Here is a 53,199-nt window from a genome sequence, read left to right on the forward strand (position 1 = left end):
ATTTACTGTACCAAAGCCTGTTATGTAGATAATTAACTGTATACCAACCAAAATCAACAGATTCAACTCGAAAAAACACCACATATTCCGTCTTTTTATTTCTTTAATTTAAAAAATTCCCAAATACTGTAACAATTATTTGATAATCAGATTAAAAATCTAATTAAATATAAATGATTATTAAGTTTACCATACACAAATTAAAAATACAACATACCTTACACGTAAAACCCAGGAAAAACACCCGTATGAAACCACTCTTATTACTTTTTTGCATTATTTTAGCTTCTATATCGACTGCAAATGCGCAAAACCGGCAAGCTACAGGCGAAGGACGGGCAAGTTCAAACCAGGTGCCAACTATTTCGTCCATGACGCAGAACCTAAAAAAGTTTGAAGGTTATTTTAATTTTTATTACGACGAGAAAAGTGGTAAGATATACCTGGAAATAGACAAATTCAATACCGAGTTTTTGTATTTCAGTTCATTAATTGATGGCGTTGGCAATGGCGGGCCAGAACGTGGCCAGGCGTCATCTGTAATTACCAAATTCATTAAAGTTGCGGCAAAAGTATTTTTGGTAGAGCCCAATTATAATTATCGTGCTGTAAATGGCAATGCAGATGAAAAAAAAGATGTAGAAAATGCCTTTGCAAAGTCAGTGATCTTTGGCTTTACGCCTGCAGCTATTGAAGGTAATAAGATACTGATTGACTTTACTCCTTTTCTTATCCGCGACAGTCAGCATATTGGTGAGGCACTGGGTAGTGGCCGGGGCAATCCGGGCAGCGCACAGGCAGCATCAACAGCAGGTCGCAGCGGAACAGCAGGCGGTGGCTATCACATTGATGAAACACGCTCGGCAGTTTACCTGGAAAACACTAAAAATTTCCCAAAAAACAGCGAGTTTGAGGCTATGATCACCTTTACGGGAGGTAGTTCAGGCGGCGGCGGTGGCCGGGGAAGTTGGGGCATAGCCCCTGATCCCTCCGCCGTTACCGTAAATCTGCACCAGGCTTTTATTGAACTGCCGGATAATAATTATGAGCCCCGTAAGTTTGATCCCCGTTCGGGCTTTTTTGCTTTCCAGTACATGGATTTTGCAGCTCCCATGTCAGAGCCTATTGTTAAAAAATTCATCGGGCGACACAGGCTCCGGAAGAAAAACCCATCTGCTGCTATCAGCGAACCTGTAGAACCTATTGTTTATTATATTGACCGCGGCGCACAGCCTATTATAAAAAAGGCGCTGATTGAGGGTGGTTCATGGTGGAACCAGGCCTTTGAGGCTGCAGGTTATAAAAACGCATTTATTGTAAAAGAGCTGCCGGAAGGAGCCGATCCGATGGATATACGTTATAATATGGTTAACTGGGTAAATCGCTCGGGTAGTCCGCAACGTGCGTTTTCATACGGATCATCCTATATTGACCCACGCACTGGTGAGATCATTAAAGGAGTAGTAACCCTTGGTTCCGACCGTCATCGCGAGGATTACCTCATAGCCGAAGGTTTGTTGCAGCCGTATGAGGATGGCAAACCAGTATCCAAAAAAATGGAAGAAATGGCACTCGCCCGCATCAGGCAGCTATCGGCACATGAAATAGGCCACACACTTGGATTAACACACAATTTTGCCGCCAGCCCCAATGACCGGGCATCAGTAATGGACTATCCTTTCCCCAGATTTACCATGAAATCGGATGGTACTATTGACCTTTCTGAAGCTTATGCCAAAGGAATAGGTACATGGGACAAACGTTCTATTCTATGGGGTTATTCCGATTTCGCAAAGGGAACCGATGAGAATGCTGCTCTTGACAAGATCATGAAAGAAACCTTGAAGGAGGGATTTAAGTATATACCAGATGTTGGCGGAGGCGCCCATCCGGCTTCTAATCAGTGGGATGATGGTGTAAACCCAATTGATCAGTTTAATAAGCTTATGCTGGTCAGAAGACATGTACTGGATAATTTCTCTGAAAAAGCTATCCGCCAGGATGCGCCCATGGCCACTCTTGAAGAAGTGCTTGTACCAATGTACCTGTTACACCGCTATCAGCTGGAAGCAGTTGCCAAATCTATAGGCGGCTTGTACTTTACACATGCCCTGAAAAATGACGGACAAGAACCCACTAAAATGGTTGATCCGGCAGAACAATGGCGCGCTTTTGATGCCATGATGAGCTCTATCACTCCCGATGCACTGGCTTTGCCCGAAGCGCTGATAAAAAAAATACCGCCGCGCCCAACGGGCTACCCGGCAAGTGTTGAAACTTTTGGTGGACATACCGGGCCAACATTTGACCCAATAGCCGCAGCCGAAACGGCAGCCGGAACCACTCTTGGTTATTTGCTTGACGAAGAACGTGCTGCGCGCCTGATTGAATACCAGGCACGCGATAGCAGCCAACCTGGCCTGTTTGCTGTATTGGATAAGCTGATTGATAAAACCTGGAAAGCGCCTGTTGTAGCTGGCTATAAAGGCGAACTGCAAATACTGATTAACAACCTAACACTTAAATATTTACTACAACTGGCCGCAGACACACATACCGCCGAGAACGTTCGTGGTGAAACACTTTTAAAAATACACGAGCTGAAAGACTGGATGAATAATAAACTTGCCAGTGCAGATATCAGGCAAAAAGCCTCCCTTTATTTTGGATTATTAAAGATTGAAGAATTTGAAAAATCACCAGATAAGTTCCAATCAGAGCCTGCACTGGAGATGCCACCGGGAGCACCTATTGGCATGCCGGACAAAACCTTTGAAATCATTAATAATTTTTAGAAATCCCTTTCCTTAAACGGTATTCCCAATTCGTAAATGAGAGGCAAGTAAAAAGGGTTGCTCTACTTGAGCAACCCTTTTTTTGCGAATCTTCTCCGCTATGTTTATAATCAAATATGTTTAAACAGCGTCTGATAAAGAGCTAAAGGTAAAGTCCCTGATTTTCATGGGCGGTATCAGGTAACTGCGATAGCTTTCAACACTTATACTGCGCTCCTGTTTACCGAGGGCTTCCAGGTTGTTCAGCATAATCACCGGACTTTCGTTAAAGCGGAAGTTTTTAACCGGGAATTTGATCTTACCGTTTTCTATATAAAACGTACCATCGCGGGTAAGGCCGGTAAGTAATAATGATTGCGGATCAACCATACGGATATACCACAGGCGTGATACCAGGATACCCCTTTCGGTACTTTTTATCAGGTCTTCAATGCTGGCATCGCCGCCTTCCATTATGATGTTACCGGGGATGGGCATTGGTTTTACACCCTTTTTATCGGCCCAGTAACGGCTGTAGCTTAAATTTTTCACTACGCCCTTATCTATCCACATAGTTTTTTCGCGCGGCAACCCGTCGCCGCTCCAAGTTGATGAGGGCAGGTCTGGATTAAACGGATCTGAGTAAATGGTAACTTTGGGATCCATTAATTGCTCGCCCAAACGGGTGCCGCCACCCTTTTTGCTCAAAAAGCTGCGTCCCTCCTCCGCAGTGCGGGCATCAAAACGGAACATATTTTCCATCATATAAGTGGCCGCTACCGGCTCCAATATTACGGTATACTTGCCGGGCTCAATGGCTTTAGCTCCTGACGAGCTAAGGCATTTACCTGCCGCTATTTTAGTTGCAGTAAAAGTATCCATCTTATTTACATCAGTAAAGCCTCTTGCGGCATAACCCGAAGCGGTACCGGCCTCGTTACGGGTGGTTACGGAAAAGGTAACATCATTACCCTTATTGTAGGCAAACAACCCTTTTGAATTCATCATGGCATTAAAGCTTGTTGAATTTTCAAGGAAACCGGCGGCGGTTAGTTTGGCTTCTTTGGTAACTGATAAGCTTTTAGCTATCATTTCGGCACGGCTGTCTGGCGTCATGCCGGCAGTATTCGCATTATAGGTAATCGAATCAGGAAAATTCTGCGGACCTAACATCGGCATGTATTCGGGATTGGCAGGTGCTAATTGAGCCAACTCTTCAGAACGGCGCACTACCCTTTCCAGGGCTGCATCATCAAATTCATCGATAGTGGCAGTTCCTGCTTTTTTACCAAAAACAGAGGTAACAGCCAAACTCATGATACTTATATCGCCTGCTGTTGATACCGCGTTTAAAGCAGTCCTGATGTTGCCACCCTCGCTGCCATTAACACTTACCTCGCACTCTTCGGCTTTTGAATAGGCAAGCACTTTCTTTAATAAAGCCTGTGCTCCTTCTTTATTTAATATAGGCATAATTCTGTTATCCGATCTTTCTTTTAGTGTTGATTACATTAACTCCCTTAAACAATGCTGTTGATGCACCATGCGATACCGCGCTCGATTGGCTTGGCTGACCCTTACCATCATTAAAGGCTCCGCCTAAACGATAATCACGTTCATCACAAACCTGTGCGCATGAGTTCCAAAACTCCTGTGTATTGGCCTGGTACGCCACATCATTGAGCATGCCCACAATTTTTCCTTCTTTTATCTCATAAAAAAGCTGTCCGCCGAACTGGAAATTATAACGCTGCTGATCAATAGAGAAAGAGCCGTCGCCAATAATGTAAACGCCTTTTTCAACATTTTTTATCATATCGTCAACGGCTAATGGCGTTTTACCCGGTTGCAGGGAAACATTTGGCATGCGCTGAAACTGTACATCCTGCCAGCTTTGCGAGTAGCAGCAGCCCTGAGATTCATTTAGGCCGATGATATGCGCCTGATCACGGATAGCCTGGTAATTAACCAGGATGCCATCTTTAATGATATCCCATTTTTTACACTGCACACCTTCATCATCATAACCCACAGCACCCAATGAGCCGACCTGTGTTTTATCGCCCACAATATTCACGGCCTTACTGCCAAAATTAAACTTGCCCGATTTCCATTTATCTAATGTGAGGAAACTGGTACCGGCGAAATTAGCCTCATAGCCCAACACACGATCCAACTCGGTAGGGTGACCAACAGATTCATGGATAGTTAACCACAAATGCGAAGGATCAAGAACAAGATCATACTTACCCGGCTCTACCGATTTTGCTTTTAATTTATCGCCTGCCTGCTGGGTAGCATATTTAATATCCTCCAGCATATCATAGCGCTTTTTGTAGCGGGTAGTTACACCCAAAACTTTTTCGCTGGCAAGCGGGTCAAGGTATTCATAACCCATACCAACCGGCGAGCTTAACGAGCGACGGGTTTCAAATGAACCAGCCGTTGGATCAATTTTAGTAACCGTAAAACTTGGGTAAATACGATGAACATCCTGATCTATATAAGATCCATCTGTCGATGCAAAATACTTTTGCTCGTTAACCGCAAACATCATGGAGTTTACAAAATTTGCGCCGCCTGTCATGGCTATACCATTGGCATTCAGCAAAAGATCTACCTTTTCTTTTATAGGCACCTCAAATGCGTTTTTAGTTAAAGGTGTTTTCCAGCTTACTTCGCCATATCCTTTTTGAGGAGCAAGCTCCACCGGCGCGCCGCCAATTTTAGCATTGGCTTTTGCTACCGCAACCGCTTTTAAGGCGGTTTTGGCCATACCTTCTTTGGTTACATCGTTGGTAGCTGCAAATCCCCAGCAACCATTGGCAATAACCCTGATCCCAATACCGTACGACTCGGTATTGGCTACGTTTATCACTTTGTTTTCGCGGGTTATTACAAACTGGTTAAGGTAACGGCCAATCCTTACATCGGCATAAGTAGCGCCGTTTGATTTGGCGGTGTTCAAAGCCACATCTGCCAGTTCTTTTTTAATTTTTACATCAACGCCTTCAAGCGCCTGTAAAGGGTCAATCGTTTTACCAAGTGCACTCAAATCGGGCAGCATTAATGCCCCGGCACCGATACCGGTCAAATAAATAAAGTCTCGTCTTCTCAAAGTTTGTTCCTCCTTTTTTATGCTGTTATATTTCTCTGCTATTTGCAGAAGTTGTGAAAATGCATTCTATAAAAACTTAGCCTCGACCCACAGAAACACACACGCCATTAGTAGCAAAACATAAAAATATATTTTAGGTACAGCAATTGTGCTTTTTTCATGTATCTGTTTCGTTACATTATTCACAATTACATTTTTCGCAATATAAGCTTTGGTATCAGTTTGCTTTTTTTGAGTGCGGATACCACTCCACTCATCATCTTTATACACATACCACCAGTTTAGTATGCCATTGTTTTGCTTTACCATTTGCCAGCCTGTGCTTTGAGGCAGATAGCCGACTTTCCATTCAAAGGGGATCAAACTATTTTGTTGTGGAGGTATAATAATGTCGTTTGCTTTGATTGCTGACGGGGCAGCGGCACTTTCAAGTTGCAATTGAACCGGGTTTGATACAGGTGGCACTGCTGATAGTACGTTCCAGTTTTCTGCTACCTGTACTTTGCGGGATGCCTTGCTAATCAATAAAGACCACAGGTTGGAATAATCCTGCTTATTACCGCTCAGCATCCAGCTAAAGGTATTATTTAGGTGGGTAAATATGATCTTGCCTGCACCAGCCAATGTACTGCCGGCTAATAGGTGCCCACGTTCATCACTCACTAATGGTTGGGTGCCGTTTTGACTATCAATGTACGCCAATCCGGCATTTAATTTGGCCGTCCTTCCTGTTTTGCCCTGCAGCAGGAGCGATACCGGGGCGGGCTCTTTTACAGCTATGCTATTTGACGAAAAATCACGTTGTAACCAGGAGGTTGATCTTAATGTGCTATCGGCCCGAACAATTATCCCTAATCCTTTTTGGGTTACTTCCTGCTGCAACGCGGCTGCCTCTGCCCCTCTTAATGACTTCAACACAACCAGATCGCCAATTAATACATCAAATTTACCCAATACAGGAGCAGTAAGATGATCAAGCGGGAATTGTTCCAGGTTTATAAACTCTTTACTGTATTTCTCTTTACTAATGGCTGAGCGTATAGCAACGGCATACCCATTAGCCGAAAGCCAGTTTTTCAAAAACCTGCCCTCAAAATCGGGAGATGCAGTAAGCATCAACACTTTCAAAGGTTTTACAGGATCTATTTGTACAGGGAGGCTTTCCTTTTCAAGAGTATCGGACTCAACCATCGCCACTAAGCTGTAAACAATTTTACCTGAGCTTTTAGGGGTAGTAGCTAACTGAAAGTCTGTAGTACTTGCCGAACCGATAACAACAGAATCCAAAACTGTACTTAACCCCTTAAGGAAAAGCTTTACCTTTTTTGCAGATGAATTTTTAAACCGGCCTTGAATAGCTAATTCATCCCCGGTATTCAATTTTTCATTCCAACTGATTGCAGTAATACCTTTTTTAGGTGCCTGCGGACAAAATATCACAGGTAAATGGTTTAACTCGCGTAGATCTTCTTGATCAAGGCCATCACCCAAAATACGCAATTGCGTAATGGTGGAATCAGCAGCAAGTTCATCCAGGTTATGTAGAGCAACGGCTTTAGGGACAATGTTTTTTATTTTCCTGTCTAACGTAAATAGCTTTTTGGCAGCATAATGATTCAAACTATCTTTATTAAAACCGCTGGTTATTAATACAGCTTCATTCTTATCCTGTTTTGTAATATCAGTATGGTAAGATAACGGTAAAGCAATACAAGCCAGCGCAATTACTACTGCTATAACCGCGATGATACGCAAACCTAAGCGCGACTTGTTGCTACGCGTATACTCTTTCCACACGGCAAATGCCGCTACTAAAATGCAAATGATGGTAACAACGCTATTCCAGTTCATCTGCAGCTATCTGTTTAAATGGTTAAGGTTTTTGTAATAATCATTCGATAAACCCATATCTGCCGGGGCTTGTGTGGCCGTTGGTGTTTTTTTAACCGGCATCAATGTTTTTTGGATGGCCTTTTCAACCAGGGCTATATCATTTAGTTTGATATTGTTCTGGTTTGACAAGATCCTGCGCATGGCGCTTAAAGCCGGTAAGTAAATACCCGGCTGAACCGATGCTTGCAGACTGAGTTGCTGGTTAGCCAGAGAAAGTACATGCAGATCAGCATTGTTTGCTTGAGGCTTAACCTTTAATTGCTCTAAAACACCTGCCGCTTTTTTAAGATTTTCAAACTGATCCTCACCCGGTTTTATATCCTGTTTATTCACCGGTTGGCTGATCTTTGACAGGTCTCCACTCAACCGTTTATCTAATTTTAAAGGCGGCGGGTTATAGGAAGTTTTGGCCACATACATCCTTGATTTTTGCTGCAGGTCCTTTAATAAGCGTAGCGCCTTATATTCAAAAGGCAAAGCATCCTGTGGTTTATATAGCCTTAGTTGCAGTTCGGCTTTCCACATTTCGGTCAGTGTAGCCTTAAGTTGTGCCTTTAAAGCCGGGTCAAAAAATTCCGCATCTTCGGCATTGTCGTGTTTATCGGTGTATTTGTCCAGGATCACGTTCGCGTTGCCATAATTTTTAATATCACCAACCGGGTCATCCTGTCCATCGGCTGGGTTAATATCCGATTCCGATTCCTCGCCCAAAAACTTACCGTAACGCAAACGCAGCAGTTTTTGATCAACCCCAAGGTCGTTACTTCTGCTTTTAAATTTATCGGTACTGATGCTATCCTTTTCTTTTAACAGCTTTTCGGTGTCAAGGATGATCTGCCGCTCGCTCCTGAAAAATTCAGGTTTTTGATTTACCCCGCTGAGCATGCCGTCCATACTTAACAGTTGGGCAGTATCCTGTATAGAAACAGTGTAAACGTCTGTACGGCTTTGCTGCTGGTGGGTATCCGTAGCCTGTATATAAAAGTAAAGCTCATCGCCAGGCTCCATATTTAAAGCGGGCAGGCTGATCATTTTTTGTAAATTGTATTGAGATTGATGCCCGCTGAATGATGCAGAAAAATCAAGTTTATATTCCTTAAACTTAACGGCTTCGCCACTACCCTTGGCTACAGTTGCAAAAATAAGGGCATTACTAACGCCATAATCATCATTGGCAGTTGCATTGATATTTACCTTTTGTGCCTCGCCGGCATCAATATAGGTGTATTGCTTAGGCGTTTTGATATGGATCACAGGCGGCTGATCTTTGATAACCTGCACCTGGTACAAGTCCGAAAGTTTGCCATTCACGCTCACCTGGTAAAAGCCGGTTTGGGTAACTGCCTTTTGGGTTTGCCACTCGGTTTTATCAGCGTTCAGGCTCTTTAATGCCACAGATGCTTTATCATTGAACAACAGGGATACCCGGTTAACAGCAATATTGGTTGATATTTTCCAGGTTACAGTAGATCCATCTTCCACATTCAAGGTAAATTTATCTTGCTCTCTCTTCGCTTTGCCCGTATAGCCAGGCGGACTGATCGTGATATCAACAGCGGCTATTTGTGGTAATACCTTTTCAGGTATTGTGGTTTTAATGATTGATGCACCCGTAGTTTTATCGGCATGACTTTGTAAAACATACTTGCCGGCTGCCCAATTTATGCCTAAAGCAATGATCAATAATAGTAAAGCCAGTTTTATACGCCTGAAAAAAGAACTGTGCCAAAGCGGTATCTGATGCAACTGTTCTTCTACTTTTGCTACCTGCAGTGTTTCAAGCAGGTTCAGTTCACCGGCTGATTTTAACACTAATCCGCTGCTTTCTTCCAGTTGGGGATAGTGCTGGTCGAGGAAACCTGAAATGGATAGATAACTAACTGTCCATACCTTGCGAATAAGCAATAAAACCAACAAGTTTATCACAAATACAAGCACCATCCAAAGCTTTGAAAACGAAAACAGGTAAAACAACACACCTCCTGCCGCAATGGAAATCGCTGCGGCAAAAAGTACATCTGCAGCTAACTGGCAACCAATATACCATTGGTGTATAGCGCTTATTTTATATACCCCTCCCTGCTTAGCCATGTTTTGGAACCAGTTTATTTTTATGGGCCAGCCATCGTTCTACAAAAAATACAAAAATCAATGCCAGCCAGAAATAATGTGTCAGATCTGTTTGAATAGTGATTTTATGACCATCTGTGTTTTTTACAGCCGGAATAATATAAGGCATCAATTGTTGCTGATCCATTACCCGGCGATCATGCCGTGCCATTTGGTCATTATTATTTTCACCGGCCATCAGCTTTAACAACAGCTTCGGAAACCCATCACTCCAAACCAGCTCATTCCAGGCGGGGTTAAAGCGGGAATAAAAATGATAGCTGGTGGTATGCTGGTTTTGCTGTATATCTAAAACAGTATTGCCATAACCATCAAGCCAAACGGGTTGCGAGCTGATGGCTTCTGTCTTAACCAGTTTATACAGAGCCGGGGGATGATGTTGCCCTGCTACCGAAAACGCGCCATTTGTTTTTATCCATGATGCCGTATTGTTTACCTGACCCGGCTCATAGTTCAGGATATTTATAGTCTTTTTTAAACTATTAACATCAACCGGTTTTTCTGACAACCAAAAGATCCAGTTTTGCCCGGCAGGTATCTGACCGGCATCACTGTATTGTTTAATAACTGTTTTATGTCCGCTAAAATTACTGACTGCCACCAGGGCTGCTTTCAGATAAGCAGCATCAACGCTGTGCTTATCGGTAAAAATAGCGATGCGCTGGCTGTTGGTATCAATGGGTATAGCTTTCTGATCGCCGTTCTTTAAACTTATTTCGGGCTTGCCGTTGTTTATACTTACGGTAAACAATGCATTAGCACCGCCACCCGATTGGATATTATAATTTGTAAAATAAATTCCGGATGGCTTGCTGTTACCTTCAACAACCTTGATGGCATTAGTATTGGTGAACCACGCGCTTTCTATCCAGGTATCTATCGAATCAGCAGGTGTATAGGTTTGCCAATGTAGATTTGATGATACAGATGGCTTATTACCCGTAAAATGCTTTGCTTGATTTGATGTGAATAAATATACAGGCACAGCAGCCGGAAGCTGATCGTTTAACTGTACTATTAAGCTCCAATAATTTGTGGGTTCGGGTTTGGTTTGCGCGGCAGAATCGGTCAATACCTGTTTTAGATCGGCCTTGGTAAAACCCTTATTAAAGTAGTGAAATTCATAGCCAGCTTTGGTGAGGGAGTCAATGGTGGGTTTAAATTTATTATAACCCTCCTTAATGCTTTCTTTGGGAATGAGCAGCCAGCCTTTTGTTTTGGTAGCCGAAAGATATTGCCGCCATACCGGCATGGCCAATAAAAATGCCAGTAAAGTAAGGAGCAGACAACGCAGCAGGAACAAAGGCACATCGTTCAATTTAAAACTGCGACTGCTTTTTTGAGCCGCCGATGTCATGAGCGCTATGCTGCCTACTTTTAAAGTTTTACCCGGTTTTATATTCCACAGGTGTATAATTACCGGGATGCTTAATGCGGCAATTGCAAATAACCATATGGGATTTAAAAACTGCATTCTTTGAGTTATGGTTAAAACTTACCTTTATTTCTCTGTGCCAAAAAATCGCGTAAGGCCTCGTCCAGTGGCTGGGATGTGCTTATCATCCGATAAAAAACATGCTTCCCTAATAGCTGCATTCTGATGTTCTCCAGGTGATCCTTTAGTTTTTGGTTATATGTGGCAGCCTCATTGGTATTAACTTCCATAGTTTCGCCGGTTTCAAGATCTTCCAGTGTTGAATAGTCACCAAAATCAAAATCAAGTTCGTTTTTACCCATCAGATGAAAAACTACTACTTCATGTTTTAAGGCTGATAATGAATCAAGCAACCTGTTGATCTCCCCTTCGGCCTGGTACATATCTGTTATAAATACCAAAAGCTCCTTGCGGCCAGTACCTGCAAACAATTCTTTATAGTGCACAGGTTTAGTAAAAGTACCTGCCGGATTTATCTGTTGTAAATGGTATAACAGCCGCTGTAAATGCTGCGGATCGGGTTTGGATGCCAGCGAAAATAAACCACCATCCCTAAAAACATATAACCCCACAGAATCGCCCTGCAAATTGGATAGCCAGGCCAGTGACGCGGCAAGAAAACGGGCATAATCTATCTTTTTGATGCCCTTATCGTCATGATTCATCGAAGCGCTCGCATCAATCAAAAACCTTACTGAAATGCTGGTCTCAATTTCTGATTCACGGATATAATACCTGTCAGACCGGGCAAACATACGCCAATCCAACCACCTCAGATCATCGCCAGGCTGATAACTGCGGTACTGACTAAACTCGAGCCCAGGTCCTTTTACCTTGCTTTTATTAAAGCCATTCATAAAGCCATCAATCACCGTTTTGGCGAGTAAAGGCAAATCTTTAATGGTCATTAATACTTTAGGGTCAAGCATGTTTTGATTTTTCGCTATTGTTTTATTTTAATGGTACTCAAGAAGGCTTTGCCGTTTCGGATTTGGGAATTAGGATTTATTTGTCTGAACCGGGATTTATACGATTAAGGGATTACCTTGATTTTTTAAAGTTGCAGATAAAAGAAATCCCATTAATCATTTAATCCCACAAATCCCGGTTCAGACATTCTCAGACAAGAGCTTTCGTTCGCTCTACTACCTTTATTAATTCGGCGGTCACCTTATCTGATGTTATACCTTCTGCCTCGGCCTTAAAGTTCATCAGTATGCGGTGCCTTAAAACTGCCGGGGCCATGGCATGTATATCTTCTGTTAATACTGAGTACCTGCCTTTTAATAAAGCACGGGCTTTGGCTGTTAATATCAGGGCCTGCCCTGCCCGCGGTCCTGCGCCCCAGCGTACCCATTCTTTAATATAATTCACCGAAGTAGTATCCGGACGGGTAGCCCTGATCAGCTGGCTTACGTATTTTACCAGATCCTCGCTTATAGTTACCTGACGTACCAGTGCCTGGGCCTGTATAATTTCATCGGCGGTAATTACGGGTTTAACATCAGCTTTTTTTATGCCGGTTGTACGGTTTAATACTTCAAATTCTTCCTGCTCGGTTGGGTACCCTATTTTTATCAGCAGTAAAAACCTGTCTAACTGGGCCTCGGGCAAGGGATACGTACCGGCTTGTTCAATTGGATTTTGTGTTGCCAGGATAAAAAATGGCTTATCCAAAGGATATGTTTGTCCACCGTAGGTTACCTCAAACTCTTGCATGGCTTCCAGTAAAGCGGCCTGGGTTTTTGGAGGTGTACGGTTAATTTCATCGGCCAGTATAATATTGGCAAACAAGGGCCCTTTATTAAATTTAAAGAAACGCTTTCCTGTAGCATGGTCTTCCTCCAGTATTTCGGTGCCTATAATATCAGTTGGCATCAGGTCGGGGGTAAACTGTATGCGCCTGAACGATAAATGCAGGGCTTGCGACATTGTTTTAACGATCAGTGTTTTGGCCAATCCCGGCACCCCCTCCAGTAAACAGTGCCCACCAGCCAAAAAAGCAACCAGCAATTCGTCCAAAATGGCATCCTGACCTACAATTACTTTTTGTATCTCGCTTTTTAACTGCGGTAATTTGCCCAGCAAGGCTTTTACGTTATTTTCGGTAAGTTCCAATTTTTAATAATTTAATTTGACCATAACATTCAAGCAACAAAGAGTAAACTTATTACTTAATTATGTACACTCACAATATATTACCCTTTTAACTAAATACCATAGTTTTTTATTAAAAATTAAATAAAGTATCCAAAAAATTACAAGCTGCGCAAACAAAAGTGATTTCAGCATAAAATATTGTACTACTTTTAAGGTTTTTAAACAAGGATGGCTTTTAACGGAAAATTTACATTTACCAGGTTAAGTTACCACTCAGGCGATTGGGATACCGATCAGCGTATGCCATCAAATCTGCTTAACTCCCTGCTTGAATATACAACCATCCCCATTGAGCAGCAGGAAAAAGTTATCCCCTTAAGCAGTGATGATATATTTTCGGCGCCGTTTTGTTATATGAGCGGGCATAAACTGGTTCAGTTTGATACTAAGGAAAGGGCCAACTTTAAAAAATATGTAGAAAACGGGGGCTTTGTTTTTGCCGATGACTGCAACCACGATATTGACGGGCTGTTTGCCAAATCGTTCGAAGCGCAGATGGCTTCGCTTTTTGGACCAACCGCACTAAAAAAGATCCCTAATAACCACAAAATATACCACTCTTTTTTTTCCTTTGACAAGGGGCCGCCCACAACCAGTTTTGAACTGAATGGCTGGGGCGATGATCTTGTACATGATTACCTTAAAGCCATTGAAATTAATGGCCGCATTGGCGTCTTATACAGCAGCAAAGATTATGGCTGCGAATGGGATTACGATTTTAGAAATAAGCGTTTCCTGGCCGAGGATAATACCAAGTTTGGCGTTAATATTATTATATACGCCCTTAATTCCTGATGAAGTCACCCTTTTAGGGTGATTTTTAGTAAACAATCAACTATATTTTTGCCCTTGCTTTAAATTGAAAGCTGTACTTATTATATTTAGGAAATAATACTTAACAGCTTGAAAAGAAAAGACTTCCTCTACCTCACCGGAATGGGCATCAGTGCATCCATGCTAAGCAGGATACCAGTTTTTGGCTCACCCATTACACCGGGCACAAACCTGCAACCGGTTGACGTTGCCTTAAAAAAGAAAATGGCCGATGTGGTATTAAATGCTGCCCGTTCAAAGGGAGCTACTTATACCGATGTACGCATAGGCCGTTACTTAAACCAGTTTGTAGTAACCCGCGAAAACAAAGTACAAAACATTGTTGATACCCAATCATACGGTATGGGTATCCGCGTTATTGCTAATGGTTGCTGGGGTTTTGCCGCAACTGATAAATTAGATAACGATAGTATTGCCAAAGCAGCCGAACTTGCCGTAGCTATTGCTAAAGAGAATGCACGGATCCAAACAGATCCGGTTCAGCTGGTGGCTCAAAAAGGCTTTGGTGAAGTAAGCTGGAAAACTCCGATTGAAAAAAACGCGTTCGAAGTTCCGATAAAAGATAAAACAGATCTATTACTCTCAGTAAATGATGCCGCGATGAAAGGCGGGGCTAATTATGTAAATTCTATTCTGTTTTTAGTAAACGAGCAAAAGTATTTTGCATCAACAGATGGTTCATACATTGACCAGGATATACACCGCATATGGCCATTGTTCGAGGTAACTAAAATTGATTCAAAAACTGGAAAGTTTGAAACAAGGCAATCCCTGAGCGCACCACGCGGCATGGGGTACGAATACCTTATACCACGCGAAAGTGATAAAATAAAAGGGGTTGCAACGCTTTATCGTGATCGGTATGATATGCTGGAAGATGCCCGGGCCGCTGCCACCCAGGCAGAGCAAAAGCTTAAGGCAAAATCAGTTGAAGCAGGCAAGTATGATCTTGTTCTTGATCCTTCACATTTATGGTTAACTATACATGAATCTGTTGGTCACCCAACAGAGCTTGACCGCGTTTTGGGCTATGAGGCTAACTTTGCCGGTACCAGTTTCCTCACATTGGATAAATGGAAATCAGGCAAGTTTAATTTCGGCAGTAAAAATGTAAACATTGTAGCCGATAAAACCCAACCGGGATCATTAGGTGCGGTGGGCTATGATGATGAAGGCGTAGAGGCCAAAAAATGGGATATTATTAAGGATGGTACATTGGTTAATTACCAAACCATTCGTGATCAGGCCCATATTATCGGCTTAAAAGAATCGCAGGGATGTTGTTACGCGCAAAGCTGGCAGGATGTACAATTTCAGCGAATGCCAAATATCTCGTTACAACCCGGCAAAAGCACATTATCGCCTGCGGATATGATCAAAAATGTAGAAAAAGGCATTTATATTATTGGTGATAGCTCATTCTCTATTGATCAGCAGCGTTATAACTTTCAGTTTAGCGGACAACTTTATTACGAGATAAAGAATGGCAAAATTGTGGGTATGCTTAATGATGTGGCCTACCAATCAAATACACAGGAGTTTTGGAACTCCTGCGCCGCGGTATGCGATCAAAGTGATTACCGTTTAGGCGGATCATTTTTTGATGGCAAAGGGCAACCGGCGCAGTCAAGCGCTGTGTCTCATGGTTCGTCAACCGCGCATTTTAAAGGAGTTAATGTAATTAATACAGCAAGAAAAATTTAAAATATTATGGCCATATTAAGCGAAGATGATTGCCGGGCAATTTTAAAAAAGGCGCTCAGCTATTCAAAAGCCGACGAATGTGAAATTAATTTTACCGGGTCTGATTCCGGAAATATACGTTATGCCCGTAATACGGTTTCAACCAGCGGGGTTTTAAGCCAAACCAGCCTGGTTATTTCTTCGGCATTTGGTAAAAAATTGGGCGTTACCACCACTAACGAATATGATGATGCATCAATAGAAAAAGCCGTACGCCTTTCAGAGGAACTGGCACAGCTGGCACCCGAAAACCCGGAATATGTTCCGTTTTTAGGACCGCAAACCTATGCCCCGCCGTCAAAAACATTTGTACCTGAAACTGCCGCGATAACTCCCAACCAGCGTACAACCATGGTTGAGCAAAGTTTAAAAATAGCTAAAGACAATAAACTTAACGCGGCAGGCTTTTTGCAAAATAGCGCCAGGTTTTCATCCATGATGAACTCGCACGGACTTTTTGCCTATAATACCTCAACCGATGTAAATTTTTCTGTAACACTACGCACAGATGACGGGCTGGGTTCTGGTTATTCAACCAAAGGTTTTAATGATGTAAGTAAACTGGATACGCTTGCATTTACCAAAATAGCAGCTCAAAAAGCAGCTGGTTCAAAAGGAGCCAAAGCCATTGAGCCCGGCAAGTATACCGTAATTTTAGAACCAGCCGCGGGTATTGTACTGCTTGAACAATTGTATGGTGGTTTGGATGCACGCAGCGCTGATGAAGGCCGCAGCTTTTTAAGCAAACCCGATGGTAAAACCAAGCTGGGCGAAAAAATGGTTGATGAAAGGGTTAATATTTATTCTGATCCATCCCACCCCGATCTGCCAACCAGTAGCTGGACAAGCGACGGCAGTCCGCAGGAAAAAAGAAGCTGGATTGAAAAAGGAGTGATCAAAAACTTTACCTATTCGCGTTACTGGGCCCAAAAAAAGGGCGTAAAGCAAATACCAAGCCCTGATAGTATTATTATGGATGGCGGTAATGCGACCCTTGAAGAGCTCATCAAAGGAACTGAAAAAGGAATATTGGTTACCCGACTTTGGTACATCCGTTCTGTTGACCCACAAACGCTGCTGTTTACAGGGCTTACCCGCGATGGTACTTTTTACATTGAAAACGGACAAATTAAATTCCCGATAAAAAACTTCAGGTTTAATGAGAGCCCGGTAATTATGCTAAACAACCTGGATGCATTAGGAAAGCCAGAGCGCACAGTTAGCGGCGAATCATTTCAAAATGCATTAATACCGCCTATGAGGATACGTGATTTTACATTTACTTCATTATCAGATGCGGTGTAGAACATCAATCATATGGTGTAAAATTTATATTTAAAAAGGGCCGTGCTATTTGTTTGCACGGCCCTAACAGTATTAACTGAAATTATAAAGAACGAAACAAATCAATTGGGGTTTTTGATTGGAGCGCTTCCTGCTGCAGGAGGATTGATAACAAACTCGTCTGCCGGCACATCCCAGTAGTCAAGGAAATTGTAATTAATGGTCGCGTGAGTACTTAAAACTCCGTCGGCTCCCAGAACCACGGCATTTGTACGTCCTCCACCTTTAGATATGTCATCGGTAATCCCTAATCGCCTTGCATCATAGAAAGCAACACCTCTAAACACTAAGGCAACCCGCCGCTCTTTTCTTAACTCTTCTTTTGCAGCTGTTAAGCTTAATGATCCACTTAAAGCAGGCAATCCGGCCCCCTGGTAAGTTCTAACATTATTAATGCTCAATAAACCCGCTGCTATATTACCCGTATTTATTAAAGCTTCGGCTTTCATGAGTTCGTTTTCTTCGTAACTCCCGGCTATAAATAACTCATAATTACCCGGAGTTTTATCACTAAGAACCGCTACCCCGCCTTTATCAACACCATTAGCATCTAATAATTGCCACCTGGTGCTAAAAGTAAATCCGCCAACCTGGTTAATATATTTGTTTGTAGAAAAATTAACAGCAAGCCTTTTATCCCCCGGTTCATATTCCTGAATTAACCTTTCACTAACTTTAAACGTGCTTGATTTAGGCAAGCCGGTTGTCATGGCTGCAACTGATCCGCCACCCGCGGAGAAAAATCCATTAGTACCCGTTGTACGACCTGTGAATACAAAATCACTTGATTTAATACCAGCATTAGCCAACGTTAAAACCGCATTCCAGTCGGTAGCGGTCATTGCGCTTACTCTTTTGTTGGCTAATAAATTGCGGGCCTTCATCGTATTAATATTACGGATCCACATATCCGGAGTAAGTATGCCACCTTTACCTGTTTGTACAAAATCTGGCAATAATTTACCTAAAACTGTACTGTAATCCGAAGTATTTGTAATACCGCTTAATAATGTGCTTGCCTCATCAAAGTTTCTATTCGCCTCTGTTATCATGGCCGCGCTGGTAACATAAGTTGATACCAGGGCCGACGAATTGCCTATCCCTACAGTATTATCAATGATACCTGCGTAATAAATTGATCCAATTTTTGAATAGGCAAAGCCTTTCCACCAATAAGCCCATGCTTTTATAGTGTTCTTTTTGGTTGCCGCATCACCAGTAAATTTCACAGCCTCAACCAATGATAATACCTGGTTACAGGCATTGTTCAAGGAATACATATAGGCCCACTCGTAATAAAACATATTGGCGGGCTTTTTATCACGGGCATTACTTATCCTTATTACACTTTTGGAGGGTGATGTATTGGTAATTTTGGTTCCGTCATCTAATACTACATAATCAGGCAGATTAACCACATTGATGTTTTGGTTAGATGCCTCGGCCGATATATTATCGCCTAATAGCTCATGGAAACCAATCCCCAACGAAAAGTAACTATCGCCAAGCCAATTTTGGTTAGCAATAATGGTAGGATTATTTCCATTAAAACCACTCAGATAAACAGCTGCGGTTGATAACGAAATTATCCCCGGTTCGTCCTTGGCTTGTTCCAATGTTGGAGAGTTAGGATTTTTCACATCCAGCTCTTTCTTGCAGGATGATGCACCTATCAGGATGATCGCTGCAAAACAAATTGATAAATATTTATATTTTTTCATGTTTTTTAATTTAAGGGTCAATTAAAATCCAAGGCTTAATCCTAATTGATATGATTTACTGTTGGGTGTTGAACTGTTGTCAACTCCCCGGTCATATGCAGAGTTTGATGTACCTGAACTAACTTCAGGATCAAATCCGGTGTATTTGGTGAAGGTTAAAATATTACGGGCGGCAAATGTTAACAATACCCTTTTAAAGACTTTGTTAGCTATTAACGACGTAAAATCATATCCTACAGAAAGGTTTCTCAATCTGACGAAAGATGCATCTTCATAAAAATAGTCTTTAGTTCCATTTCTTGCCGGACCATTCCTTGCGCCAAAATAATCTGCATATATGCTTCGGTAATAAGCGGTATAGGCCGCTGTTTGGCCGTCGATAGTTACCGGTTTATCATAATCGCTGCTTATGCCATCACGGTACATCCACTCTTTGGTTTGGTTGTATAAATGACTGCCATGAACCCAGTCAAACTGGAAACCAAATGAAAGGTGTTTGTAATTAAAGCTGTTGATAAATGACATGTTGAATTTAGGGTTTGGATCACCTAATGAATATACTTCATTGGTAAACTGTACCCCTTTGGTAGTTTTATCTACTACCCTGCCATCAACTATTTCATATTTTCCATAATCTGCCGGTTGGATATATGGAACGCCTTCCAGGTTTTTCTGGTCAAGACTTGTCAGTGCTTTATAACCATAAATCTGACCAATTTTTGATCCTGCAATCAAAACCTCCTGTGTGCTTCCGGCTGCCGACGTTAAAATGATCCCTGGTCCGTCTACTTTATCAATTTTTGATGTTTGGTGACTAAAGTTGGTAGTAACATTCCAGTTAAAATCTTTTGCTTTCAACACGCTGATATTTAGCGATGCCTGGATACCATTTGACGACAGATCAATAGCATTTGTTTTTAACGTTAGCGGACCTGTAGATGGCGCTATACTAACATCAAAAATGGAGTTGGTACCTTTACGGTTCCAGTAAGTTACGCTTAAATTAATATCGCTTAACCAGTTGCCGTTAAATCCTTTGATCCCAATATCTGTACCTATCTCCAACTCCCTTGATACTTCCACATTCAGGTTTGGATTTTTTTGGGCATTTAGCAAAGCAAATGTTAATGAGCTACCCACATTTTTAGGATCTAAAGTGAGGTATCTGTCAAAAGGTTTAGGCTGTATCCCAGCTTTACCAAAAGCCGCTCTTAGTTTAAATTCAGGTATCCTGTTGCCCAGGCTGCCGTTTTTCCAGAAATCAAACGATGACGGTCTGATGTAAGCGTTGGCATTGGGAAATGTGAATGGTTTTGAACCCTGGCCAAAGGCAGATGAATAATCGCTTCTGAAACCACCACCAATACCACCATATTCACCAATATCAATTTTTTGGTTAACTACATAACCGTAGGTTACAAAGGGTTCTGTATAATCCTGCAGCACCTGCTGAGTTTTGGTTTGAATAAAGTTGTAAATTGGGTAGCTGGGCAGGCTATATCCGTAAGTTTGGAACTGATTAAGATTGTTTTTCCTATAATCATACTGTAATAATGTACTGGTTGTTATAGGAACATTTAAGTCAAAATCTTTTTCAAAGTCAGTTCTGATCGTTGCCGATCCATTAAAATTCTGAAAAGTTGTATTGTTACTTTGTTTATCAACCTCACCGGTATTATCACTGTTGTTATTTAAAGAAACCCATGATTCCAGGTCATTAGAGTTTGCGTTACCCGATTGATTTTGATAAATGTAATTGATATCCTGATGGGTATAGTTTATCCCATATTTCGCGCTCAGCTCAATAAACTTATTGATCTTGTAATCGGCTTGTATGTTCTCAATGATGTCTACCCGATTATCTTTTTTACTTGCATATTGTAAATTATAAAACGGGTTATTACCATTAACGCTCACCGTACCTGAATTTAAGGAGTAAGGATAATTTCCGTCGGGTAATTTTTGATTGAAATCATAAAAAGGTGAAGCATTTAACGCGTTGAATATAGCATTACCGCCTGTGCCGAAAGATGGATTTAGCGTATTTTTGGTATATATCAGCTGTGTTATTGACCTTAATGTAAAACCTTTAAATAACTCGGTGCCTATATTAGCAGTTAAATTGGTTCGGTCATTATACCCATTTCTAACAATATTACTTTGCTGGTGATTGTTAGAAATATTTAAAGCATAATCACTTTTATCCGATCCGCCAGACACTGAGATACTATTACTCCGGGTGTAGGCCGTTTGGAATAATTGTTTAAGGTGATCATAATATTTAAGGTTGGTGCCATATTGCTGACGCGCAATGTTTAATGGATTTGACATTGCAGTTGGGTTTCCATTACCAGAAGGAAATGCCCATGTAATACCGGGATAGGTACCATCTTCGTCGAGTTTAATGATGTTGCCGCTGTCGTCAATAAAATTACCTGATGCATCCGTCTTAAAACTGCTGAGCTTTGCCTGGTGTACATTGCCGTTATTGATATAATTACTTGCCGAAACACTGCTGGAAACGTCTATTTTAACTTTCCCTTGCCCCTTTTTAGTAAATATCTGGATTACACCGTTAGCTCCMTGGGCTCCATAAATGGTAGATGCTGCCGCACCCTGTACAACCTCAATATGATCAATACTTGACTGATCAAGCAGACTGATATCCGTCGACCTGGATTCAACCCCATCCAACAGGATCATTGGAGATGTGCTTCCCTGTACCGTATTGATACCACGAAGAATGATGTTGGTACGGGCGCCAGGTGTTCCATCTGTAGAGGAAATTTGCGCGCCGRCAATTTTCCCTACCAACGCCTGATCAATAGAGGCTTGCGGGGTTGATGCCAGGTTTTTACCAGCTATAGATTCTACCGCTATGGCCAATTTGGCCTTACTGGTTGCCACACCCGAACCTGTTACCACCACTTCATTTAATTGCTTAAAATCAGAACCCATTAAAACATTAATTACACTTTTGTTTTCAATAGGAACTTCGACTTTAGAAAAACCAATAAACGAGAATACCAGCGTGGTTCCCTTTGCTGGTACACTTAAAGAATACTTACCTGAACCTGAGGTTTGGGTACCTATTTGTAAACCCTTTACGCTGACGCTTACCCCGGGAATAGGTAAGCCATCATCTTTTGCGGTTACGGTACCAGTAATGGTTCGATTTTGGGCRTAAGTATATTGGCAAAATAAGGCCAATAGAATCCCAATCAAGTTTTTGAGGAAACTTTTTTTCATACTTAAGATCAGCTATTAGTTAATAATTAAACACCCACAATATAATTTGTAGCATTTACCTTACAAACAATTACTATCTTTTTAGTATTTTCTTAAAAAGCCTCACTTATTCTCTGTTAATTATTTACTTTTTTCAATTAAATACATATATTTTTATCAATTAATCAATATAAATTATAAAATATCTTTTTACAAGAAGAAAAAAAGTTGATTTCTCACAAAAAAAATACAATAAATTTCACATATTAATATAAAATTTAAGTTTTGGATTTTATTTTTTTAACAAATCAGATAAATCGATAAATCACATTTAAAAATATCTATTTTATTTACTTAAAACTTAAATTAAAGTTTAAACAGGAGTAAATAAAAGAAAGTAAGAATAAAAAATTGCCCTATAAATTGATTTTATCCAATTATTTTTAAATTAAATAGATTAATAGCCCTCAAAAACTTTCAATTAATGTCTTCCAGCAGAAAATTTTTATTTTTAATAGAAGATAGGTTGTAAATTTGCTTGTTAGCGCTATTTGCCTTCAACCTTCTTCGAAAATTGATTTTGCAAATCGTTAATTTCCGCGTCATATCCTTTTCTATCTATAAAGGCAGCCGGGTTATAAGCATCACCTGGCTTGTGTTTGGTATGAAGCCCAAACTGGCTGGCATGTGAAGAAAGCCAGATATCGAATGTTAGTTTTTTCATAGCATCTAACGTGTATGCATAATCTTTGGCGATATCAGGGTATGCAGGTATGGCTGAAAAACTTTTTTCTGTAACTATGGTAGGCATGTTAGCTATGAGTACCCTATATGACCTGTGTTCATCTTTTACATCAAACAGAAAGCTGCAGGAACCTTTGGTATGGCCGGGATGGTGAAGCATAACAAGGCGCATGTTGCCTAACTTTATCGTATCGCCATTGTGCAATAAGCGATCAGCCTTAACCGCTTTATATGTGCTGCCGTTACCCCCTAAGGCGTAATCCGAACTGCCGCCATCGGCCATTATACCTGCATCTTTTTCATCCACCATCATTTTGGCACCCGTTAATTTTTTTATGGTTGCCATTGCACCCATATGGTCAAAATGAGCTTGCGTTGTTAACAGAATTTTGGTATCAGTAAGTTTAAAACCTAAGGCTTCTATATTGGCTTTGATCATGGGCGCCGATGCAGCAAGCCCGGTATTGATGAGTATGTTTCCCTGCGGTGTAACTATGAGGTAGCAGGCCAGGTCATAGGTGCCTACATAGTACAGATTACCTGCAATTTGAAATGACTGATAAGGTTTAGACCATTCGGGAGATGTGTTTTGAGGCTCGGCTACTTTTTGAGCAGATGCCAGAAAACTAACGAATGACAGGCTGATCAACAGCGCTGTCTTTTTAAGTGCGTATTTAAGCATATAGGTAAATAATAGCTAATATATGCTTTAATTAAATTATTGGCTATCTTATTATTTTGAATACTTTGTTACCTCAACCAACCACTTTTTGGTAAAAGCTCAAACATTTACTATAACTTTTTCGAGATTCTAATGGTAATAATAGGAGCCATTTAACTCCAAGCCACTAATCCGTTTTTCTGAAATAGTGGTATCCAGAGATACACGTCGGCTAAAAGTATTGATGCAGACACTTTACAAAGTGATGCGGTAGCAGTTATAGCATCGTAAAGGTTATCTTCTGTTTGGCATACCGTGAGCAAAATATATTGCGTTTCGGTGAGTTCGGTCATGGTTACCTTATAATTTTTGCGACTTACGGCCAAAAAAGTTTTCTGCGGCGATGGCAATTCATAATCCTCGCCCCGGTAAATGGCTGTAAAAAAACGGATCATCGAAAACTCCAGCTCCAGCAATTGCAAACAAGCAGGAACAGATACTTTAACAATATTGAAAAGAATATCCTGGATATTTATTCCTTCATCACGTTGAGTATCATCTTCTGTTCCTGGCGCGCGTATGGCTTCCTGCCGGGCTCTTTCCAATTTGGTTAAGGCTACCGGGAGATCCATAAAATCCTGAAGGTCATCACCAACCATACCCTGCGGCTTTGTTTTAGCTAAAAACAAAGGAAAAGCCTTGCCCAGATCATATAACGTGAACGATGTGGACGGATGATAAAGCAGGTAAGCTTTGGCAAAACTGTCAAACACTTCATCACCCATAAATTTTTTGCTGATGGGATAATCAGCATACATGCAATCCAACAGACGCATTAAATACCCCGAACTGTACACATTTAAACGGGTATAAACGGAGGCTTTCCCCTCGTTGGCTACCACATCCATTTCACTCAGCGCATACAAATGCCTTGCCTGCCCCAGTTTTTGAGGCAGGTGGCCCGGCGTCATCACTACGGTTTTGAGCCAGTTTTGTAATAATGCCAATTTTTGATCCTTAACCATTTGCTGCCTGTAATTGAAAATCAACCGGATTTGATACGGGCTGATGTTCGGATTTATTAACGCCCTGAACGGGGATATTACCTTTTAAAGCTTCGCGGGCTTTATACAGTTCAAGCAACAAATCGGGGTAATCGGGTATTTTGGCATCCCACTCCAACAAGGTGCTTACACCACCGGTTAATTGCTGCGCCTGCGTATACAATTTCCAAACTTCAGTCGGTACGGGCTGGTCATGGGTATCTATCAGCAGATCGCCGCAATCTGTTGGGCCGGCAATGTGCATTTGTACAATATGCTGATGCGGCAAATTATTGATATAATGAGGGGCATCAAAGTCATGGTTTGTTGCTGATACAAACACATTGTTTACATCAAGCAATAAACCACAGCCGGTTGTAGTGGTCAATGACGACAAAAAGCTCCACTCAGGAATGGTTGATGCCTTAAATTGCAGGTAAGTTGATGGATTTTCCAATATCAGCGGCCTTTTTAAATAGTCCTGTATCCGCATCACCCGTTCGCAAACATGCGCAAGGCTTTCCTCGGTCATGGGCATGGGCAGCAAATCGTGCGTATTGGTATAAGCAACACCAGTCCAGCATAAATGGTCCGAGATCCATTCCGGCTCAATGGCTTCGGCCAGCGCCTTCAGCTTTTCAAGGTATATAAAGTTGATAGGATCGGTACTGCCAACAGATAACGAAACCCCGTGCATTACCACAGGCACCTGTTTGCGTACATGCATCAGCACATGGCGGGCAAAGCCAAAATCATCCATAAAGTTTTCGCTGATGATCTCGAACCAATCCACCTGGGCCGGGTTATTCAGCAGATAATTAAAATGCTTGTTACGTAAACCCACGCCAAGGCCCAAATTTGGAAGGCCAAGGCGTGGTAAAATATTGTTATCCATGGGTTATGGTTTTTTTAGGTTGATGGCGGAAATGCTAAACGCAAATCGCTTGGTTTTGGTTTTTCGGGCACTGGCAATCCTCTTTTCTCTAAAACCGCGCGATATGCTTTCCAGGCCACATCATAAACCAGTTCGCCTTTTTCGTAATCAAGTACGTCGAACGATTTTGGGTTAAAACCGGGCTTGTCGCCAAAATCATATAACTGCATGCGATATTCATCGCCCTCTTTTAATTCGGGATACATTTGTGATGCCGATATTGGAACCGCGCAACCACCTAAGGCCTTACAGGCATTGTCAGCCGGCGGACTGAAAAGCAGGTTATTAGCCTCGGGCCAGCCTGGCTGCGTTTTGTAAAAGGCAGCAAGTGATACTCCACAAATTCCGCCGCCCTTTGTTGTCTGCACAAAACCGCAACCACCTTCTGTCTTGCAGTCATTTGATCCTTTGCAGGTATGATATACTCCGGTTGTCGCACATTTTTCAGGATCGTCTTTCAGCGTATCATCCAGGCTCATGCCCTGGCAGGCATGATATAAATGTTCGGTACGATCTATAGGCGGATCAAGCGGCGAGGATATACCTAAGCCGATATTGGGTGCCTTGCCAAAAATAGCCCAGCAGATTGACATCCTGTCGCCCGAACCACCCATAGACGGGTAAGGGAATTTGGTTTTTGGATTCTTAAAATAATCATTCAGCACCTTGGTTACACCGGCAATAGCGCCTGTTGATGCGCGGCTGAATAAATCAAAATTGGCTCCCTCTGCAGTATCGTTCAGTTTCAGCCTGTTTAAAGCTCCTGCTATATCGGCAGAGGCAGGCAACTGTGGGTTATGCGCGGGATCATAAACCGCGGTTTGTAATGACTCAGCCGTCCAGGAGTTGCCCTGTGCATGCCATTGATCCCAAGTAACAATGCCACCTTCTTTTATCAACCCAAGCACAAAGGCAAAAGTTTCAAAATGGTCCATCTTTCCAAATTGATCACGGGCATCGGCTTTGGCAGATGGCGCATCGGCACCTGAGGCCGTGTACGATGGATATTTGTTGCGTAAAACCGGGCAGCTTGGCCTAAACTGGTCTTGTACAATATCAAGGTTTATATGCTCATTGGCGCTTTTGCTTTTATTCATCCTATCCAGCATCTCTTTAATAACGCCACCGCCTTCTCCCTGGTCGGTAATGCCGTTTATCATGTTCATGGCATCAAGCAGTGCTGCCTCCGATGCGGTATTMTGGATACTGGTAGCTATACCCGGGTATTCGTCAGATCCGGGATCAAGCGGATCGGGATGTGGTTTCGGCTCCATCCTTTCGGGATTAAATATCTCTTTTTGTACTGCGGGATCACTACCAACTTTTCCTTTTTCAAAAACAATATCCCAAAGGGTTGTGCCATCTGTATAGGTTATAGAAAGATAGTTCCACAATTGCAGGTACATGTTCCCTATTGATCCAAACCAGGGCAAATCAGTGCCGGGTTTCCAGTTGTCAAAAGGTGCTTTTTCGCTGTATTTTGATATTTTTTCAGGGTTAAGAACTTTTTCGGCATCGTTCTCGGTTTGCTCAATAGCCAAAAATAAGTGCAATTGCTCCACGTTCATAGCTCCCGTTTTAACTTTTATCTGATTATACGGCGCAATGCAATCCTCAAAATCAAGAATATGTGGCAATATGGTTTTATCATCGCCATAACATTTCCAGGCATACGTTTCTTCGTCCTGCAGGGGCTCGCAGGTAAATTTAGGATCGTAACCAATTACCTTGGCCAGGTTTGATATAATTTGCAGGTGCAGCATTTCGGCTACAAAAACACTAAAAACAGCATTAAACGCTTTCTCATTAGCCTTTTGAGGTTTGGCGGTTGCCGCCATGCCCGGCCAGATACGGCCTTCGTAAAAATTGTTTCCTTTACTGTTTATCTCATGCATTCCTTGTAAGGAGTAAAGTGAGGTCATGTACAAGGGAATAGTAAACAGTTCAACGTTTACAGCGGCCTGCACTATGGCATGCAGCGCCTGTTCATCTATCTCCTTGAAGGAAACAGGCCGGTCTTTCAGCCGGTTATCATGCGTAAATAATAGGGTACTTTTCATGGTTAAGGTATTTAGATTTATAATTTGGATTGAGGATGGATGGGTATTACACCGTTCGACAGATCTTCGAGCGCTTTTATTCCCGGCAAAAACAAGAGTAAGCTGCCATCTGTACGGATAAAACGCTCAAGGCCTTTCATTTCTACATAGGAATCACCAGGATTACCAGGCAAGTAATCAAATTCATTATAGTCTGATATACTTTTATTAGGCGGACCAAATAGCGGATCGAAGCCACTGGCATTGGGGCTGTCATCCTCTGACCTGAAACCGCCCTGCCGTATCCACGAATCCATAATAAACACAAACTGCTCACTTAAATTGGCACAAATAAACAGGCCAGCTAATCCTCTTTGAATTCCTTCGGGTTCGTTTTCAACATAATCGGGACCATAAGGCCCTGCCCTGCGCATAATCCGTCGTGACTCTGCATAAGATGGAGTACCATCAGCATTTTTATTTCCGGTTACCTTTGTATCATCCCTTGGGTTGGTACGCCTGATATGAGCAGCATACGGGCATAACCGCCCCAGGTCGTCATTATTGCCTTTACCCTGCTGGTTAGGTGTATGGTTAATGTAGTTGAAATTTGTATAATCAAAATCCTTCAGGTCGGGGTTTGGTTTATCCGGCGAAACCACCAACGGCGTTCCGTCAAACCATCGACCACACATTTTTGCGGCCACCAACTCAGGGCTTGCACCTTCCGGGGGATTATTTATAAACTTATTAAAAGCCTTTACATCCTGATATAATAATCTAAATGCGGCAAAGCTCCCATTCTCTAACAACGGATTAGGGGCATAAGCAGGAGAAAGAGGGTCAGCAGAGAAATTTTTTATACTGATAACAAAGTTATCAAGCGGCACAATCTTCCTATCGTCAATAAGGCTTTTGCCCGATAATAAACGCCCCTGCACCGTATTCCATGGCACATTGGCTAATCTCGGTTGCGAAAAGCTATCCTTATAGCCAAAATGAATATAATCGTTACCTTTAGGTAATGGTTCCGAATCTTTAAAAAACACCGGGGTCATTGACTCCCCTTTAGCACCTGCGGGAATCATCCCTAACAGGGTTTGATAATAGCTTTTAAGGCTATCATTGTCATGAGCAAAAAGGCTTACCTGTACGTGCAGGTCTGATCCATCGGCAACCGGATCCTGGGGTGCCAGCCATCCGCCAGATCTTTTCCACCATAAAGCGGGTGCACTATCGTCGCTATCACCAATTTTTCCAGCAGTTTTGACAGCTCCGGATTTAAACCATTTAAAAAATTCCAAACTATCGTTATTCACAGTTTCAAACTGATCCTGATCTATTAGTTTTTTAAGGCCGAAAACAGTTAAACCAACATTTAAACAATAATCCGGCTTTTGGCCATTTCTCCAGGGGGCGGCCGTTGTAACCTTAAGTAATTCGGTACTGCCAGGCAATATTTTTTTACAAAACAGCCGTGCGCCTTCCACATCATTTATTTTAAACACAATATAGCGAACGTAGGGTAAATTATACCCCCGCAGTATTAAGCCTTGTATATCGCCAAGTTTAGGCTCAGCGACGGTATTAATATCATTCAGATTTAGGTTCATCATGGAGAATAGATTTTAAATAAGGCCCAGCGTATTTCAGCAGGGCCTGGCAATTATTTAACACTCTTCGGGTGGTACTGATGGATCAAAATGAATAGGCACTGCCGGTGAAGGCCACAGATCCTGTGCATCGGGATAGTTCTTTAATATTTTGCCTATGGTTAAGCCCGGGAAGGTAAAACCAAGGATGAATTTTTGCCCCGGTGCAGATGTTGTGGCCGCCGGTATGGTTGGATCAGAAAAATTATACCGCATTAATAAACAATTAAATGCGGCTTTATTATCCTTCACCCCACCTCTTTCAAGGATGCGGACTGCCGAAGTTCCGTCGGTAGGTTTCACAATACCTGTTTCATCCATTGCACTTAATACAAGGTTGAGCCCAAATTCTATTTTGGGGTTATCAACAAAGGAGCTGATATAAGGCACAAAATCAGCATCATAAATTGCCTGTACAACAAATAAGCCCCTGTCATCCATAGCCTCGAAGCTTGGTATAGGAAGCCCGGCCGATTTACCTGCCGGCAAGTAATAAAACATAAAAAAGTGTACCCCTGTTAAAGCGCGGATATCATCGCCGGGTATTACTGCGTTTTTAAGTGTTGTTAATGCTTCATTAACACTTTCTGATGATTCTTTTTTTACAGGAAGGAACAGAAAAAGCATGTGCTGCTGTTCGGTCTGGGTTAATTGTGTGATGGGAGATGCCACTGTATTTTTTGTTTAGGTTTATTTTTACCTACTCTTTTAAGGCTTTTCGGTATCCGCCGGTTACATAAAATTCTTATATATTAAAGCATAGTTTACACGTTTAGCAGTTTTTACTTGCTATTAATTCGCTTTAGTTATATCTACTTTGGTTATATTTCTTTACAATAGTTTATTTTCAGTTACATTGCCAAACCTGTAACTTATACTTACCTCATGCGTGTTAATATTTATACCACCCAGGTTATTTGACGATGTGCCAAACTGATAACTATACCCTACCCTGAATGCTTTGCCAATCACCGATAGCATAGCCGCAGCTTTTTTATCGGTACGATAATTTAGCCCTACGCCCAGTTGCTCTTTCAGGTATAATGTACCTGATACATTTGCCAGAACCGGCGATCCGTTTAAATAGGAAACCAGTGTTGCCGGTTTAAACTTTACATCATCACTCACATCGGCCAGGTACGCACCTGTAAAGTAATAGTGCGTGCGCAGGTAATTGGCCTGCTGTTCAGATGCTGTACCCAAACTACGGATAGTAAACTCAGGCACCGAGAGGCCGAGGTAGTAGCGGGCGCTATATAACATCACTCCAAAACCTATATTGGGTTTTGTTTCGCGCACATCATTCATAAACTGCGGGTCTGATGCATCCAACTGAGAGTAATTACCTACATAGTTGCGAATACCCGCATTTAAAGCAACGGCAAGGTAGCTGGTTTGGGTTAACTGTATTCCTTTAGCAAAAAACGCATTAAACTCTATCTGGTGCTCAACAGCGGCCTGATCATTCAGTACATAAATCCCTGCCGCGCTATTAATTGATTCAATAGGAAAATTGGCATTAAACATCAAGCTGCTTGGCGCTCCATCTATTCCTATAAACTGCTTGCGCCCCAGCACGCTCACCGAACCTGCTTTATCAAGCATTGAATAAGCCGAATTTACCGACGTAAGGTTGTCGGCGTATTGGCTGTAATTATAAATCTGTTGCTGGGCAAAAACCCGGCTACCGGTAATTAATACCAGCAGCAGACTTAGACTTAAAATTGTTGTTATTTTGAACATAAATACCCGTTTCTATCCCTTTATTTTTAATGTTTATATTGAAAATTGATACTATTTTAAGAGCTAAAAAACTAAAGTAATTATAGGTGTACTTATTGGTTTGGCAATAGTGTATATCAACCTAAATACCCATGTTTACCAGGCTGATTTCACCCTTTTTAATTTAATTGCCCATCAAAACAGAAAAACCTGCTACCGGTAATTGATACCGGTAGCGGGTTTATTAATATTTAAGTATGATATACCCGGTTTTGCGTTTGGTTTCATTACCATCCTTATATTCAAGCGAATAATAATAGGTACCTGATTTTTGCAGGTTACCGCCCTTGTTGGAATGACCATCAAACACTTTACCGTTAACACCATAATTCCGGACATCGTAAACCAGCCCACCGCCCGAGTTCATGATTGATAAATGGTTATCAGTATAATTTTCAATACCATCAATAGTAAGATAATCATTAATACCATCACCGTTTGGTGATAATGCCTGATGAACGATGATCACATCGCTATGGTTTAAGTCATTTGATTTTGGGGCAATAGCGGTACTATTATAACCAGCATCAAAAGTGTGCAAAGCCAGCGTATTTAATGACGCAGCTTTGCTTACAGCTATAGTATATGTTCTTGTGGTTACTCCATCTTCGGCTGTTACTACAGTTGTAATAACGGTAGTACCTGTCGTGTTAAGCGCAACTGTTGTAGGTGTGCCAGATGTTGCAGCTATATTATTTACTGTAAAAGAGGCATGGCTGTCGCTCAATGTTGCTTTTTGCTGTACACTAATTGCAGAAGAACTTACAGATGCGGTGTAATTACCTGAGTTACCTATCCTGCTCAATACCACGCCGCTTAATGATAGCGATGCAAGGTTAGCGTTTGATGCTCCACTCTTGCTCACGGCTATGGTGTAAGTACGGGTGGTAATGCCATCTTCGGCTGTTACTACAGTGGTAATAACGGTGGTACCTGTCGCGTTAAGCGCCACTGTTGCAGGTGTCTTTGATGCTGTAGTTACACCATTAACTTTAACAGTTGCATGGCTGTCACTCAACGTTGCGGTTTGCTGTACACTAACTGCCGAAAAACTTACAGCTGCGGTGTAATTACCTGTGTTACCTATCCTGCTCAACACCAAGCCGCTTAAAGATAGCGATGCAAGGTTCGCATTTGATGACGGAACCCTGTTTACAACTATAGAGTATGTTCTTGTAGCTACTCCATCTTCGGCTGTCACTACAGTTGTAATAGTTGTAGCACCTGTAGCATTAAGTGCCACCGTTGTAGGTGTTCCTGAGGTTTCAGTTACACCATTAACTTTAAAAGTTGCATTACTGTCACTCAATGTTGCTTTTTGCTGTACACTGATTGCAGATGAACTTACAGATGCGGTATAATTACTTGTGTTACCTACCCTGCTCAATACCACGCCGCTTAATGATAGCGATGCAAGGTTTGCATTTGATGTTCCATTCTTACTCACGGCTATGGTGTAAGTACGGGTGGTAATACCATCTGCGGCTGTTACTACAGTTGTAATAGTTGTAACACCTGTCGCGTTAAGTGCCACTGTTACAGGTGTCCCTGGTATTGCGGTTACACCATTAACTTTAACAGTTGCATGGCTGTCGCTCAACGTTACTTTTTGCTGTACACTAATTGCAGAAAAACTTACAGATGCAGTATAATTACTTGTTTTACCTATCCTCACTATTGGTGCCGATATTAGACTTATTGCCGATATATTGGCATTATTAGAAAGTGAAGCTGCCCTGGTTACTGTTAACGTATACGTTTTACTGGTAGTGCCATCTTGCGCGGTAACCACCGTTGTTATCACATTACTACCCTCATTTAGCGGGATATTAAACGTACCGCTTGCCACATCGGGTTGGTTACCATTTACCAAAATAATAGCATCGGGATTATTGGAAACAGGAGAAAGTGTAATAGAACTTACACCATTATCTACCGTAGCTGTATAGCTGGTTGTACTTGTATCAAATACTGGGCTAATTGTGCCGGCGTCTGTACTTAAACCGGCCAATGTTGCATCGGCAGATGGTGCGGCCCTGTTAACTGTTACGGTATACGTTTCGGTTGTAGTGCCATCTGCGGCTGTTACGGTAATACTAATTAAATTATCGCCCAGGTTTAAAGGAATGCTCAAACCAGAACCAGTAGCAACTGTTGTACCGCCAATATCTATTGTTGCAGCAGCATTTGCAGCCGAAGGAGTTATAGTTATATTACTTACCGCATTAGTTACACTTGCCAGGTAAGTATTATTACCACTGCTAAATACAGGACTAAGGGAGCCGTTATTTAACCCAAGGCCAGCCAAAGTAGCATCAGCAGATGCAACTGCCCTGGTTATAGTTACTGTATATGTTTTGGTAGTACTACCGTCCTGCGAGGTTATTGTTGTAGTTACCAGGTTAGCACCGGTATTTAGCGGAATCAACGCAGATGGTGTACCCGAATTAATCACCGTGGTATTACCTGCATTGGTCACCGTGATGGTAGCGTTTGCCTCGGCGGTTGCCGGGGTAAAGTTGACGGACGATACATTACCTGCAACCGTTGCTGTATAATTTACAGTGTTTCGGGAAAACGCAGGCGATATTGCCCCGGAGCTCAATACAATATTACCCAGGAAAGCCTGGTTAACAGACGGACGGAGCACGTTTAATGCGTAACTTGTAAAGTTCACACCATCGGGCGCGGTTACCCTGACGGTGATTCGCTGATTACCTGCAAAAAGCCCACTGTTGGTGTACGAAGGATTTGAAGCATCAATGGTTTGTCCGCCTGCTGTTACGCTTGCGTCTGCTGCCGAAGCCACCGGTGTAACCGTAATAGCATCATCACTGCTGGCTACAACTACAGTATAACTTGTGGTACCCGGCGCAAAAGCGGGCGCAAGAGCGCCTTTATCTACCGTTAATGAACTGAGCGTAACATCGGTAAATGGCAGCCTTATAGCATGTACGGTATAATATTGTGTATTAGAGTTATCTGCCGCGGTAATACCTACGGTAAATACGTTATCACCTACGGCAAGCGGCAAGCTGCCAGATGCGCCACCAGATATAGCATAACCGTTTACCGTAATAACAGTACCGCCAGGGTCAGATGCGTTAGGGATAAGACTGATAGCCGTTACATTATTAGGAATATTGGCAGTAAGGTTGTTATCGACCTGGTTAATAATAGCAGAATACTGCGCGTTACCTGACAGGATAACGTTGATCAAACCTGCATTTGATGAATATGCCCGATTGATGGTAATATTATAGGTATTGTTACCACCACCTAATGAGAAAACATTTACAGGTATAACATTCACGCCACCCTGTAAGGCTACAAACTTTGATGCTCCTGTGTTTACAGGCGCTCCGCCTACCCTTAGTTCGGCACGACTATCCTGTGCCACAGGCGCAATTATGATACCGGTTACAGTAGGATCACTAATGACCATCGTATAATCATTCGTTGCCGGATCAAATACAKGGATTAGCGGTGTTATTGTCCCGTTGATGTTCATCGTTAAGCTTTGCAGCAAATTATTTGTCGAGAAATTCCTGGTTACATTTACGGTGTAGGTTTTTTGGGTCGTTCCATCGCCGGCAGTAACTACTATCTCCATAGGTTCAGCTACCGAAAAGTATTGGAGCGTGATGGCGTTACCGTTAGCAGTATTTAAAGGCGTCCCGTTAATGGTTATCGTCGAGCCATCGTTTGTAGCAACAGGGTTCAGGTGGAAGGCGGTTACATCACTGGTTACCGTGGTGTTATAAGTATAAGTACCACTGTCAAAAGGCACATCAAGCCCCGAAATGGTGGTCATGATACCCAAATTGGCTAATGTGGCATCGGTCGATGTTGCCCTGGTTACGGTTATATTGTAGGCTCTTGGTGTTCCGTTTTGTGCCGTTACAGTTACAGGTATCTGGTTATCGCCTATAGCAAGTGCGCTTGTAAAAGGCGACCCTGATGGTGCAGGCAAGCCATCATGGGATCCGTAAGCTGTGGCATCAAAGGTGGGTGTAATATCGATGGATTTGGTTGCATTGCTCACCTGCACTGTATAGTTAAGCGTAGCGTTGTCAAAAGCCGGACTAAGCGAACCTTCACTCACAGCCAGGCTGTTCAGCAGGTTATTTGATGAGAAGGCGCGGTTAATAATCAGGCCATAGTAATTTTGCGTGGTGCCGTCCTGCGCGGTGATTACGACACTGTAGGTGTTATCACCTAAGCTTAGCGGCAGGGTAACCGGCGTTCCTGAGGTAAATGGTGTACCGTTTACCATTAATGTAGCATTTGCTTCATGAACTACGGCTGTAAGGTCAAAGCTGGTTACGGTGTTACCTACGTTTGTTCTATATACATTGTACGCATCCGGTGCCGGCAACGCTCCTGTGCTGATACTGAAACTGCTTAACGTAGCATCTGCAGATGGCAAACGGGTTACTATAATATTATAAGGGTTACTGGTGGTGCCATCCTGTGCGGTTACATTTACAGGAATGGTATTGGATCCAACATTTAAGGAGATACTGCCCGATGCCGTGCCAGATGTTACCTGGTTGCCGGCAACGGTCACCCTTGCATTAACATCAGACAAAGCTGGTGTAACTGTCAAAGAAGTAATACCTGTAGCAACGGTAGCCGTATAATTATTGGTACCCGATGCAAACGAAGGCGACAAAGTACCCTCGCTGATAGATAAACTACTCAGATTACCATTGGTTGATAAGAATATCGAAAACGCCGAAGCATTTGAAGCATCTTGCCCAATAGTATAATTGTCTGAGCTTAATCCCGAGCCATTGATGGCATAGGTACCTACCGGTGTGCTTAATGTAGCGGCCGTGCTAAAACTAAGCGTACCGGTTGTTGCTGATGCCTGGGTATCGCCGTTTAAAAAGCCGGTTACGGTACCAGTTACCGATGGGTTGGCCGTATTAAATGCACGGCTTGCCGGCGTGGCTACATAGCTCAGTGTATTTTTGGTGATGGTTAAAGCTGTATTGTTAGCAGCAGCGGCTGTTATGTTATAATTGGCTGCTGTTACCCCGCTTAGTGTTATGGGGTAACTGCCAACGCTGCTGGTTGCGCTGGCTGTGGTGTTATAAACCGGCGCACCTGTCAAGGTAGTAGCAGCGGTTTCATTGTTGACATAACCCGTTATGACGCCGCTTAATGCAGGATTAGCCTCGCCATAATGTTTGGTGGCTGCCTGCGCAGTAAACGTTAAATCGGACTTGGTTATGGTAAATATGGTAGCGTTTGCGGCTGCTGGCGTAAAGGTATAGTTGAGCGCATCTAAGCCGTTTACGGTTACCGGATAGCTGCCAACAGGGCTGCTGACTGTAGCTGTGGTAGCGTACGAAAAAGAAGAGAGTACCTGGTCAATAGTCTGGCCGTTGGCTAAGCCGGTAAACACTGCGTTAAATGCCGGATTTGCAGCGCCATAAACCTTGGTAGCTGGTTGAGCAGTATAAGTAATAACAATCTTATTAAGCGTTAAGGTAGTATTATTTGCAGTAGCCTGTACAAAGCTATAGTTGGCAGCACTTAATCCACTCCCACTAATCCCATACTGAATAACCGTTGTGTTATTGGTAGTTACAGGAGATGTAGCATTGGCTGCCGAGATAAAAACCATAGTACCGGTAGTGGCAGTTGCCTGGGTATCGCCATTCACAAAGCCGGATACAGAGCCCGTAAAGGTTGGGTTGGCTGCGCCGTAATCGCGCGATGTGGCATCGGCAGTATAGGTTAATACTGCTTTGTTTACAGTTAGCTGCCGGCTAACATTTGATGCTGCAAGGTACGTAGTATTGCCCCCCTGCGCTGCCGTAATATTTACAGTACCGGCGCCCACAATATGCACAAGGCCGGCACTGGTTACTGTGGCTACATTGTCATTATCGCTGGTATAAGTTACCGGCAATGTGCTACTTGCTACCGCTCCTAAAGTAAAATCTGCCGCCCCATAGGTTGCCGCGGGGATACTATTGAAAGTGATGGTTTGAGGGGTTTTGTCCTTGGTAATAGTGGTAGTGTAAGTTTTGGTGGTGAAACCATCCTGTGCGGTTACGATAGTTGTAATGGTATTACTACCCGGATTTAAACTGAGCGCCCCGGATGCAGAACCTGATGCAATAGTTGTGTTATTAATCTTCGCTGTGGCATTCGCCTGCTTAATCACCGGGGTAACAGTTATTGAAGTTACATTGTAAGTTACATTTGCAGTGTAAGCGGTTGTATCCGGTGCAAATACCGGACTTAAAGTACCGGAACTGAGTGCAAAACTTGTAAGATTGGCATCATTGGATAAAGTTATAAAGCTTTTTACAGCGCCGTACGAAATACCGGCGCTACTGGTTGCGTATGCCCGGGCATAATAAGTTGCTACAGGGTTGAGGCCGGTAATACTTGCCGAAAAAGTGCCTGTACCACTACCCATTACCTGCTTGGCATCGGTACCTATAACCGGCAATGCGTTTACAGAACTATAAACTACTCCCCTTTCTGTAACCGCTACGTCGCTCCGGGTTATATTGCCCCCAATTGTTACCGAGCCCGACGATATAATGGTGGCTGCTGTTGTTGTAAGCAATGCACGTTTAGGCACCCAAAGCCCGGGGGCAACGCCAGTTGCTGGCAAGGATTGAACAGAGAGTACTTCTGTTGTATTGCCGGTGGTAAGATCAACTGAGAATATTGCCCTGTGGGTTGAAAGGTTGTCATAAATATACGCTTTGTTGTTACCTGCATCAAGCGCCATCTGGTATAGGGGAATACTGGCAATTGACGACTTTATAGCAACCTGGCCGGTACCGTCAGAACGCATCTTATAAAGCGCATCATTGGCAGTTGCCACACCTGTATTATTAGATGTTAAAAAATAAATATAATCTGTAGCAGGGTCATAATCACAATCGATGCCTAACATAGATCCCGATGCAGCGGTTGTTGGCGATACCCTGGTTACCGAGGCTGTATAATCTGATAAACTGAGTGTTATAAATGAATGGTCGGCGAATAAGTTTTCATAAACAAATACCCTGTTGTTGGCAATATCGAGTGCAAGGAAAGATGGGTTTTTACAAAAGCCGGTTATTAGTGTTGTCGAGGCACTGCCATCGGGCCTTACCCTTACAAGCGCGTCATTTGCAGTTGCTGTTGATGGTAAGCCATCCTGCACCACATAATAAATATAATTGCCAACAGGATCATATTTTATTGATTGTATCCTGCCCGTTAATGTAACCGGGATGGTTGTTGTTACAGCACCCGTATTTAAATTAATTACCTTTATGCTTAAGCCAGTGGGCGGGGTTAACGAATATGTTTCATACACAAATGCTCTGTTGTTAGGCATGTCCATCTCCAGTATCGTGGGCGAATAGGCAAATCCTGAAAACAGGCTGATTGCCTCAGAGCCATCCGCCTTAACCCTGTATAGCGCGTCATCGGCCGATTTGGTATCCTTATTGGCGTCATTGGTTAAATAATATACCTGTGCATGGCTTTGCGCGGCAATGCCAACTAAAAACAAAAGCAATAAGACCGTTAAAAGATTGCGAAGATTAACTTTAAACAGGTTAGTTAAAAGGGGTAAAGGTTTTTTCATTTTGGGGGATTTAAGCAAGTGACGGTTGTAGATAGGCTTGGTTATTTGTCCTTAAACTGTTAAAGGGATATTTCAAACTGGCTGCTTGTTTCTTTCGTAAGCTAAAGTGCTATGATATAGTGTTACCCCTGCCTTATTTATGGTTAAATAAATAAGAAACAGGGGTAACATTTTTACTTTATCCGGTGCAGATTGCTATATCCGCGCCGGGGGCAAGATTAATGGTTATGGTCTTGGCGGATATACACCTTCAAGAGCAATAATGAAGTTTACAGCTAAAACAGGCTGAACTAATTTTACCGCGGTTGTACCTCCAACTGTTGATACTGTGCCTGCATTTAAAGTAACATCAGGCGTAACATCTGAATACAGGCTTGTACTTTCACCCGAAACAGAATCGATAAGGGCCGACGGGTAAAAACTGGTTGGTAAAACCTGGTTAGCGCCGGTTGAATTGGCGTTAATAAGGTGTGAGTGAGCAGGCATCTGATCTTTTGAAAGAACAACAGACTCTGAACCTGTCATTTGACCAAGATAATATGGAGATAAGCTGTTACCCTGTCCCTGCTGAATTGGTGCACGGCTACGCAGATCTGGCACAGCGAAATTTGATACGCCATCGCCGCCATAATAAGTTTGGATCAATGAAAATAATGCCTGCCACTGTCCAATTTGTAATAATCTTCCGTCGCAAAGCGCCCATCCACGCGGGGCAAAATCGCCCGCAAACATTTTGATCTCACCAATGTAAGGTTCCATAGTAATAAAGTTTAGGTTTGTTTAATAAGTTAAATAGTGGTTTAAATTGGTTAGTAAATATATATGATTATTATAGCTTCTTCAATAAATATTAGCCTAATTATCAATATTTTATGAAATTTACTATCTGGTTAATTTAATTACGAATTAAGAGCATCACCCCCATTACAAAGCATAATTAATTATTACGCACAAACTATGTTTAACTGGAGGTTAAAATTTGCAAAAAAGAACTATTGTAATGCCACCTGCTTTAGTATTACACTACAAATGTGTGTTTTAGTTAAAAGGCAGCATAGGGTGTAATCCGCTTTTTTAAAGGTGCTTTTAAGGGTAAAAAAGGTTTATTTTAAATTGTGCTTTTCGTAAAATAGAAACAGATGGTTTATTTTAGTTCGGCCCAGAAACAGAAACGCTGTAAATAGTTAGTTTACAGCGCCTTTTATTTGTTTAAAAATATATTAGCGAAGTGAATGGCAACCTTATAATATTCCCATCTTCTCTACAAATGGATATATTACAATCATTCCGTTCTTAAACTCTTTATAGGATTAACAATTGCGGCTTTTATAGATTCATAACTAACCGTAAGCCAGGCAATTCCCAAAGCTGCCAGGGATGCCATGAAAAACACTGACCAGCTCACATTGATATGATATGCGAAACCGGCTAACCAACTGTTCACCGCATACCAGGAAATTGGGACAGCTATAACTATGGCGATCAGGATGAGCCTGGTGATCCCGGAGGATAGTAAATAGACGAGGTTTAACACTGATGCACCTAATACTTTACGTACTCCGATCTCTTTTGTACGCTGCTCGGCCATAAATGCTGATAAGCCATAAAGCCCCAGGCATGATATGAAAATACCGAGCACAGCAAAAAGGTTAAAGATGTTACCCATCTGTTGTTCTCCTTTGTAAAGATTGGCCAAATCCTGATCAAGGAAATCGAATTTGAAAGGGTAGGCCGGGTTGAGCCTGCGGCTTATCTTTGACAGCGCCTGTATGGTAGCGTTGGTTTTGCCGGACAATGTTCTGACCACTACAAAACCGCCGTCCTTATTATAGCGCAGGATCAATGGCTCTACGGCCTGTTGTACCGGTTTAAAATTAAAGTCCTTGATGACACCAACGATCGTACCCTTCCTTCCGGTAAATGAAAACGCCTTACCAATCGCGGTCCTGGCATTTAAGCCCATAACGCCCAGCATTTTTTCGTTGACCATGAAATTATTGGAATCGGCAGGAAATGATCCCGAAAAGCTTCTCCCGTTTGCCAGCTGCAGTTTAAATACATCAATAAAATCCTCATTGACATCCATAAATTGGTAAACGAGATGTAAGTTGGGATCTTTGCCTTCCCAGTCGGCACTTCCATTTCCGGATCGAAGATCGGTGGGCAGGTCAGAGGTGATAGCGAAATCACTGGTCAGCGGATCTTGTTTTAACTCATTTTTTAAGGCTTGTTGCCTGCCCCAGAGGTCGCCTTTGATAGGCATATATAAAAGGTTGGCCTTTTCAAAGCCGGGGTTACGTTCTTTGATGAATTTAAGCTGGTTATAAATAACCACCGTGCCTACCAGCAATATAATAGATGCCGTGAACTGGATGACGACCAGGGCATTACGGAACAGCAAATTGCCGCCCATTGATCTTATGTTTCCCTTGAGTACTTTAACCGGGTTAAAGCCAGAGAGAAATAGGGCCGGGTAGCTGCCGGAGATCAAACCGGTTAATAAGGCAATGCCAAAAAAGTCTAACCAAAAACTGGCATCTGAAAAAGGAATAACCAGTTGTCTATCGGCTAATCCATTAAATACTGGCAAAAATAACCAGACGATGCAAAGCGCAAGAAACAAGGAAAGAAATGAAATAAAAACAGCCTCGCTTAAAAACTGGAGGATCAACTGCCCGCGTATGGCCCCTGCCACTTTACGCAAGCCAATTTCTTTGGCCCTCCGGGCCGAGCGTGCGGTTGCCAGGTTCATAAAATTGATGCAGGCTACGATAAGGATCAAAATAGCGGTGATAAGAAAGATATTTACATATTGCGCATTCCCGTGGCCCGGAAGATCCCCCATTCTCGAAGGCGCCAGATGGATCTTGGTTAAAAGCTGCAAACCAAACACAACCGGCATGGGACTATGCTGATGAAATAGCTGCGTCATTTGCTTTACCAGCGCTGCTAAGTTTGCAGCAGAAGGATCAAAACTTTGCGTTAATTGAATATAGGAGTAAAAATTAAAGTTCTCCCATTTATTTTCATTTGAATTTCTATTTGCTTTTTCCAAGACAGCCATTGGCAGAATAAAATCAAACTGCAGATCTGAATTGGCCGGAACGTTGGCCAAAACGCCCGTCACCATCACATTTTCTTTATTGTCTTTTCGCAAGATCTTACCGATCGGGTTTTCGTTCCCGAAGTATTTAATGGCCATCTCCTGCGTGATCAAAACTCCATTCTCTTTTTTTAATGCCGTAGCACGATCACCCTGTACCAGGGGAAAAGAAAATACATCCATAAAACTCGGGTCGGCGTAGAATACGCGTTTTTCTTCAAATTTCCTGTTGCCTGCTTCAAGCAGCACGGTGTAGTTCAAGCTTAACCTGACGGTATTTTTAACAACCGGTATTGCTGCTTTTAACCCGGCCGGCATAGCTTCCGCGTTTACCGTGGCTTTATAATCACCCCAATCGCCGGTGATACGATAAATCTGGCCGGCATTTTTATGGAACTTGTCGTAACTTAATTCATTTTGTACCCAAAGCAAGATCAGGATACTCGATGCCAGGCCTATGGCCAAACCGGTTATGTTAATAAGGGAATAAGCTTTGTCCTTTACTATATTGCGGCAAGCAAGTTTAAAATAGGTTTGTAACATGGTTATTCCATTTTTAAAGTGAGTAATTAATTTTCTTTTGGGTTGCCATTTATAGTTTGACGCAGCAGTCTGCGGAATTTGATGTGATTCAACAGCTTTGATCCGCCCCATTAATTTTGCAAAATTGCGATCAGTATCCTCTTTAGACACTTGTTCGTTGGTTGTCCATTTCGCCAGCAACAGCCGTAATACTGCCGATGCATCAGGATCTTTGTTCAGGAGATCATCCAGTTCCCTTAATTCTTCAACAGTGGCTTCCCGGGCTAATTTTTTAACCGCCAGCTCCAATATCCGACCTTTAAGTTTCATCTGAATAAACCGGGCTAATGCATATTTTTAAACGATACGGTAAATGTTGTCATAACATTTAAACTTCGTGCCAAATGTATAATTAATTGAAAATAAATAGTTTACAAATAACAACTTGCTGATTGCCGTACGAAAACGTTACAATGGGTGTGCGGTTTTGCCGTGACTTGTCCAAAATGACAATCCCAGACTGGGTGTTTTACGAACCAGTTGTTAGATCAAATGTATGTTTTAAGCGAATTGAAGTAGCGGGTAAACCTTTAATTATCCCGCACAAACCTCACCGATTTTGGCGTGTCGGTATTATGCTCCCTGTCTAAAAAGCAACTGGAACACCTGGTGTAATCATCACTGGAAAAGTTTGGATACAGCCGAGTTATAATAAACGAATAATAAGTGGCGTGAACGCTAACTTTTGCCGGCGGCAGCGGCGTGGCGGTTAAAAACACTGCAAAGTTTCCCGGTGTTTCGTTATATGGGTAGGCATAATACCCCGCCGGGTAAGCATTAAACCCCGAAGTGTTTGTTCCCTGCTTATCGGAAGGGTAGCTAATTTCCCATTCCGACGTTGACTTTAGCGCGAGCGTTTTATCATAATCCACTACGAAGTTGCCGTCGGTATCTTTTTGGGTGGTAAAATTGCTCATCAGTTTATTAAAATCGGCAACGGTAGGTATACGCCAGCCAGCGGGCAGCTTTAAGCCCGCTAAATCAGCCTGGGTATAAAACTTCTTATAATTGGGGTTGGGTTCGTAAAAATGGCCCGCCACGCCGCCCGGCCCGTCGTAATTAACCGCCGTCCACTCCTGCTGCCCTATTTTAATGGTTGGGTACACGGTACCGGCTATAGTAATTTCTGAAGTTACCGGTTCTTTTTTGCCATCCTTTTTACAGGCAGCAAAAAGCAGCAGACAAGATAAAAATAACAACAGGTTAGGCTTCATTGGGCAAAGGATTTATTAAAATTACAATAAAAAGGCGGATTATTCGAAGTAATCTGGTTTTGCTCCGGACAGGGCCCGAACCAGCGAATATTCGATTAGAAAGGTTATTATAAAATGTCCATCAACACCGAATGTCTTTGTTTTTTTGAAGGTCGGTATAAAAATAAATGAAAAACGTTTGCAAATATTTCGGTACTTGCCTATGCTGGCGCACGCGTGTCGCGTGTGATCCTAATGTATATGAACAGCTTGTTGATGAAAGCACACGCGGCACGCGTGCGCCAGCATGGGGGAAATTTCGCTGGGATAAAGGCAACCGATTAGAACACATTTCTATAATTTTATCAATTATCAGAAGTATTTATTTATTAAGAGACAGCAATTAAATAGGATCAGAATACACAATTAAAGTTGAACCTGTTTTCATGGCATTATTGTAATATTCTCGTTTTTCATCATCATTTACTTTTTCTGGGCTCAACTTTCCAACTTTTGAAAACTCGATCTCATTTAAACCAAGACTAATAACAATATCTTCTGCTGCTATTAAATTATATTCAGAATTAATATCAGCCTTAAGATATAATAAAAAAGCATGTCTTTCGCCCACCGGATATTTGTGGCTGTATTTTTCTGTAATACAACCAGCCCCCAGGTATATATGAATTTCATAAAGCATTGACAAATATAGGCAAGTTATTATAGGTGGAACACCCAAAGCTTAGCGAATATATTTTTGAGGAATATGAGATTTAGAACACCCCAAAATAGGCGTTACTTACTATAAACAAAGAAGCCTGCAAATCAAAATTTGCAGGCTTTTGGCGTTCTAATAGAAGCTGGCGGAGAGAGAGGGATTCGAACCCTCGGTACCGTTTCCAGTACGTCAGTTTAGCAAACTGATCCTTTCGGCCTCTCAGGCATCTCTCCTTTTTTTAAACTTGTCCCCTTTTTTCGGGATTGCAAATATAGTAATTCATKTTTCCTGTCAAAAAAAAAGTTCTATTTTTAATAATCTATTCGCACATGATAGATGCTCATCAGCATCCGCTTAAAAATTGTTTTAATAGTTTCTATATCTTTCAGGGTTATATTACTGTCTTTCAGCTGGTTCTGATCAAGCTTGTATTTTACTATCCTGTCAACCAAAATACTTATTGATTCTTCATCAGGCTCTTTTAATGAGCGCGAGGCTGCTTCTACCGAGTCGGCGAGCATCAAAACACCCGCTTCTTTCGAAAAAGGGATAGGTCCGGGATACCTGAAAATGTTTTCGTTGATGAATTTTTCAGGGAAATTCTTTAAAGACGACTGGTAAAAATAGTCGACCCTGGTATTACCATGGTGGGTACGTATAAAGTCGATCACAATTTCGGGCAGGTTGGCTTTACGGGCCATCTCAATACCTTTACTTACGTGCCTGATGATGATCTGGGCACTCTCTTCGTAAGGCAGCTTATCATGCGGGTTAAAGCCCGAGCTTTGATTCTCGATAAAAAACAAAGGGTTTTCCATTTTACCAATATCATGGTACAAGGCCCCTGCCCTTACCAGTAAGGCATTACCACCAATGGTATATATGGCGTTTTCGGCAAGGTTAGCTACCTGCAGGGAGTGCTGGAAGGTACCCGGGGCGTTAAAGGCCAGTTCGCGCAATAAAGGCGCATTGGTGTTAGTAAGCTCAATAAGCGTAATATCTGATGTAATGGCGAATATCTTCTCAAAAATATAAATAAGCGGATAAGCCAGCAGGGTTAGCAGTACGCTCACTACAAATGGCAGAAAATCCATCCAGTCAATATCCAGGAATGTACCTTCGCGTATAAATGTAATACCCAAAAAAGCCACAAAATAGGTAAAGGTGATAATAACTGCCGATATCAGGAACTGCTCGCGCCTGATCAGGTTTTTAATACTGTAGATAGATACCATACCTGCAGTGATCTCATAATAGGCAAACTCAAAGCTGTTTGGCACAAAAAAGCCCGCGATTAAAACCACCAGCAGGTGAATGTTTAGTGCAAGCCTGGTATCAAACAAAATGCGGATAATAATAGGTACTATACAATAAGGTATATAATATAAATTGGGTAACTGCAGTTTTATAGCCAGCGAGAGGCTTGCCAGCATAGCTGTAACTACCAGTAATATTAAGCTCACTAAACGGTTGTCCTCATAAATATCCTTACGGAAAAGGTAAAGGAATATCATGAGCAGCGAAATGGCTATGGAAACCAGAAAAAACTGGCCCAGCAATACCAGAGTGCGGTTACCGTTTGTACGGGCATTATCCTCAAATGCCTGTTTGTATGATTCAAGCTTTTGATAAACATCATCATTTATAACTGATCCCTTATAAACTATCACCTCGCCTTTTTGAACCATACCCCGGGTTATGGACAGCCCATCAATTACCTCGTTCACCAGCCTTGAGGTTAAATTATTATCATAACTCAAATTGGTTTGCAGCCTGTTCTGTAACAGATCAAGCAGAAAGGCCTTATCTACATCGGTACGTTTACTTAGTACTTTATCACAATAAGCCAGGGCTTTTTCTCTGGTAAACAGCTCATTGGTATTTTTTTCGCCGGCAACATTTTTGTTTAAAATAGTTATAGGATAGTTTTCTGAATTGAGCTGATACTGGGCATTTAGTTTTAAAATACCTGTTTCATATATTTCTTTCAACAGATCAATACCTATTGAAATATACTTTGGTTTAAGCCTGTCGTTGATACCGGCATTATGCCATTTTATTTCTATATCGTTCTTAAAGCCTTCTATCTGTTGATTTTCGACCGAAGGATCTAACTGATAAATAGGCGTTATACTTTCTTTGGCTGCTTTTTGATCGTTCTTATTTTCCTGTGCAGTTTTTAATATGGCAAAGTTATATGGCGATATCAGGTCCTTTTGGTTCCAGATTCGTCCCTTTTCATATTCATAACTGAATTTTGCCTGCTTGGGTAAAAAAAACACGATCAAGCCAATGCTTAGCAGCATCATCAAAAACTTAACATTCCGGGCATATTTGCGCAGTAAAGCCTTTTGGCGCGAAGAAGATAGTTTTGCCATTTATTTAATTAACCATTCAAAAATAATATAAGTTTCTGTTAAATGCAGTTTTTCTTGCTTTTATCAATTTAAAGTTGATATCTTTATGATATCAATTTAAAATCATTTTAATTATGGAATCTGAAAAAACCATCAACCCGCCCTCTGGCTTTACCGTGTTTGCTTTGTTCCTTGTAATATTAGTTATCGCTGCTATTTGCATGGGGCTTGGTCAGGAACCTTTAGGTACAATTATTGGCGCCATAGGTGTTCTGTTTGTACTCCCCGGCTTTATTATTGTAAATCCTAATGAATCAAGAGTGCTTACGCTTTTTGGTAAGTATGTGGGTACTATAAAAAAGGACGGCTTTTTTTGGATGAACCCATTCAACCAAAAAAAGAAAGTATCATTAAGGGCATTTAACCTTAACGRCCAGCAGCTTAAAGTGAACGACAGTATAGGTAACCCTATTGAAATTGCCGCCGTAATTGTATGGCAAATAAAAGATACGGCGAGCGCGGTATTCGCGGTAGAAAATTACATACAATACGTAAACATACAAAGCGAGGCAGCGGTAAGGCATTTGGCAAACTCCTTCCCTTATGATAACCTGGAAGACGAAACTGCCAATATTACCCTTAGAGGCGGCGCCGAGCAGGTAAGCCTTTTATTAGAAAAAGAACTAAACGAACGCCTTGCCCGCGCCGGCATTGAGGTATTGGAAGCAAGGATATCGCACCTGGCTTACGCACCCGAAATTGCACACTCCATGTTACAGGTACAGCAAGCATCGGCTATTATAGCTGCCCGCCGGCTCATTGTTGAAGGCGCTGTAGGTATGGTTGAAATGGCGCTGAATAAATTATCAGAAAAAAACATAGWAGAGTTTGACGAGGAGCGCAAGGCAGCCATGGTGAGCAACCTGCTGGTTGTACTTTGCGGCGACCGCAGTGTAAGCCCAGTAGTTAATACTGGTACTTTATACCATTGATAATATGGATCAGTTTAGAAGCTTTGATCAGTTAAGAACAAATGAACTATCTGTGCTTCGGCATGGATTTTTCCGTCCCTGGTATGAACTAACAGATGGGCAGTTTTGTTATGGCAAGCTCACCTACACGGCTTTGTTAAAAAGAGTATGTGTTATTGAAACAGATCAAGGCACCTGGACCATAAAACGTAAAGGTTTTATGAGCAGGATACTTTTGATAGAACAACCTGAAAAGGAAACCATAGGTACTATAACCCCGGAATTGTGGTCGCGGAAGATAGCGCTCAGTATGAACAATGGCTTTGAAGCTACCTTTTTAAACAAAAAGATACTCTCACGTACCCATACCTGGATAAGCGATCAATATGGAGATATAGTTAATATTGAAAGTAAGCTGTGGAGTTGGGGAACACCTTTTAAAGTAAATATCGATCTTAACTTACTCAAAAGCGTACCAACCTTACCCTTGTTAGCGTTGGTAGGCATACATTTAATTTTATTAAAACAAGCGAAGGCTGCAGCGGCGGCAGGATAATAATATGGCTGAGAAAAAAGCATTTATACTACGCATTAACCCCGATGTATTGAAGGAGATAGAAATTTGGGCCGCCGAGGAATTCAGAAGCACCAACGGCCAGATCGAATACCTGCTGCAACAGGCTTTGCTTGGCCGTAAAAAAGGGGTGAAAAAGAAAAAGGATTAATGGAATATCAGGAATTAAAACAGACAAAAGCCTTGTTCATGGTAAGGCAGGATATAATTAATGGCGAATATATTTTAACTGATCATATCCTCAACTATGGCAAACTTGTTTATGATGGTTTAGGACGTGAGGAAGGCAATGTGTATGCGGCCGGCATCGGTTGGAAATTTGGTTATGATTTTGAACCCTTTGGCAAAGCTGAAATATTGATATACAATAACCCTGATACTCTTATTGGCAAAGCAACTTCAAACCGTCACTGGGAAAGTGTCAAGCTAATCATGAATGATGGATTTATCGCTAAATTTGAAGATCCATCTATATTCTTACATGAATACGAATGGACTTGCAAAGAACATGGCACACTTTTACGTTTCAAAGTCCATCCCTTTTCACTTACCGACGATATACATATTTTAAATAATACAATCTCCATTCAACTAATCACCTTATTATGTTTCCTTTCTTCACATATTCTGATTCTTAAAAAAAGACATAGCAGAAATCCACATTTGTAAATTATTATGCATGCATAGCTTTTTACTTATTACAAAATCACTAAATTTGCCCACCGATTTAATGAGGGACACATGAAAGAAGTAGTAATAGTAGCTGCCACACGCACACCTATTGGCAGTTTTGGAGGTAGTTTAGCAGCCATCAGCGCTACGCAATTGGGCGCGCAGGTTATCAAAGCGGCGGTTGAAAAAGCCGGGTTAAAGCCAGATCAAATACAGGAAGTTTATATGGGTAACGTAATGTCGGCCAATTTGGGGCAGGCACCGGCTACACAGGCAGCCATATTCGCGGGATTGCCATATCTGCCTGCAACTACTGTTAATAAGGTATGCGCATCGGGCATGAAAGCTATTATGCTGGCAGCTCAAAGCATTGCCATAGGCCAAAATGATATTGTGGTTGCCGGTGGTATGGAAAGCATGAGTAATGTACCTTATTACCTTGATAAAGCCCGCAACGGCTACCGTTTAGGTAACGGACAGATCACCGACGGACTGGTTAAAGACGGCCTGTGGGATGTTTATAACGACTATCACATGGGCTCGGCTGCCGAACTGTGTGCCGTTGATTGCAATATCAGTCGCGAAGAGCAGGATGCTTTTGCTATTGAATCTTATAACCGGGCGCAAAAAGCCCAAAGCGAGGGCAAGTTCCTGCAGGAGATAACCCCTGTTGAGTTAAAAGATAAAAAAGGCGACATTATTTTATTTGCAGAAGATGAAGAACCCAAAGCGGTAAAGTTTGAAAAAATACCATCGCTTAAACCTGTGTTTAAAAAAGATGGCACGGTAACAGCCGCCAACGCGTCAACTTTAAATGACGGCGCTGCGGCTTTAGTATTAATGAGCCGGGAAAAAGCCGATGAACTGGGCATAACACCATTGGCCAGGATAATAGCACATGCCGACGCGCAACAGGCACCGGAATGGTTTACCACAGCACCATCCAAAGCTATCCCACTGGCCTTGCACAGGGCCGGTTTATCAACTGATCAGATTGATTTTTTCGAGATCAACGAAGCATTTTCTGTTGTATCCATAGCCAATAACCAACTTTTAAAACTTGATGCCGCAAAGGTTAACGTTAATGGCGGTGCGGTATCTTTAGGCCATCCACTGGGTGCTTCAGGGGCACGTATCATTGTTACCTTATTATCTGTATTACAGCAAAATAACGGTAAATATGGCGCAGCCGGAATATGTAACGGCGGCGGCGGGGCCAGCGCAATGGTTATTGAAAATTTACGTTAATAAAAATAAAACTCCACGTCATTGCGAGGAGACCCCACCCAACCCTCCCCGGAAGGGAGGGCTTAAAAGTAAAGTCTCCCCTTCCGGGGGAGATTTAGAGGGGGCTCCGAACTGAATAGTACATTTAAACAATAAATTATTACATTTATAAAACAACGATTGGAATTGTGACAAAGAAACTTTTTGTATCCTTCATATCCCTCCTGCTTTGTTTTAATATCTATGCCCAGCATTCGGATGAAAGCTCACATACAAAACAATTAAATATTTACCAGGATAGCCTCAGCTCTTTAGGTAAAAAATTCGTCAATGACGAAAATGACCTGGAACGTAAAAACGCTAATTATCTGTTTATTAAAACCCTGGTATCAGCTTTAAAAACACCCAATTCGTTTCTTTTCCCTTTTGATTCTGTTAAAAGCATCAGTATCATCAACTCGCCCGATAATCGTTTCCGCATCTTGAGCTGGCATGTTATTAATCAGGACGGCAGCTACCGGTTTTATGGCACTGTACAAATGAATACGGGAGGCCCGTTAAAAATGTTCCCGTTGGAGGATTATTCGCCATTACTAAAAAACCCCGAAGATTCTGTAACGGATAATCATAAATGGTATGGGGCACAGTATTATAAGATCATCCCTGTTTATGCACCAAAAGCTTACTATATTTTAATAGGCTGGAAAGGCAATACCATAAAATCAACCAAAAAAGTAATTGATGTACTCTCCTTTGCTAATGATAAACCATCATTTGGCATGTCCATTTTTGATGGCAATGGCAAAAACCGTAAACGAGTGATATTTGAATACGCCCGTCAGGTATCCATGTTATTAAGATACATACCTGATCAAAATTTAATTGTATTTGATCATCTGTCACCCCCTGATAAAAAAATGAAGGACCAACCCGATACCTTTGGCCCCGACCTGAGTTACGACGGTTATAAATTAAAAAACGGGCATTGGGTATATTTAGAGAACCTGGACATGCGTAACATTCCCAATAATGGTGATAATGAATATGTTGATCCAAAAAAACAAGCAGCCCAGGACAGGAGCCTTATACCCACACCTAAAAAAAATTAAACCCACATTATGGGCTATAAATCAAAATAACTATATTATAAACTGTAACACTTTCGGTATAAAATTCTGAATTAAAAGAAAGTATACTACTTTAGCAAACTTTAATTATTACTAATGCAAGAAAATCCAGCCATCGTGGCTCCCAAAAAATCCAGATTCCCTAAGAGCGTTCCTTATATCATCGGCAACGAAGCGGCAGAGCGTTTCAGCTTTTACGGTATGCGTTCTATACTGACACTTTTTTTGGTAAACCAGTTTTTTAACCCCAATCATGTCGACGCTTTAAACGACGTGGCCAACGCTAAAGCCAATAAGCTACACCATCTATTTGTGATGGTGGCGTATGCTTTGCCATTTGTAGGTGGCATGGTGGCCGACTGGTTTACCGGCAAATACAAACTTATCTTATATGTATCGATGATTTACTGTTTGGGGCATTTAATGTTGGCCATGTTCGATGGTGGCCTTGGTGGTTTTGAATTAGGCTTACTTGTGGTTGCAATTGGCGCCGGCGGCATTAAATCATGCGTATCTGCTAATGTGGGCGATCAATTTGATGCTACCAACCAGGATCTGCTTTCGAAAGTTTACGGCTGGTTCTATTTCAGTATCAATTCCGGCTCTATGATTTCAACCCTTGCTATTCCATGGACTTATGATCACTTTGGCCCCAGGTGGGCTTTTGGTATCCCAGGTATCCTGATGGCGCTGGCTACCATCATATTTTTTTCGGGCCGTAAAAAATATGTAAAGGTTCCCCCTCAAGGGGTTAATCGCAATAACCTGGTATTTATAACCTGGTATGCACTAACTCATTCAGGTCAACGCAAACCGGGGCAATCTATGCTTGATGTTGCCAAAGGCCCGTATAACCCCGAACGCGTTGAAGGTGTGAAAGCAGTATACCGGGTTATGGCGGTATTCGTTTTCGCATTGGCATTTTGGGCTGTTTGGGATCAATGTTTGTCTGAGTGGACCCTATATGCCGAAAGAATGGATCGTGTAATTAACCTGGGTTTTACCTCGTTCACAGTGCTGCCTGGTCAGTTATCAACTGTTAATACAGTGTTCCTTCTTCTATTCATTCCATTTTTCAACTATGTAGTATATCCATGGTTCGACAAAATTGGTCTAAAAACAACCCCGCTGCGAAGACTTGGTATCGGCCTGATTTTAACAGCTTTATCATTCGTGGTAATTGGCATAATACACACCAGCCTGGATCATGGCGGTAAACCCTCCATCTGGTGGCAGGTGCTTGCGTTTATGATACTTTCAGCAGCCGAGGTGCTCGTATCTATCACCGGCCTGGAATACGCTTATACGCACTCACCAAAATCAATGAAAAGTACCATGACCGGTATTTGGTTCCTGGTTGTATCGTTCGGTAATCTTATTACCGCGCTTGTTAATGGCTTAATAGAAGACGGCGGCTGGTGGGCACATATGCTTAAAGGTGCAAACTATGAATGGTTCTTTGTTATTTTCATCGTTGTATTTATCCTGGTATTTCTGTTTGTTGCACCACGCTTAAAAGAACGAAACTATATAACTGATCCTTACATAGAAAACCAGGTTATTGCAGACACTAATAATTTATAAATTTTAGMGTTATTGTAAAGCGGTTGGGTAATTATTACTTAACTGCTTTATTTATTTTAAAACCGGGTTGAATCGATTATTTTTGCCCATTGTTTACCTGATATTTTTTAAGTGCCAGATAGTATTGTTATTATACCTACCTATAACGAGAAGGAAAATATCGAGCGGATGATCCGCAAAGTATTTTCTCTCCCGCATGATTTTCATTTGCTCATTATTGACGATGGGTCGCCCGATGGTACACAGA

The 53,199-nt window shown here is 42.0% G+C and carries 34 protein-coding genes and 1 tRNA gene; 12 read left to right on the plus strand and 23 right to left on the minus strand.

Annotated elements, in window-relative coordinates; all coding sequences use genetic code 11:
• The first annotated feature begins 248 nt into the window (after positions 1-248).
• Positions 249-2,795 (plus strand): zinc-dependent metalloprotease, encoded by a 2,547-nt coding sequence (locus AC1DRQ_RS14555; RefSeq protein WP_477425431.1) that lies wholly within the window; start codon positions 249-251, stop codon positions 2,793-2,795.
• A 120-nt stretch (positions 2,796-2,915) separates the two neighbouring features.
• Here the strand turns inward: AC1DRQ_RS14555 and AC1DRQ_RS14560 are convergent, their stop codons facing one another.
• The 7 genes from AC1DRQ_RS14560 to AC1DRQ_RS14590 form a co-directional block, all read right to left on the minus strand.
• A complete protein-coding gene (locus AC1DRQ_RS14560) occupies positions 2,916-4,247 on the minus strand; it encodes a TldD/PmbA family protein (RefSeq protein WP_429399310.1) in 1,332 nt (443 codons plus the stop codon).
• 7 nt (positions 4,248-4,254) lie between these two features.
• A complete protein-coding gene (locus AC1DRQ_RS14565; protein WP_477425432.1) occupies positions 4,255-5,892 on the minus strand; it encodes a TldD/PmbA family protein in 1,638 nt (545 codons plus the stop codon).
• Positions 5,893-5,958: 66 nt separating this feature from the next.
• Positions 5,959-7,743 (minus strand): hypothetical protein, encoded by a 1,785-nt coding sequence (locus AC1DRQ_RS14570; protein WP_477425433.1) that lies wholly within the window; start codon positions 7,741-7,743, stop codon positions 5,959-5,961.
• 6 nt (positions 7,744-7,749) lie between these two features.
• Positions 7,750-9,876 (minus strand): hypothetical protein, encoded by a 2,127-nt coding sequence (locus AC1DRQ_RS14575; protein ID WP_477425434.1) that lies wholly within the window; start codon positions 9,874-9,876, stop codon positions 7,750-7,752.
• A complete protein-coding gene (locus AC1DRQ_RS14580) occupies positions 9,869-11,389 on the minus strand; it encodes a BatA domain-containing protein (protein WP_477425435.1) in 1,521 nt (506 codons plus the stop codon). Before AC1DRQ_RS14580 ends, AC1DRQ_RS14575 begins: the two co-directional genes overlap by 8 nt.
• Before the next feature lie 14 nt (positions 11,390-11,403).
• Positions 11,404-12,279: a DUF58 domain-containing protein gene (locus AC1DRQ_RS14585; RefSeq protein ID WP_477425436.1), complete on the minus strand. Its 876-nt coding sequence runs from the start codon at positions 12,277-12,279 to the stop codon at positions 11,404-11,406.
• Positions 12,280-12,469: 190 nt separating this feature from the next.
• A complete protein-coding gene (locus tag AC1DRQ_RS14590) occupies positions 12,470-13,468 on the minus strand; it encodes an AAA family ATPase (protein WP_477425437.1) in 999 nt (332 codons plus the stop codon).
• Between the two features lie 210 nt (positions 13,469-13,678).
• On the opposite strand from AC1DRQ_RS14590, the gene AC1DRQ_RS14595 reads away from it, so the two are divergent.
• The 3 genes from AC1DRQ_RS14595 (at position 13,679) to AC1DRQ_RS14605 (ending at position 17,392) form a co-directional block, all read left to right on the plus strand.
• Complete coding sequence (locus AC1DRQ_RS14595) at positions 13,679-14,305, plus strand: DUF4159 domain-containing protein (protein ID WP_477425438.1); 627 nt, start codon at positions 13,679-13,681, stop codon at positions 14,303-14,305.
• 108 nt (positions 14,306-14,413) lie between these two features.
• Positions 14,414-16,048, plus strand: coding sequence for a TldD/PmbA family protein (locus tag AC1DRQ_RS14600; protein ID WP_477425439.1), 1,635 nt, complete (start codon positions 14,414-14,416; stop codon positions 16,046-16,048).
• Positions 16,049-16,054: 6 nt separating this feature from the next.
• Positions 16,055-17,392, plus strand: coding sequence for a TldD/PmbA family protein (locus AC1DRQ_RS14605; protein WP_477425440.1), 1,338 nt, complete (start codon positions 16,055-16,057; stop codon positions 17,390-17,392).
• 101 nt (positions 17,393-17,493) lie between these two features.
• Here AC1DRQ_RS14605 and AC1DRQ_RS14610 read toward each other — a convergent pair whose 3' ends face one another.
• The 16 genes from AC1DRQ_RS14610 to AC1DRQ_RS14685 form a co-directional block, all read right to left on the minus strand.
• Positions 17,494-19,152: a RagB/SusD family nutrient uptake outer membrane protein gene (locus AC1DRQ_RS14610; RefSeq protein WP_477425441.1), complete on the minus strand. Its 1,659-nt coding sequence runs from the start codon at positions 19,150-19,152 to the stop codon at positions 17,494-17,496.
• Positions 19,153-19,173: 21 nt separating this feature from the next.
• Entirely contained in the window at positions 19,174-22,401 is a 3,228-nt protein-coding gene (locus tag AC1DRQ_RS14615; RefSeq protein ID WP_477425442.1) for a SusC/RagA family TonB-linked outer membrane protein, read from the minus strand.
• Between the two features lie 526 nt (positions 22,402-22,927).
• A complete protein-coding gene (bla, locus tag AC1DRQ_RS14620) occupies positions 22,928-23,806 on the minus strand; it encodes a subclass B3 metallo-beta-lactamase (RefSeq protein WP_477425443.1) in 879 nt (292 codons plus the stop codon).
• Positions 23,807-23,958: 152 nt separating this feature from the next.
• Entirely contained in the window at positions 23,959-24,810 is an 852-nt protein-coding gene (locus AC1DRQ_RS14625; protein ID WP_477425444.1) for an HvfC/BufC family peptide modification chaperone, read from the minus strand.
• Positions 24,803-25,723, minus strand: coding sequence for an MNIO family bufferin maturase (bufB, locus tag AC1DRQ_RS14630; RefSeq protein WP_477425445.1), 921 nt, complete (start codon positions 25,721-25,723; stop codon positions 24,803-24,805). The genes AC1DRQ_RS14625 and bufB overlap by 8 nt, the downstream gene beginning before the upstream one ends.
• 14 nt (positions 25,724-25,737) lie before the next feature.
• Positions 25,738-27,822 (minus strand): ferritin-like domain-containing protein, encoded by a 2,085-nt coding sequence (locus AC1DRQ_RS14635; RefSeq protein WP_477425446.1) that lies wholly within the window; start codon positions 27,820-27,822, stop codon positions 25,738-25,740.
• Positions 27,823-27,839: 17 nt separating this feature from the next.
• Complete coding sequence (locus tag AC1DRQ_RS14640; protein WP_477425447.1) at positions 27,840-29,417, minus strand: hypothetical protein; 1,578 nt, start codon at positions 29,415-29,417, stop codon at positions 27,840-27,842.
• Positions 29,418-29,471: 54 nt separating this feature from the next.
• Positions 29,472-30,125 carry a hypothetical protein gene (locus AC1DRQ_RS14645; RefSeq protein ID WP_429399293.1) on the minus strand — a complete coding sequence of 218 codons (654 nt, stop codon included), beginning with the start codon at positions 30,123-30,125 and terminating at the stop codon, positions 29,472-29,474.
• Positions 30,126-30,284: 159 nt separating this feature from the next.
• A complete protein-coding gene (locus AC1DRQ_RS14650; RefSeq protein WP_477425448.1) occupies positions 30,285-31,196 on the minus strand; it encodes a PorP/SprF family type IX secretion system membrane protein in 912 nt (303 codons plus the stop codon).
• A gap of 223 nt (positions 31,197-31,419) precedes the next feature.
• Positions 31,420-38,844: a cadherin-like beta sandwich domain-containing protein gene (locus AC1DRQ_RS14655; RefSeq protein ID WP_477425449.1), complete on the minus strand. Its 7,425-nt coding sequence runs from the start codon at positions 38,842-38,844 to the stop codon at positions 31,420-31,422.
• 225 nt (positions 38,845-39,069) lie between these two features.
• Positions 39,070-39,603 (minus strand): phage tail protein, encoded by a 534-nt coding sequence (locus tag AC1DRQ_RS14660; protein ID WP_477425450.1) that lies wholly within the window; start codon positions 39,601-39,603, stop codon positions 39,070-39,072.
• 523 nt (positions 39,604-40,126) lie between these two features.
• On the minus strand, positions 40,127-42,799 hold the full coding sequence (locus tag AC1DRQ_RS14665) for an ABC transporter permease (protein WP_477425451.1): 2,673 nt from the start codon (positions 42,797-42,799) through the stop codon (positions 40,127-40,129).
• A 260-nt stretch (positions 42,800-43,059) separates the two neighbouring features.
• The gene (locus AC1DRQ_RS14670) at positions 43,060-43,743 is read right to left on the minus strand and encodes an FISUMP domain-containing protein (protein ID WP_477425452.1); all 684 of its coding nucleotides are present in this window, start codon (positions 43,741-43,743) and stop codon (positions 43,060-43,062) included.
• A gap of 382 nt (positions 43,744-44,125) precedes the next feature.
• Complete coding sequence (locus AC1DRQ_RS14675; RefSeq protein WP_477425453.1) at positions 44,126-44,422, minus strand: hypothetical protein; 297 nt, start codon at positions 44,420-44,422, stop codon at positions 44,126-44,128.
• Positions 44,423-44,583: 161 nt separating this feature from the next.
• A tRNA-Ser gene (locus tag AC1DRQ_RS14680) sits at positions 44,584-44,673 on the minus strand.
• A 78-nt stretch (positions 44,674-44,751) separates the two neighbouring features.
• On the minus strand, positions 44,752-46,818 hold the full coding sequence (locus AC1DRQ_RS14685) for an HD family phosphohydrolase (protein WP_477425454.1): 2,067 nt from the start codon (positions 46,816-46,818) through the stop codon (positions 44,752-44,754).
• Positions 46,819-46,931: 113 nt separating this feature from the next.
• Between AC1DRQ_RS14685 and AC1DRQ_RS14690 the strand changes: the two genes are divergently transcribed.
• The 8 genes from AC1DRQ_RS14690 to AC1DRQ_RS14725 form a co-directional block, all read left to right on the plus strand.
• Positions 46,932-47,789: an SPFH domain-containing protein gene (locus AC1DRQ_RS14690; protein WP_477425455.1), complete on the plus strand. Its 858-nt coding sequence runs from the start codon at positions 46,932-46,934 to the stop codon at positions 47,787-47,789.
• A gap of 4 nt (positions 47,790-47,793) precedes the next feature.
• Positions 47,794-48,324: a hypothetical protein gene (locus AC1DRQ_RS14695; protein ID WP_477425456.1), complete on the plus strand. Its 531-nt coding sequence runs from the start codon at positions 47,794-47,796 to the stop codon at positions 48,322-48,324.
• A gap of 4 nt (positions 48,325-48,328) precedes the next feature.
• On the plus strand, positions 48,329-48,493 hold the full coding sequence (locus tag AC1DRQ_RS14700; RefSeq protein WP_477425457.1) for a type II toxin-antitoxin system antitoxin: 165 nt from the start codon (positions 48,329-48,331) through the stop codon (positions 48,491-48,493).
• Positions 48,493-49,011 (plus strand): hypothetical protein, encoded by a 519-nt coding sequence (locus AC1DRQ_RS14705; RefSeq protein ID WP_477425458.1) that lies wholly within the window; start codon positions 48,493-48,495, stop codon positions 49,009-49,011. The genes AC1DRQ_RS14700 and AC1DRQ_RS14705 overlap by 1 nt, the downstream gene beginning before the upstream one ends.
• A 72-nt stretch (positions 49,012-49,083) precedes the next feature.
• A complete protein-coding gene (locus AC1DRQ_RS14710) occupies positions 49,084-50,262 on the plus strand; it encodes an acetyl-CoA C-acyltransferase (protein ID WP_477425459.1) in 1,179 nt (392 codons plus the stop codon).
• Between the two features lie 167 nt (positions 50,263-50,429).
• On the plus strand, positions 50,430-51,350 hold the full coding sequence (locus tag AC1DRQ_RS14715) for a hypothetical protein (RefSeq protein ID WP_477425460.1): 921 nt from the start codon (positions 50,430-50,432) through the stop codon (positions 51,348-51,350).
• A 114-nt stretch (positions 51,351-51,464) separates the two neighbouring features.
• The gene (locus tag AC1DRQ_RS14720) at positions 51,465-52,952 is read left to right on the plus strand and encodes a POT-type proton-dependent oligopeptide transporter (RefSeq protein ID WP_477425461.1); all 1,488 of its coding nucleotides are present in this window, start codon (positions 51,465-51,467) and stop codon (positions 52,950-52,952) included.
• 111 nt (positions 52,953-53,063) lie between these two features.
• The coding region (locus AC1DRQ_RS14725) for a glycosyltransferase (protein ID WP_477425462.1) at positions 53,064-53,199 on the plus strand (136 nt) is incomplete at its 3' end.

Source organism: Mucilaginibacter sp. P4_E8 (assembly GCF_056401495.1).

Excerpts from the sequence above, each read along its gene's own strand:
- AC1DRQ_RS14555 (WP_477425431.1), top strand. The coding sequence starts at position 249 with ATGAAACCACTCTTATTACTTTTTTGCATTATTTTAGCTTCTATATCG.
- AC1DRQ_RS14560 (WP_429399310.1), bottom strand. The coding sequence starts at position 4,247 with ATGCCTATATTAAATAAAGAAGGAGCACAGGCTTTATTAAAGAAAGTG.
- AC1DRQ_RS14570 (WP_477425433.1), bottom strand. The coding sequence starts at position 7,743 with ATGAACTGGAATAGCGTTGTTACCATCATTTGCATTTTAGTAGCGGCA.
- AC1DRQ_RS14575 (WP_477425434.1), bottom strand. The coding sequence starts at position 9,876 with ATGGCTAAGCAGGGAGGGGTATATAAAATAAGCGCTATACACCAATGG.
- AC1DRQ_RS14580 (WP_477425435.1), bottom strand. The coding sequence starts at position 11,389 with ATGCAGTTTTTAAATCCCATATGGTTATTTGCAATTGCCGCATTAAGC.
- AC1DRQ_RS14585 (WP_477425436.1), bottom strand. The coding sequence starts at position 12,279 with ATGCTTGACCCTAAAGTATTAATGACCATTAAAGATTTGCCTTTACTC.
- AC1DRQ_RS14595 (WP_477425438.1), top strand. The coding sequence starts at position 13,679 with ATGGCTTTTAACGGAAAATTTACATTTACCAGGTTAAGTTACCACTCA.
- AC1DRQ_RS14605 (WP_477425440.1), top strand. The coding sequence starts at position 16,055 with ATGGCCATATTAAGCGAAGATGATTGCCGGGCAATTTTAAAAAAGGCG.
- AC1DRQ_RS14610 (WP_477425441.1), bottom strand. The coding sequence starts at position 19,152 with ATGAAAAAATATAAATATTTATCAATTTGTTTTGCAGCGATCATCCTG.
- bla (WP_477425443.1), bottom strand. The coding sequence starts at position 23,806 with ATGCTTAAATACGCACTTAAAAAGACAGCGCTGTTGATCAGCCTGTCA.
- AC1DRQ_RS14625 (WP_477425444.1), bottom strand. The coding sequence starts at position 24,810 with ATGGTTAAGGATCAAAAATTGGCATTATTACAAAACTGGCTCAAAACC.
- bufB (WP_477425445.1), bottom strand. The coding sequence starts at position 25,723 with ATGGATAACAATATTTTACCACGCCTTGGCCTTCCAAATTTGGGCCTT.
- AC1DRQ_RS14640 (WP_477425447.1), bottom strand. The coding sequence starts at position 29,417 with ATGATGAACCTAAATCTGAATGATATTAATACCGTCGCTGAGCCTAAA.
- AC1DRQ_RS14650 (WP_477425448.1), bottom strand. The coding sequence starts at position 31,196 with ATGTTCAAAATAACAACAATTTTAAGTCTAAGTCTGCTGCTGGTATTA.
- AC1DRQ_RS14660 (WP_477425450.1), bottom strand. The coding sequence starts at position 39,603 with ATGGAACCTTACATTGGTGAGATCAAAATGTTTGCGGGCGATTTTGCC.
- AC1DRQ_RS14665 (WP_477425451.1), bottom strand. The coding sequence starts at position 42,799 with ATGAAACTTAAAGGTCGGATATTGGAGCTGGCGGTTAAAAAATTAGCC.
- AC1DRQ_RS14670 (WP_477425452.1), bottom strand. The coding sequence starts at position 43,743 with ATGAAGCCTAACCTGTTGTTATTTTTATCTTGTCTGCTGCTTTTTGCT.
- AC1DRQ_RS14675 (WP_477425453.1), bottom strand. The coding sequence starts at position 44,422 with ATGCTTTATGAAATTCATATATACCTGGGGGCTGGTTGTATTACAGAA.
- AC1DRQ_RS14685 (WP_477425454.1), bottom strand. The coding sequence starts at position 46,818 with ATGGCAAAACTATCTTCTTCGCGCCAAAAGGCTTTACTGCGCAAATAT.
- AC1DRQ_RS14695 (WP_477425456.1), top strand. The coding sequence starts at position 47,794 with ATGGATCAGTTTAGAAGCTTTGATCAGTTAAGAACAAATGAACTATCT.
- AC1DRQ_RS14700 (WP_477425457.1), top strand. The coding sequence starts at position 48,329 with ATGGCTGAGAAAAAAGCATTTATACTACGCATTAACCCCGATGTATTG.
- AC1DRQ_RS14705 (WP_477425458.1), top strand. The coding sequence starts at position 48,493 with ATGGAATATCAGGAATTAAAACAGACAAAAGCCTTGTTCATGGTAAGG.
- AC1DRQ_RS14710 (WP_477425459.1), top strand. The coding sequence starts at position 49,084 with ATGAAAGAAGTAGTAATAGTAGCTGCCACACGCACACCTATTGGCAGT.
- AC1DRQ_RS14720 (WP_477425461.1), top strand. The coding sequence starts at position 51,465 with ATGCAAGAAAATCCAGCCATCGTGGCTCCCAAAAAATCCAGATTCCCT.